The organism is Virgibacillus salinus, from assembly GCF_900102415.1.
GTDB classification, from domain to species: Bacteria; Bacillota; Bacilli; order Bacillales; family Amphibacillaceae; genus Lentibacillus; species Lentibacillus subterraneus.
Window position 1 is genome coordinate 57672 of the sequence record NZ_FNKD01000004.1, and the last position, 57671, is coordinate 115342.

57 protein-coding genes and 2 riboswitches (1 of these 59 only partly in view) are annotated in these 57671 nt (G+C 37.7%); of the genes, 32 read left to right on the plus strand and 25 right to left on the minus strand.

The window, feature by feature from the left end; all coding sequences use genetic code 11:
* Positions 1-421 carry the 5' portion of a sodium:calcium antiporter gene (locus BLS02_RS15885; protein ID WP_175559511.1) on the minus strand. It extends 572 nt beyond the left edge of the window, so the window shows 421 of its 993 coding nt (coding positions 1-421); the start codon lies at positions 419-421; its stop codon lies beyond the left edge, outside the window.
* A gap of 617 nt (positions 422-1038) precedes the next feature.
* Positions 1039-1956 carry an aldo/keto reductase gene (locus BLS02_RS15890; RefSeq protein WP_092494017.1) on the minus strand — a complete coding sequence of 306 codons (918 nt, stop codon included), beginning with the start codon at positions 1954-1956 and terminating at the stop codon, positions 1039-1041.
* A 223-nt stretch (positions 1957-2179) separates the two neighbouring features.
* Here BLS02_RS15890 and BLS02_RS15895 point away from each other — a divergent pair, with 223 nt between their 5' ends.
* Entirely contained in the window at positions 2180-2368 is a 189-nt protein-coding gene (locus tag BLS02_RS15895) for a hypothetical protein (protein WP_092494018.1), read from the plus strand.
* 738 nt (positions 2369-3106) lie between these two features.
* On the opposite strand, the gene BLS02_RS15900 is transcribed toward BLS02_RS15895, so the two are convergent.
* A complete protein-coding gene (locus BLS02_RS15900) occupies positions 3107-4708 on the minus strand; it encodes a catalase (RefSeq protein ID WP_092494019.1) in 1602 nt (533 codons plus the stop codon).
* Between the two features lie 463 nt (positions 4709-5171).
* On the opposite strand from BLS02_RS15900, the gene BLS02_RS15905 reads away from it, so the two are divergent.
* Positions 5172-5381, plus strand: a complete 210-nt coding sequence (locus BLS02_RS15905; RefSeq protein WP_092494020.1) for a heavy-metal-associated domain-containing protein — start codon at positions 5172-5174, stop codon at positions 5379-5381.
* 84 nt (positions 5382-5465) lie between these two features.
* Positions 5466-6188, plus strand: a complete 723-nt coding sequence (locus BLS02_RS15910; RefSeq protein ID WP_092494021.1) for a Crp/Fnr family transcriptional regulator — start codon at positions 5466-5468, stop codon at positions 6186-6188.
* Positions 6189-6302: 114 nt separating this feature from the next.
* Here the strand turns inward: BLS02_RS15910 and BLS02_RS15915 are convergent, their stop codons facing one another.
* Positions 6303-7274, minus strand: coding sequence for an AEC family transporter (locus BLS02_RS15915; protein ID WP_175559512.1), 972 nt, complete (start codon positions 7272-7274; stop codon positions 6303-6305).
* A gap of 187 nt (positions 7275-7461) precedes the next feature.
* On the opposite strand from BLS02_RS15915, the gene BLS02_RS15920 reads away from it, so the two are divergent.
* The 3 genes from BLS02_RS15920 to BLS02_RS15930 are packed head-to-tail and all read left to right on the plus strand — an operon-like array spanning position 7462 to position 10620.
* Positions 7462-8091, plus strand: coding sequence for a TetR/AcrR family transcriptional regulator (locus BLS02_RS15920; RefSeq protein WP_368073028.1), 630 nt, complete (start codon positions 7462-7464; stop codon positions 8089-8091).
* Positions 8092-8104: 13 nt separating this feature from the next.
* Positions 8105-9019 carry an ABC transporter ATP-binding protein gene (locus BLS02_RS15925; RefSeq protein ID WP_092494023.1) on the plus strand — a complete coding sequence of 305 codons (915 nt, stop codon included), beginning with the start codon at positions 8105-8107 and terminating at the stop codon, positions 9017-9019.
* Positions 9019-10620: an ABC transporter permease gene (locus tag BLS02_RS15930; protein WP_092494024.1), complete on the plus strand. Its 1602-nt coding sequence runs from the start codon at positions 9019-9021 to the stop codon at positions 10618-10620. The genes BLS02_RS15925 and BLS02_RS15930 overlap by 1 nt, the downstream gene beginning before the upstream one ends.
* 355 nt (positions 10621-10975) lie before the next feature.
* On the opposite strand, the gene BLS02_RS15935 is transcribed toward BLS02_RS15930, so the two are convergent.
* Positions 10976-11599 (minus strand): metal-dependent hydrolase, encoded by a 624-nt coding sequence (locus BLS02_RS15935; RefSeq protein WP_175559513.1) that lies wholly within the window; start codon positions 11597-11599, stop codon positions 10976-10978.
* A gap of 180 nt (positions 11600-11779) precedes the next feature.
* Between BLS02_RS15935 and BLS02_RS15940 the strand changes: the two genes are divergently transcribed.
* Together BLS02_RS15940 and BLS02_RS15945 are read left to right on the plus strand one after the other, a co-directional pair.
* Positions 11780-12505 (plus strand): EcsC family protein, encoded by a 726-nt coding sequence (locus BLS02_RS15940; RefSeq protein WP_092494026.1) that lies wholly within the window; start codon positions 11780-11782, stop codon positions 12503-12505.
* Between the two features lie 78 nt (positions 12506-12583).
* Positions 12584-13681 (plus strand): mechanosensitive ion channel family protein, encoded by a 1098-nt coding sequence (locus BLS02_RS15945; RefSeq protein ID WP_092494027.1) that lies wholly within the window; start codon positions 12584-12586, stop codon positions 13679-13681.
* Positions 13682-13712: 31 nt separating this feature from the next.
* Here the strand turns inward: BLS02_RS15945 and BLS02_RS15950 are convergent, their stop codons facing one another.
* On the minus strand, positions 13713-14486 hold the full coding sequence (locus tag BLS02_RS15950; protein ID WP_092494028.1) for a DUF3891 family protein: 774 nt from the start codon (positions 14484-14486) through the stop codon (positions 13713-13715).
* Between the two features lie 201 nt (positions 14487-14687).
* Here BLS02_RS15950 and BLS02_RS15955 point away from each other — a divergent pair, with 201 nt between their 5' ends.
* Entirely contained in the window at positions 14688-15539 is an 852-nt protein-coding gene (locus tag BLS02_RS15955; protein WP_092494029.1) for a VOC family protein, read from the plus strand.
* A 375-nt stretch (positions 15540-15914) separates the two neighbouring features.
* Here the strand turns inward: BLS02_RS15955 and BLS02_RS15960 are convergent, their stop codons facing one another.
* Both BLS02_RS15960 and BLS02_RS15965 read right to left on the minus strand, forming a co-directional pair.
* Positions 15915-16517, minus strand: a complete 603-nt coding sequence (locus BLS02_RS15960; protein WP_092494030.1) for an alpha/beta hydrolase — start codon at positions 16515-16517, stop codon at positions 15915-15917.
* A gap of 24 nt (positions 16518-16541) precedes the next feature.
* The gene (locus tag BLS02_RS15965; RefSeq protein WP_092494031.1) at positions 16542-16976 is read right to left on the minus strand and encodes a MarR family winged helix-turn-helix transcriptional regulator; all 435 of its coding nucleotides are present in this window, start codon (positions 16974-16976) and stop codon (positions 16542-16544) included.
* 186 nt (positions 16977-17162) lie between these two features.
* Here BLS02_RS15965 and BLS02_RS15970 point away from each other — a divergent pair, with 186 nt between their 5' ends.
* Complete coding sequence (locus BLS02_RS15970; RefSeq protein ID WP_092494032.1) at positions 17163-17390, plus strand: group-specific protein; 228 nt, start codon at positions 17163-17165, stop codon at positions 17388-17390.
* A gap of 50 nt (positions 17391-17440) precedes the next feature.
* On the opposite strand, the gene BLS02_RS15975 is transcribed toward BLS02_RS15970, so the two are convergent.
* Positions 17441-17989, minus strand: coding sequence for a hypothetical protein (locus BLS02_RS15975; RefSeq protein ID WP_254788797.1), 549 nt, complete (start codon positions 17987-17989; stop codon positions 17441-17443).
* Between the two features lie 186 nt (positions 17990-18175).
* Between BLS02_RS15975 and BLS02_RS15980 the strand changes: the two genes are divergently transcribed.
* The 6 genes from BLS02_RS15980 (at position 18176) to BLS02_RS16005 (ending at position 22723) form a co-directional block, all read left to right on the plus strand.
* Complete coding sequence (locus tag BLS02_RS15980) at positions 18176-18508, plus strand: PadR family transcriptional regulator (RefSeq protein WP_092494034.1); 333 nt, start codon at positions 18176-18178, stop codon at positions 18506-18508.
* On the plus strand, positions 18505-19137 hold the full coding sequence (locus BLS02_RS15985; RefSeq protein ID WP_092494035.1) for an HAAS signaling domain-containing protein: 633 nt from the start codon (positions 18505-18507) through the stop codon (positions 19135-19137). The genes BLS02_RS15980 and BLS02_RS15985 overlap by 4 nt, the downstream gene beginning before the upstream one ends.
* Before the next feature lie 108 nt (positions 19138-19245).
* Positions 19246-20724 (plus strand): DUF4153 domain-containing protein, encoded by a 1479-nt coding sequence (locus tag BLS02_RS15990; protein WP_092494036.1) that lies wholly within the window; start codon positions 19246-19248, stop codon positions 20722-20724.
* Positions 20721-21425, plus strand: coding sequence for an isoprenyl transferase (locus BLS02_RS15995; RefSeq protein ID WP_092494037.1), 705 nt, complete (start codon positions 20721-20723; stop codon positions 21423-21425). The genes BLS02_RS15990 and BLS02_RS15995 overlap by 4 nt, the downstream gene beginning before the upstream one ends.
* Before the next feature lie 424 nt (positions 21426-21849).
* On the plus strand, positions 21850-22167 hold the full coding sequence (locus tag BLS02_RS16000; protein WP_092494038.1) for a PadR family transcriptional regulator: 318 nt from the start codon (positions 21850-21852) through the stop codon (positions 22165-22167).
* Complete coding sequence (locus tag BLS02_RS16005; RefSeq protein WP_092494039.1) at positions 22154-22723, plus strand: DUF2812 domain-containing protein; 570 nt, start codon at positions 22154-22156, stop codon at positions 22721-22723. Before BLS02_RS16000 ends, BLS02_RS16005 begins: the two co-directional genes overlap by 14 nt.
* Positions 22724-23010: 287 nt before the next feature.
* Here the strand turns inward: BLS02_RS16005 and BLS02_RS16010 are convergent, their stop codons facing one another.
* The 3 genes from BLS02_RS16010 to BLS02_RS16020 all read right to left on the minus strand — a co-directional run bounded on the left by BLS02_RS16010 (position 23011) and on the right by BLS02_RS16020 (position 27364).
* Positions 23011-24150, minus strand: coding sequence for a conserved virulence factor C family protein (locus BLS02_RS16010; RefSeq protein WP_092494040.1), 1140 nt, complete (start codon positions 24148-24150; stop codon positions 23011-23013).
* 404 nt (positions 24151-24554) lie between these two features.
* Positions 24555-26675 carry an MMPL family transporter gene (locus tag BLS02_RS16015; RefSeq protein WP_092494041.1) on the minus strand — a complete coding sequence of 707 codons (2121 nt, stop codon included), beginning with the start codon at positions 26673-26675 and terminating at the stop codon, positions 24555-24557.
* Positions 26676-26788: 113 nt separating this feature from the next.
* Positions 26789-27364, minus strand: a complete 576-nt coding sequence (locus BLS02_RS16020) for a TetR/AcrR family transcriptional regulator (RefSeq protein ID WP_092494042.1) — start codon at positions 27362-27364, stop codon at positions 26789-26791.
* A gap of 111 nt (positions 27365-27475) precedes the next feature.
* Here BLS02_RS16020 and BLS02_RS16025 point away from each other — a divergent pair, with 111 nt between their 5' ends.
* The 5 genes from BLS02_RS16025 (at position 27476) to BLS02_RS16045 (ending at position 32296) form a co-directional block, all read left to right on the plus strand.
* On the plus strand, positions 27476-28723 hold the full coding sequence (locus tag BLS02_RS16025; RefSeq protein ID WP_092494043.1) for a CYP152 family fatty-acid peroxygenase CypC: 1248 nt from the start codon (positions 27476-27478) through the stop codon (positions 28721-28723).
* A 110-nt stretch (positions 28724-28833) separates the two neighbouring features.
* Positions 28834-30246, plus strand: coding sequence for a LysM peptidoglycan-binding domain-containing protein (locus tag BLS02_RS16030; protein ID WP_092494044.1), 1413 nt, complete (start codon positions 28834-28836; stop codon positions 30244-30246).
* A 192-nt stretch (positions 30247-30438) separates the two neighbouring features.
* Positions 30439-30852 carry a VOC family protein gene (locus tag BLS02_RS16035; RefSeq protein WP_092494045.1) on the plus strand — a complete coding sequence of 138 codons (414 nt, stop codon included), beginning with the start codon at positions 30439-30441 and terminating at the stop codon, positions 30850-30852.
* Between the two features lie 397 nt (positions 30853-31249).
* Positions 31250-31615: a VOC family protein gene (locus tag BLS02_RS16040; RefSeq protein WP_092494046.1), complete on the plus strand. Its 366-nt coding sequence runs from the start codon at positions 31250-31252 to the stop codon at positions 31613-31615.
* Positions 31616-31810: 195 nt separating this feature from the next.
* Positions 31811-32296, plus strand: coding sequence for a GNAT family N-acetyltransferase (locus BLS02_RS16045; protein ID WP_092494047.1), 486 nt, complete (start codon positions 31811-31813; stop codon positions 32294-32296).
* A gap of 84 nt (positions 32297-32380) precedes the next feature.
* On the opposite strand, the gene BLS02_RS16050 is transcribed toward BLS02_RS16045, so the two are convergent.
* On the minus strand, positions 32381-32818 hold the full coding sequence (locus BLS02_RS16050) for a YaiI/YqxD family protein (protein WP_092494048.1): 438 nt from the start codon (positions 32816-32818) through the stop codon (positions 32381-32383).
* Between the two features lie 533 nt (positions 32819-33351).
* Between BLS02_RS16050 and BLS02_RS16055 the strand changes: the two genes are divergently transcribed.
* Both BLS02_RS16055 and BLS02_RS16060 read left to right on the plus strand, forming a co-directional pair.
* Positions 33352-33561, plus strand: coding sequence for a hypothetical protein (locus BLS02_RS16055; protein ID WP_092494049.1), 210 nt, complete (start codon positions 33352-33354; stop codon positions 33559-33561).
* 216 nt (positions 33562-33777) lie between these two features.
* Complete coding sequence (locus BLS02_RS16060) at positions 33778-34602, plus strand: STAS domain-containing protein (protein WP_092494050.1); 825 nt, start codon at positions 33778-33780, stop codon at positions 34600-34602.
* Between the two features lie 302 nt (positions 34603-34904).
* Here BLS02_RS16060 and BLS02_RS16065 read toward each other — a convergent pair whose 3' ends face one another.
* Positions 34905-35279: a carboxymuconolactone decarboxylase family protein gene (locus tag BLS02_RS16065; RefSeq protein ID WP_092494051.1), complete on the minus strand. Its 375-nt coding sequence runs from the start codon at positions 35277-35279 to the stop codon at positions 34905-34907.
* A 384-nt stretch (positions 35280-35663) separates the two neighbouring features.
* On the opposite strand from BLS02_RS16065, the gene BLS02_RS16070 reads away from it, so the two are divergent.
* Both BLS02_RS16070 and BLS02_RS16075 read left to right on the plus strand, forming a co-directional pair.
* A complete protein-coding gene (locus BLS02_RS16070) occupies positions 35664-37205 on the plus strand; it encodes a BCCT family transporter (protein ID WP_092494052.1) in 1542 nt (513 codons plus the stop codon).
* A gap of 117 nt (positions 37206-37322) precedes the next feature.
* The gene (locus BLS02_RS16075) at positions 37323-38141 is read left to right on the plus strand and encodes a squalene/phytoene synthase family protein (protein ID WP_092494053.1); all 819 of its coding nucleotides are present in this window, start codon (positions 37323-37325) and stop codon (positions 38139-38141) included.
* Positions 38142-38579: 438 nt separating this feature from the next.
* Here the strand turns inward: BLS02_RS16075 and BLS02_RS16080 are convergent, their stop codons facing one another.
* Positions 38580-38765, minus strand: coding sequence for a hypothetical protein (locus BLS02_RS16080; protein ID WP_092494054.1), 186 nt, complete (start codon positions 38763-38765; stop codon positions 38580-38582).
* 84 nt (positions 38766-38849) lie between these two features.
* Positions 38850-39308 (minus strand): hypothetical protein, encoded by a 459-nt coding sequence (locus BLS02_RS16085; protein WP_092494055.1) that lies wholly within the window; start codon positions 39306-39308, stop codon positions 38850-38852.
* A 286-nt stretch (positions 39309-39594) separates the two neighbouring features.
* Here BLS02_RS16085 and BLS02_RS16090 point away from each other — a divergent pair, with 286 nt between their 5' ends.
* Together BLS02_RS16090 and BLS02_RS16095 are read left to right on the plus strand one after the other, a co-directional pair.
* Positions 39595-41079, plus strand: coding sequence for an MDR family MFS transporter (locus BLS02_RS16090; protein WP_092494056.1), 1485 nt, complete (start codon positions 39595-39597; stop codon positions 41077-41079).
* 462 nt (positions 41080-41541) lie between these two features.
* Positions 41542-42282 carry a MerR family transcriptional regulator gene (locus tag BLS02_RS16095; protein ID WP_092494057.1) on the plus strand — a complete coding sequence of 247 codons (741 nt, stop codon included), beginning with the start codon at positions 41542-41544 and terminating at the stop codon, positions 42280-42282.
* Between the two features lie 113 nt (positions 42283-42395).
* On the opposite strand, the gene thiE is transcribed toward BLS02_RS16095, so the two are convergent.
* The 6 genes from thiE to BLS02_RS16125 form a co-directional block, all read right to left on the minus strand.
* Positions 42396-43001 (minus strand): thiamine phosphate synthase, encoded by a 606-nt coding sequence (gene thiE / locus BLS02_RS16100; protein WP_092494058.1) that lies wholly within the window; start codon positions 42999-43001, stop codon positions 42396-42398.
* Positions 43001-43774 (minus strand): hydroxyethylthiazole kinase, encoded by a 774-nt coding sequence (thiM, locus tag BLS02_RS16105; RefSeq protein WP_092494059.1) that lies wholly within the window; start codon positions 43772-43774, stop codon positions 43001-43003. The genes thiE and thiM overlap by 1 nt, the downstream gene beginning before the upstream one ends.
* Positions 43775-44578, minus strand: a complete 804-nt coding sequence (gene thiD, locus BLS02_RS16110) for a bifunctional hydroxymethylpyrimidine kinase/phosphomethylpyrimidine kinase (RefSeq protein ID WP_092494060.1) — start codon at positions 44576-44578, stop codon at positions 43775-43777. It lies immediately after the preceding gene.
* A complete protein-coding gene (gene tenA / locus BLS02_RS16115; protein WP_092494061.1) occupies positions 44575-45264 on the minus strand; it encodes a thiaminase II in 690 nt (229 codons plus the stop codon). Before tenA ends, thiD begins: the two co-directional genes overlap by 4 nt.
* A 64-nt stretch (positions 45265-45328) precedes the next feature.
* Positions 45329-45432, minus strand: a riboswitch (TPP riboswitch).
* 1 nt (position 45433) lies between these two features.
* Complete coding sequence (gene thiW / locus BLS02_RS16120) at positions 45434-45925, minus strand: energy coupling factor transporter S component ThiW (RefSeq protein ID WP_092494062.1); 492 nt, start codon at positions 45923-45925, stop codon at positions 45434-45436.
* Positions 45926-46012: 87 nt separating this feature from the next.
* Positions 46013-46128, minus strand: a riboswitch (TPP riboswitch).
* 90 nt (positions 46129-46218) lie between these two features.
* On the minus strand, positions 46219-46572 hold the full coding sequence (locus BLS02_RS16125; RefSeq protein WP_092494063.1) for a DUF1801 domain-containing protein: 354 nt from the start codon (positions 46570-46572) through the stop codon (positions 46219-46221).
* A gap of 318 nt (positions 46573-46890) precedes the next feature.
* Here BLS02_RS16125 and BLS02_RS16130 point away from each other — a divergent pair, with 318 nt between their 5' ends.
* From BLS02_RS16130 to BLS02_RS16140, 4 genes are all read left to right on the plus strand, one after another.
* Positions 46891-47817 (plus strand): aminoglycoside phosphotransferase family protein, encoded by a 927-nt coding sequence (locus tag BLS02_RS16130; protein WP_092494064.1) that lies wholly within the window; start codon positions 46891-46893, stop codon positions 47815-47817.
* 486 nt (positions 47818-48303) lie between these two features.
* Complete coding sequence (locus BLS02_RS19240; protein WP_254788798.1) at positions 48304-48471, plus strand: S8 family serine peptidase; 168 nt, start codon at positions 48304-48306, stop codon at positions 48469-48471.
* Between the two features lie 204 nt (positions 48472-48675).
* Entirely contained in the window at positions 48676-49101 is a 426-nt protein-coding gene (locus BLS02_RS16135; RefSeq protein ID WP_092494065.1) for a DUF4064 domain-containing protein, read from the plus strand.
* A gap of 319 nt (positions 49102-49420) precedes the next feature.
* Positions 49421-53131 carry a 5'-nucleotidase C-terminal domain-containing protein gene (locus tag BLS02_RS16140; protein ID WP_092494066.1) on the plus strand — a complete coding sequence of 1237 codons (3711 nt, stop codon included), beginning with the start codon at positions 49421-49423 and terminating at the stop codon, positions 53129-53131.
* A 740-nt stretch (positions 53132-53871) separates the two neighbouring features.
* Here BLS02_RS16140 and BLS02_RS16145 read toward each other — a convergent pair.
* From BLS02_RS16145 to BLS02_RS16155, 3 genes are all read right to left on the minus strand, one after another.
* A complete protein-coding gene (locus BLS02_RS16145; protein ID WP_092494067.1) occupies positions 53872-54369 on the minus strand; it encodes a hypothetical protein in 498 nt (165 codons plus the stop codon).
* A 135-nt stretch (positions 54370-54504) separates the two neighbouring features.
* Positions 54505-55029: a MauE/DoxX family redox-associated membrane protein gene (locus BLS02_RS16150; protein ID WP_092494068.1), complete on the minus strand. Its 525-nt coding sequence runs from the start codon at positions 55027-55029 to the stop codon at positions 54505-54507.
* A 3-nt stretch (positions 55030-55032) separates the two neighbouring features.
* Entirely contained in the window at positions 55033-56799 is a 1767-nt protein-coding gene (locus tag BLS02_RS16155; protein WP_254788806.1) for an ABC transporter ATP-binding protein, read from the minus strand.
* Positions 56800-57096: 297 nt separating this feature from the next.
* On the opposite strand from BLS02_RS16155, the gene BLS02_RS19050 reads away from it, so the two are divergent.
* Positions 57097-57237 carry a hypothetical protein gene (locus BLS02_RS19050; RefSeq protein WP_175559514.1) on the plus strand — a complete coding sequence of 47 codons (141 nt, stop codon included), beginning with the start codon at positions 57097-57099 and terminating at the stop codon, positions 57235-57237.
* Positions 57238-57671 lie beyond the last annotated feature (434 nt).

Here is a 57671-nt window from a genome sequence, read left to right on the forward strand (position 1 = left end):
TTGCGATGCTTGGCAGTCCAATACTGATAAATTCCTGGTTTAAGTTAAAATAAAGTGACAGGATAATAATCGTGCATAAAGTCAATCCTAAAAGTCCTGTGTAAAAGTGGTTATTTGACACCTTTAGAAATAAACGCTTCTTACGAAAATATATATCAAAAAGGAATAAGGCAAATATGTTAAATGTAATGCTTCCTAGACCGTTTCCTACTGCGATGTCGGCATTATCGATGACTGCTGCTGAAATTGTGGCGGTTAATTCAGGGAGTGATGTTGCGACAGCAAGCAATACTGTACCTACAACAAGCCCACCAGCCTTTGTTTCTCTACTAATTATATCGGCATAAGTTGCCAAGCGAATAGCTGCAAGTACAGATACCGCCGCTGCAATACTAAATATAATGGTTGATGTAAGTAGCAAAAAGTAGCTCCTTTCATATTGCTTAATCATATATACCCACTAAATAAAGCACATAATCATAACATGAAAAAGGATCTCCATTGCGGAGATCCTTTTTTAGCAGTTAAGAAATCAATATGGCTGCCGAGTGCGCAGCCACCATCTATCATGAAAATTTGAGATTTTTGCGGACACCAGAGACCTTATTTGACTGAAATAGAGGAAAATGGTGATGTTAGCGGACACCAAGGACCTTATTTGTTACAAATCCCCTCTATTAACCATGATATATGTGAAATAAGGGCTTCTGTGTCCGGATAACTTCGAAAAGGTGACTTTTTTATCGAAATAGCGTCTCCTATGTCCGCTAAAAAATAAAAGGTTTAGAAAAAATTTATTTCAGAAAACATCCGTGGCTCCGCAATGCGCAGCAACCAACTTTTATGAAAATGAATTTGTAATAGAGCTAGAGGGGTGTATTTATACAAAAGTAGAAAAAATTTCTTACTGCATAAGTGCAACTAAGGCATTCCCAATTATGGTTAGCACTCCAAAGTATAAACGGTTTTTAAAAAGCAAAGTACGCTTTCATAAGAATCCCTTTCACGAATGCCAAGCTTTTTGATTTCATAAGGAAGTTATGGAAGTTCATTTCCTGCTGCACGATAAATTTCATACCATTCCTCTCTTGTTAGGTCGATATCAGATGCCTCGGCTATTCCTGTTAAACGTTCTGGGTTCATAGTACCGACAATTGGCTGGATATTTGCAGGATGCCTTAGAATCCATGCTATAGCAATGGCGGAGTCAGTTACCCCTTTTTTAGATGCTAATTCTTGAAGTTTTGCATTTATTTCCGGGAATTCATCATTTCCAATAAATGCACCTTCAATCATTCCATATTGGAAGGGTGACCAAGCTTGAATCGTCATATTGTTCAGGCGACTGTATTCCAGAATACTGCTGTCTCTTACTGTTGCTGAGTTATTTTTCATATTTACATTCAGCCCTGCATCAATCATGCCAGTATGCATGATACTGAACTGAAGCTGGTTTACAATCAAGTCTTGCTTCAGGTATTTCTTAAGCAGTTCAATTTGCATCGTATTCTGGTTGCTCACACCAAATCGGCGTACTTTACCATTTTCTTTTAATCGTGTGAATGCCTCGGCAACTTCTTCTGGTTCAACCAATGTGTCAGGTCGATGTAGCAGTAAAATATCGATAAAATCGGTGTCTAGTCGTTGCAGACTATCATCAGCAGACTTTAATATATGTTCTTTGGAAAAATCAAAATAACCTTTACGAATTCCGCATTTTGTTTGTAATACCATTTCCTCGCGATTAGCAGGCGATAATTTAAGTGCCTCAGCAAAGACTTCCTCAGATTTTCCATCACCATAGATATCTGCATGGTCAAAGAAGTTAATTCCTAAATCTAAAGCATTATTGATTACGTGTTTTGCTTTCATTGGGGTAAGATCATTCATGCGCATACAACCTAATCCTATTGTGGATACTTCTAAGTCACTGTTGCCTAATGTGATTTTTTTCAAAAAAGCACCTCTTTTCTTTTATTAAGTCTATTTTAACATTCTTATATGATTGACAGGGAAGATAGTGCTTTATCTAATTCGAGTTTCATCCTAGAGGCGTAAATTCGCTACTTTGATAGCAGGGGTTATTTGTGTCTAATTATCATCCCATGTACCGATGACTGAAAGCTAGTTCTAAAGGTATGATTAATACAGAAAATAACACAGCAGGGAGGCATAAATAATGGATTTCAACGTAAATGTTCTCGAGTATGGGATTAGTAATTATAAAGCACAGACAGAAAAAGCCGCAAATGCAAATTGCAGATTTGATAATTCACCAAGTACTTATCAAGTAAAACCAAAAAAGAGACGATGGTTCAATTCTTTTGTTCGGCAGTTAAGAAGGTATAAATCCTTCCTTACTGCATAAGTGCATCTAAGGCTTATTTATATTAAAGCTGGCGATAAGCAAAGCTTTCTAATATCGCAGCCAAGTAAACAATGCTGTTAACTTCATCTAGAAAACCTCCAACGCTCATTACTTCGAAAAAAGAAAGGTTTATCCATCAATGATTACTACTAATCAAGAATAAAAATACCTGCTCATCAAGATAACGAGGTCAGTTAAACACTAATATCAATGTAAATAACAAACCAATCAACATATCTTTCGACAGAAAATTAGCAATATAAGCAGCAAGAAAAAAAGCTCAGAATTTATTCTGAGCTTTGCATATTGACCTACTTCAGTTAAGGTTACCCGCTAGCACTCTTGTACTTATTCACTAGACAGGCTGGTGTCCACGGATTTGGCGGATCCTCATTCCGTTATTTCCTTAAAAACGCCTATTTTGATCGTGTTATGTAATCCTCATTCCGCTATTCACCCTAATTAGCCACTTTTTTCATTGTTATTGGATAAATAACGGAACCAGGAATCGTTTCAACCTTCTAGAACAGCTTTCTTACCAATTTAGCGGAACCACGATTCACTTCATTGGTTTGTGGATTCATATTCTGCTCGCTTAAACCCCTCATTCCTGTATCATTCAAAATAACAATTATATATTAACAAAAAAATAAGTGCGATGGAGACTTAATAATCGCTGGGAAGACTGAATCCGAGCCTTCCCTAGCTAATACGGTCAGCGCACCTCACAGCACTCAATTAATACGGGTCAGCATCATGTGATTTTTTGACAGCTTCTTCAGGTGCTTTCTCACTATCTTTATTTCCAAGCGGGTTTTTACTTGTCCCCCCTGTCGTCATTTTGCTTGTCTCGGCTAATCCTTCTCGAAGACGGCGACCGTATTCTTCATCTGCATCTTCTGCAAGTGCTACCATTTTATCCTGGATTCGCTGGTCACATTCTGAAATATCACCGACAAGGTTAGCTATTAACTCATCTCTTTCCCAATCTTTGAACATACGATATGTTTCACCAGCTTGTTTTGTATTACTTTGGCGGTCAATCGGTTCTCGAACGAGGTTTCCTTCAACTTTTGGAGTATATTCCTTTCCAATCTGCTTTGCTTCTTTTAATCCGCCAAGCGTTGATGGTTCGTAATTAACGTGCGGATTTTTCCCTGATGAATTTTCTGGTTCATAGCGCATTTGTCCGCCTTCATGGTTTGTAGCCACTCTTTTTTTAGCAGCATTAATCGGTAATTGTAAATAGTTAGCTCCGACACGATATCGTTGCGTATCTGAATAAGAGAATGTCCGGCCTTGCAGCATTTTATCATCTGAGAAATCAAGACCATCTACAAGAACTCCTGTGCCAAATGCAGCCTGTTCTACCTCAGTAAAATAATTTTCCGGGTTTTTATTTAATACCATTTTTCCAACAGGTAACCATGGGAATTGGTCTTCGGGCCAGAGTTTTGTATCATCAAGCGGATCAAAGTCTAATTCAGGGTGCTCATCATCGCTCATAATTTGTACGTAAAGCTCCCATTCAGGGTAATCACCATTTTCAATTGCATCATATAAATCCTGGGTTGCATGGTTGAAGTTTGTGGCCTGGATCTCGTTTGCTTCTTTAACTGTCAGGTTTTTGATGCCCTGTGTCGGTTCCCAATGATACTTAACAAGAACAGCTTCTCCGTCGTTGTTCACCCATTTATACGTATTGACGCCAGACCCTTGCATTAACCGATAATTAGCTGGAATTCCCCATGGTGAATAAACAAACGTAACCATATGGAATGATTCAGGGGAGTTCGAGCAAAAATCGAAGAACCGTTCGCTATCTTGAATGTTTGTTACTGGGTCTGGTTTAAATGCATGAATCATATCTGGAAACTTGATTGCATCACGAATAAAAAAAATTTTTAAGTTATTACCAACAAGATCCCAGTTACCATCTTCCGTATAAAATTTAACAGCGAACCCTCGTGGATCACGTAATGTTTCCGGGGAATGTCCCCCGTGAACAACTGACGAAAAGCGTACAAAGACAGGTGTTTGCTTTCCTTTTTCCTGAAATAATTTAGCCCTCGTATATTTCGATACGGGGTCATCTCCAGCCGTTCCATATGTCTCAAAATAACCATGCGCACCTGCTCCCCGTGCGTGAACAATACGCTCTGGAACTTCTTCTCTATCGAAGTGGCTTATCTTTTCAATGTAATCGTAGTTCTCCAATGTAGAAGGACCGCGATTTCCTACTGTTCTTATGTCCTGATTGTTTGTAACAGGATGTCCTTGTCTGTTCGTTAATGTATCTTCGTTTTCAATATTTGTTTGATTCTTATGTTTATCATTCATTCGTTTCATCCTCCATTCAAATTCACTACAGTTACGTTGTCCATAATTATCCTATTTATGAGTTTTTTAAATACTAAAGAGTATAAAAGTTGGCAGTTATATATTTAGGTTACAATATAAGCCACGTCCAGCTCCTAGCGCCTAGTGGACTTCCCTCCCCGTGTTTACGATTAAGAAATAAAGGATGTTCGACTAAAACCACCACATCCTGTGGCAACGTCGAACTACCCCACGTCCTGTGGAGAGCTTACGCTCTTCGTGTATCCTTTATCTCACACGGGAAAAGGAAGATCGACTAACACCGCCGCTTTGCGCGGTAACGTCGACCCACCCGCAGCGCTGAGCACAGTCCATACGGCGCTGAACAGGCGCTTACGCTTTTGTTCAAAAATTGATTTGCATCAAGGTAATCGATGGTATAACAGCTTATAATGAAGATAGAAACAAGGAGGGAGTAATTAAAATGAAAACAATTAAATTTCAATTAGAACCATTAACATGTCCATCATGCATCAAAAAGATTGAAGGTAAAGTAGGAAAAATGGAGGGAGTTGAAGAAGCAAAAGTCATGTTCAACTCCAGTAAAGTTAAGGCAACATTTGATCAGGATAAGGTGACTTCAGAAGACTTGAAAACAACCATTGAGAAACTAGGCTACCCGGTTGTGTCTTAATAATTCAGGACTGCTCTTTATTTAACGTCCTCTGTTATAATGTAGTTAGAGAAATTATTTTGAATTGTTGCGGAGGCGGAAAAAATGAAGGGCGATAGTCTTGAACATAATGAGTCTGCCAAAAAACTTTGTGTTTCATTGGTGCCGATTTTTAACCATCTTGATCATTCAGAGCAGGTTGATGTGGCCAAAACAAGCAGAAGTAAAACATATGAAAAAAAGGAAATTATTTTTCAGGCTGGAGATCCGTCCGAATATTTATATATCGTGCATCGGGGAAAAGTTAAAATTTATAACCTATCCGAGTCGGGGAAAGAACAATTGATCCGAATATTAAATCCGGGAGATTTTATGGGAGAATTATCTGTCTTTACGGATGAATTGCTGACTAGTTACGCAGAAACCGTCGAACGGACAGAGATTTGTGCTATTCATAAAAATGATTTACAAGAATTTCTTGTCGAAAAGCCGACAATCTCCTTTAAAATTCTTGCAGAAAGCAGCAAGCGGCTGAAGGATGCTGAAAAGTCAATTGAACGGTTAAGCTCGAAGGATGTTGAGAAGCGGCTGGCATCTTATTTAATGGAACAGGTAGAGAAAAAGACGAATTCAGGGGCTGCATCTGAAATTATTTTGCCAATGAGTAAGAAGGACCTCGCTAAGGACCTCGCTTCTTATATAGGAAGTACACAGGAAACGCTTAGTCGCCGATTAACCAGTTTTGAAGAAAAAGGCTGGATTAAGCAAACGGGTCAGCGAAAAATTAAACTCATTGATATGGAAGCGTTGCAGGATATTGTTGAATAATGGCATAGATTGCCCATCAGCTTATATTACAAAATAAAAGTTAGCGGATATATAGGTGTCCGCTAACGATGTTATTTATTTAATTTCCCTTTACTGCTTGAGCGGAAGAACGTTCTATCCAACAATTAAAATAAGGAATATCGAGATTGTGATAATTGAAATCAGCGTGGTAGCGAGTATGTATAACGGTACTTGCTTAACCAAAGTATTATATTTTTCTGCAAAGACGTATACAATTGCCCCAGTTGGTAAAGCCGAAAGAATAATAATCGTAGTTGCCCATAAATTGTCGTCGATTGGAAAAACAATATAAACGAAAAAAATAGCCAGTAAAGGCAAAAATATTAATTTCAAGCTTAATAGCGTGATAAATTCAGATACATTGTACTCTTTATTTTTTAATATGCTTCGTTCACCTGACAGACCCAGTCCCAGAGCAAATAAAGCAGTGGGACCTGCAGCAGGACCAAGTCCTTCTGTGAATACATAGAAAGATTCAGGCAGTGGGATTTCTAAAAAGGCTACGATAATCCCAAATACTAATGAGGCGTTAATTGGATTTAACAGAATAGGCTTTACGATAGACCCAAACATAGGAACGATTTTCACCTTTTTACCATTCTTGGTATTTATCGCTTTTGCTGCTTCAAAGGAAACGATAATAAGTGTAATAACTGTTAGGTCGTATATAAATGTTGCGATTGCGGCTGGTATTGCAGCTTCTTGTCCAAACGCAGCAATTAATAAAGGGATACCGAGAAATCCTGTGTTTCCGTAAGTGGTAATCATTCCATACATCGTCACCTCAGGGAACTTCTTTTTAAAAATAAATTTAAATATAGCTACGGTCACGACAAAGCAAATTAAAGTAATAACTAAATTTATAATAATAAAATTTGTATTCGTGATTTGCTCAATGGGTGCAGTAGATAACGAGAAAAATAGTAACGCTGGGAGTGCAAAGTAATACACGAAATAGTTCAAAGATGATGTACCATGAGTTGGTAATAAGGAAAGCCTTCCAGCTAAGAATCCACATAAAATGATAGCAAAAATCGGTATGACTACCTGAAACATCGTCCCCATCAGTTCCCCCCTAACGCTAGAATACATAGCATTTTCCATCGTAACATAAATGATTAGTATGCCGTTATCTATAATCTTCAATTTTGTCAGAATTTTATTGACCAAGGTGGTCTAACGTGTTAATCTGAAGTCGACCAACGTGGTCTATTTTGTATGAATTAGGAATAAACTAACGCAAAGGAGGGGGTTGGATATTACGAAAAAATTTGAAAACCTCGATAATGATAAACAACAACGAATTATCAATGCTGCACTAAAAGAATTTGCTGAGAATGGATATGAAAAGGCCTCAACAAACCGAATAGTAAAAAGCGCCGGAATTGGTAAGGGAATGCTATTTTATTATTTTAAAAATAAAAAAGCACTTTATCACTATTTGACAGATTACACATTAGACATTGTAAAAAATGAATATCTAACCCTCATTGATACAACTGAACCTGATTTTATTGAACGAATGAAGCAGGCAGCCCGAGTTAAAACAAAAGCTCGATCTGATAATCCCGATACCTTTAATTTTCTGGGGACTCTGCTGTTAACCAGTGAAGGAGAAGTATCAGCTGACCAGTTGAAGAAGATTCAGGAGTTACAAAAACTGGGAAACTCAAAGATCTATGACAACATTAATAATACGTTATTCCGGGATGATATTGATGTTGATAAAGCGTTCAAGCTAGTTCGGTGGTCAATTGAGGGCTACCAGAACGAAATATCAGCCCAACTTGCTGGACGAAAAATGTCTTCAATTAATTTAGATCCATACTGGGATGAGTTTTATGAATATCTGGATATTTTAAAAACAAGTTTTTATAAATAGAGGGGGATTTTATATGAGCTTATTGAAAGTAACTAATCTAACAAAAAAGTTTGGCAAATTCACAGCATTGGATGGCATTAACATTGACGTAAATGAAGGAGAAGTTTACGGCTTTATTGGTCCAAACGGTTCGGGGAAGTCAACCACCATTCGCGTATTGCTAGGTATTTTAAAGGCAACGGAAGGCGAGGCTAAGGTCTTTGGCAAGGATGCATGGGCAGACGCTGTTGAAATTCATAAACGTATTGCGTATGTTCCGGGGGATGTGAACTTGTGGCCGAACTTAACAGGCGGAGAAGTTATTGATCTTTTTGTGAAATTGCGTGGCGGTAATAATAAGAGTAAACGCGAAGAACTGATCAAAAAGTTCGACTTAGATCCATCAAAGAAATGCAGAACATACTCAAAAGGAAACCGTCAAAAGGTTGCATTAGTTGCTGCATTTTCGTCAGAAGCGGATCTTTATATTCTGGATGAGCCGACATCAGGACTTGATCCGTTGATGGAACAGGTTTTTCAGGAATGTGTAATGGATATTAAAAAAGAAGGCAAGAGTGTCCTGCTTTCGAGTCATATTTTATCTGAAGTGGAAAAGTTATGTGACAGGGTTGGCATCATTCGTCAGGGTAAGATTATTGAAACGGGCTCACTAAGTGAGTTACGTCATTTAACACGCACGAATTTGCTTGTCGAAACGAAGCAACCAATAACATTGTTAAACGAGTTAAAAGGTGTTCATGATATTGAAGAAAAAGATGAAGCTTTTTCATTCCAGGTAGATTCGGAAGAGTTAGATGCTGTAATTAAGCATGTCAGTCAATTTGGCGTTGTGAGACTGGAAAGTGCACCACCAACATTAGAAGATTTGTTTATGCGTCATTATGAGGGAGAGGGGCAAACAGAGACGGGAGCAGGTGGTGTATCCTAATGGCTGGTAATCTGTATAATAAAACCGGGCGACTTTCGCAGTTAATTGTAAGGCTGGATCGCTTCCGTATACCTTTATGGCTAATCGGAATATCTTTTTTTACACTAATAGTACCGCCGGCTTTCGCTAGTTTATACCCTTCTCAAGAGGATAGAGATGTTATGGCCGAAACAATGATGAATCCTGCGATGACAGCGATGGTAGGTCCTGGTAACTTAGTGAACTATACACTTGGGGCCATGAATACACACCAGATGCTGCTTATGACGGCATTAGTTGTTGGGCTTATGAGTATCCTGCTTGTAACCCGCCATACCCGAGCCAATGAAGAAGATGGACGTATTGAAATGATTCGTTCCCTGCCAGTTGGACGTCTTTCTAATTTAAATGCAACGTTGCTTGTTTTAAGTGTAACGAATGTTGTGTTGGCTTTAATAACTGGATTGGGACTGTACGCGCTAGGTATAGAAAGTATGGGGTTAGAGGGATCTTTACTATATGGTGCTGCATTAGGTGCAACCGGTATTTTCTTTGCAGGAGTTACGGGTTTGTTCGCACAGCTTTCGGAAAGTTCTCGTGGGACGATTGGATTTTCAATAACAGTGCTGATAATCGCTTACCTTGTACGTGCTATTGGTGATGTGAGCAACGAAATGTTGTCAGGATTCTCGCCTTTAGGGTGGGTCACTTCGACTGAGGCATACTCCTCGAATAATTGGTGGCCGATTCTGTTGTTGATTGGTACATCTATCATTCTATTTATTCTGGCAAACTATTTAAATGCTATCCGTGATTTAGAAGCTGGATTTTTGCCATCGAGGCCTGGCAGAAAATATGCTGCTACACTTCTCCAAAGCCCTATAGGTCATGCCTTTAGACTGCAGCGAACTGGAACAATTTCCTGGGCGATTGGCATGCTCTTAATGGGCCTTTCTTATGGATCTATTTTCGGTGATTTGGAATCATTTTTTGAAGGAAATGAAATGCTGGAAAAAATGTTAGCCTCTAAGGAAGGCTTTTCTGTAACGGAACAGTTTATTCCCAAGCTAATGATTATTATGGCACTGCTGTCAACGGTTCCTCCTGTGATGGCCATGAATAAACTTTATGGTGAAGAGAAGAAAGGTCGTATTGAGCACTTACTTGGCAGGGCCGTTTCACGTACACGACTTATGGCTAGTTATTTGGTCATTTCAGTTGTGAATGCATTTGTTATGATTTCTCTTTCTGCACTTGGTCTCTGGGGTGCTGGAAAAGCTGTTATGGAGGAAGGGCTTAGCTTAGGGATGGTTTACGGAGCAGCTATCGTATATTTCCCGGCGATGTTAGTAGTAATAGGTATTGCGATGTTACTTATAGGCTTTGCACCAAAGTGGATTAGTTTCATTTGGTTATACGTATTTTATTCATTTATCGTTCTTTATTTAGGAGGGATATTCCAATTCCCGGAGTGGGTCGGAAATCTTTCTCCATTTGGTCATATTCCGCAACTTCCGATAGAAGATATGAGCATTATGCCGGTTATCATCCTGACTATAATCGCCATCAGTCTGTTAATTGTTGGGTTTATTGGATACAATAAGCGAGATATTGAGAGTTGATTTATATAATTTAAAGTGACTAGTATCGGTAATAATGATACACTTGAATTTGCGATGAGCTGATTTGTGTAAGACGAAGGACAATGCAATTCATGTGGATGTGAACACATGGTCTTTCGCCACAAATTTCGTAAAAGCGCCTGTACAGTAAATGTATAGGCGCTTTCTTATTTATATTTTGTTTTATAAAAAGGTTATGAGGACTCGAAATTAGTTCAAATGCCATGAAAAGGTCACTCATCAATCGAGTATTTCTCCGCAGCATGGATTAGCATTCATCTAATCAAATATCAAAGAAAATCACGATAATGTCGCATCGGTGCTTGTGTCCAAACTTTTTAGAAAACAGCCTTTTTCAGAACTTCAAAGGGAATGGTAATAATAAGGGGATACCGCGTTTATTTGTGGGAATGAGCTTCATATCCGCAATTAGATGACTGATATAACCTAAAACACAAACAATAAATATATTTTCAACAGGTACACTTAACGAAAATAAATGAGCGATATAGCTGAAAAAGGAAAGACCTATTAAAGAATGTGTATATGAACGATGAGGTAATAAAGAAGCTGCAGCGACATAGGTACCGCTGAGCGTTATCCACAATGTGCTGAGCATAATTCCCAATGAAACTGCACCTAGACCAGTTAATAAAAGCATCATTTTTTGCGAAACCATTTTGGAAAGGATAATTACGGTAAAGCCAATCCCAACACCAATTAGCTTTTCAATTCCAATTCCGTTAACCCAAGAATAGATCATCATTATAATGCCAGTTAAGATCATAACGTTTTGTAATAGTTTATGCGAAAATGAGATCTTTTTGGCTAAATTTCCCCCTGTATCCAGGTCTGGCACAAGTGCAGCTACAACGCCAGCTAATGTTAAGGATCCTATTGTTACATAGTCAGCGCTTGAGAAAATCCCTACTGCAAGGCCGATTCCACTTCCAATTGTAGCGTGACTAATTCCATTCATTTTTCTCTCTCCTTTGATTAGTGTGGGTAGCAACTTTAACATCATAACTTAAATTAATTACGTTTTAACAGTAAATTAGAAAAATGTAGACCTTTTTCCTATAGGGGAATTCATATACTGAATCCTTTTCATCAAAAAAACGTATACTTAACTATAGGTTGAATAAGGAAGGTTTTGAAAATGACAGACTATGAATTGAAGGTTTATGAAGATCTGCAAACGTGGCGGAAAAAAGTCTTGAAACAGTCAGGTCTGATAAATCAACTATCAAAAAAAGCACAAACAAAAGTTAATGGCTTGATCCCAGAGCGGGCCCATAAAATCATAACAGATAGTATTAAAAATATGGTTAAGGCAACCTTAGTCGGTTCAAATATTACAACAAAGAAAAAACAGCCAGCTGGACTGAGTCTTTATAAGAGGGATGAGATCCTTCAGGAAAAGCTCGCCTCTTATCGAAAAACAGCGGTTATTGAGGGGGCAGGAACAGGTGCAGGTGGCATTTTTCTGGGACTTGCTGATTTCCCATTACTTTTATCGATTAAAATGAAGTTCTTGTTTGAAGCTGCTGCTGTTTATGGTTACGATACAGATGAATACGAGGAGCGTTTGTTCATACTTCATGTTTTCCAGCTTGCCTTTTCAAGTGATGATAAACGAAAAGAAACTTTTCATATTATCGAGAATTGGGAAGCAGAAAAGGGAAAGCTAGCTGATATGGACTGGCGGGTTTTCCAGCAGGAATATCGGGATTATATTGATTTAGTCAAAATGCTTCAACTGGTCCCGGGGTTTGGTGCAATAGTTGGGGCTTACGCCAATCACAACCTGCTTGATACCCTAGGGGAGACTGCAATGAATGCATATCGGCTGCGATATTTAACACACCAACCACAAGATTACTAGTGGTTGGTTATTTAATACTTCGATGAATGGAAAGCTGCTATGTTATTATAGGAATGGTAAAGGAGGCGGGGTTTTGTTATGACATGGTCTTGGGAACTGTTTTTTTCATATGAAGTAGTAGAAGATATTGCAATCTCAATTGGTATTATTTTATTGTTTTTAATCTTTAGGAAGATTTTCGCAAAGTATGTATTCAAGCTTCTTTTAAAGTTGAGTAAGAAAGCACCGAATGATTTCTTTTCTTATATATTTATCGCGTTTGAGAAGCCGGTTCGATGGTTGTTTATTATTATAGGGATATATGTAGCCGTTGATTACTTTCCTTATTTGGAACAGGCGAATCCATTATTCCAGAACATCATAAGGTCTTTTGTTATCTTTATGGTAAGTTGGGGGTTGTATAATCTCTCCGCTTCATCATCGCTGCTTTTTTTCAAGATTGAAGAGAGATTTGATATTGATATTGACGATATACTGATTCCGTTTCTATCGAAGGCGCTGCGGTTTATTATTGTAGCAATCAGCATTAGTGTGATTGCTCAGGAGTTTGGGTATAATGTAAGTGGTTTCGTTGCTGGACTTGGTTTAGGAGGACTAGCCTTTGCCCTGGCAGCAAAGGATGCTATCAGCAATTTATTTGGCGGAATTGTTATTATTACAGAAAAGCCCTTTACAATCGGACATTGGATTAAGACAGATAGTGTTGAAGGTGTCGTTGAAGATATTACATTCCGCAGCACATTAGTAAGGACCTTTGCTGATGCACTTGTCACAGTTCCTAATGCAACATTAGCAAATGAATCAATTACGAACTGGAGTCAAATGAATAAACGGCAAATAATGTTTTATTTAAGGGTGACTTACGATAATCCTCGCGAAAAAATTGAGACAGTTGTCAATCAAATTGAGGATTTACTTAAAAAACACTCCGAAATTCATCAGGAAACTATTTTTGTTTCCCTTGATCAATATAAAGAATATGGATTAGATATTTTGTTATATTTCTTTACAAAAACTACTGACTGGGGAAACTATTTAAACGTACGAGAAGAATTAAACTTTAAAATACTGGAGATTCTTGAGAACGAAGGAGTTACCATTGCTATACCAAGCAGAAGATTGTATATGGACTCGGAAAGTGATGGTCAGATTCCGGCTAGACAGGAATCTGAGTGATTATAAAGGAGCTGTTCTGGCAGCTCCTTTACTAATTCGTATCACGTACTAACTTAACATTAACCTGTTGGGTGGGTTCCTCGTGATAACTTTCAATTAATCCTTTTTTTGAGATGGAGTTCTTGTTGACGACTTTTTGCTGTAACGTAATCGTTAATGGCCTGTCAAAAAGAAGTTTATCCGTTAAAATGGTATTCTCATCCACCCAGCGAAAGTTTAATTTTTCGCGGTTAAACACGTCAATAGAGGAGGAAACAGGAATTCCTTTCTGAAAAAAAGGATGTTCCTTTTCTTTTGGAGTACCAGGTTCATTCAAGCAAATATATAAAGACAAATTATCACAAAGCTGAAGCAAGCCATAATGGAAGTTAAATGCATCCTGATCAAAATCTGTTAAGGATTGGATAATCCGCTTCTGGCGTTCTTCTTCTTGTTGTACAAAAACTTGAGCTTCTTTGGAAGTATCATCAAGGAGAAAACGGGAATAATGTTTACTGCATAAAAGTCCTGCATAGCTATCAACCTTTTCAACTTCCTCAATACCATGCTTATAAAATACAGTCTTAGGCAGAACAGGAAAATCGACAAATGTAAACGGTGCTTGTTTTTGGTCATTCCAAAAAGGCTGTTTGTCTAACAACTTCCAGCCATCATCATGTTTATAAATAGCATATTCAACAGACTCCCTGAATTCTTTTTCAGGAATCAGTGATTCTTTAAGGTTTGCAGCAATTTCACCTGATAGGTAGGCATGATGCTCCTGTTCAATCATGAAAAATTCATTTCTATGTTCTCTTACAATCATAGACCCTCACCCTTTTCAGTTCAGTTGGGATTTGCTTATTAAAGTATACGAAAAATGAATAGAGGGATAAAGTGTTATGCGTTTAACGTTAATAGTTAAAGGCGAGGTTGACATAAACGGATTTATTATATATAATTACTTACATAAAGTAACTTAGTTTTTAATAGTAATTATAAAGCGTAATGGAAAGGAACAAATAATATGGAAAAGAAATTCTTCGAGGAGCCAACCATATATGTTGGTGAGGTTAATATAAATGTTACAAATCTGGAAAAAGCACTTACTTTTTATCAAAATATTATCGGATTCAATGTACTAGATCAAACAGACAGTAAAGCGGTGTTAACAGCAGATGGAAAAACGCCTTTGTTAACATTAGAACAGCCAGCTGACGTTGTGCCAAAAGAGGATAGGAAAACTGGATTATTTCACTTTGCGATTCTTTTACCAAGTCGCGCGGATCTTTCTTCGTTCTTAAATCATATCGTTCAGACAGGAACACGCCTGGGGGCCTCTGATCATTATGTTAGTGAAGCACTTTATCTTAATGATCCAGACGGAAATGGTATTGAAGTATATCGTGATCGGCCTTCATCTGAATGGAGTTGGTCAGATGGGAAGGTTGCGATGGCTACCGAACCTTTAGATGGGGAAAGTCTGCTTGCAGAAAGTAAGAAAGAGTGGAATGGTTTGCCTAATGAAACCGTAATGGGGCATATTCACTTGCATGTAGCTAATTTGGCTGAAACAGAGAAATTTTACAAGAATGGCCTTGGATTCGATATTGTTACAACTTATCCTGGTGCACTTTTTACATCGACCGGTGATTACCATCACCATATTGGATTAAATGTATGGAACGGGGAAGGTGCTAAAGCTCCATCCAGGAACAGTGCAGGAATGAATTGGTTTACACTTGTTTATCCAAATGAAAAAGTCAGGGAAGAAACAATTAGCCAATTAAAGCAGGTTGGAGCTGATGTGAAGCAAGAATCAGATCATTATATAACACAAGATCCATCTGGGAATACAATACAATTGATCCTAAATTAATAAGGCTGTTTTCTTAAATTAACGGATTCAGTTTTGAAGTAGTAGATGCTAATAACAATAGAAGTATCATACGAATTAGCATATATTTCAGCAAGATAATAACAGTTTAATTAGCAAACAAAAGAGGCTGGGACAAAACTAAAATTCTCTACATTAAAGACGAATAATAACAGGGTAGGTTGTTTAGAACGTTCATTATCAATAGGTGAATCTAACACGTAATTGATATAAACTGCGAACTAACTGCTGGAATAACCTCTATAAACTCTCGTCTCGCCATCTGGATTCGCTACGGGCGGAAAGCGAAATGTATAAACCTAAGAATAGAGCCATTAAAAAACCGTTCTGCCATATACGTGCAGAACGGTTTCTTTTTTATATATTTTGATACCATTTACTTGCTGCTTCTACTTCACTGTATGCTAACTGGTGACCATTTTTTTCCCAATGGAGTTCAACACTTGCACCGGCATTTTCAAATAATGACTTAAGGTCCTCTGACTCCTGTGCCGGACAGATTGGATCATTTGTCCCTGCGCCGATAAATACATTTTTTCCAGAAAGATCTGGCAAGTCAATTCCTCGTCTTGGAACCATTGGATGATGAAGAATAGCGCTTTTTAACGAATCCTGATAATGGAATAATAAGCTTGCTGCAATATTTGCGCCATTTGAATATCCAATCGCGATTATATTGTTTCGGTCAAAATCATTTTCTTCTGCTGCTTCATCGAGAAATTCATTTAATTCTTTTGTACGAGCGATTAAGTCCTCTTCATCAAATACACCTTCAGCCAATCTTTTAAAGAAGCGTGGCATACCATTTTCAGAAACATTTCCGCGTACACTTAACACATTGGCATCCTTGTCAACCTCTCCTGCTAGCGGAAGCAGGTCCTGTTCAGTCCCTCCAGTGCCATGCAGTAGTAGTAGTGTTGGTTTCGATTGGTCATTTCCTTTTTGGAATATATGTTTCATTGTATTTCTCCTTTCGATTTCAGCTTATTTTTTCTTCACACTTTCTAAGCCTATTCTTTTTAGAATATCGATAACTGATTCCAGTTCTTCAGGACTTACATCTTCAAAAACCTTCTCTATTACCTTCTCATGTTGTGGGAAGATATCATCCATCAGTTTTTTTCCCTGATTCGTTATTCGAACATGAATAACTCTTCTGTCTTCTTCACTGGTAATCCGTTCCAACAGACCTCGCTGCTGTAGCTTGTCAATTACGTAAGTCATGGAACCACTATTTATCAGTACTGCATCACAAATCTGATTTACAGTTAGGTCACCTTTATGATACAAAGCTTCCAAAATTGTAAATTCAGTGATGCTGACACCATAACTTTTTATATCTTTCTTAATACGCTCCTCAACTGATTTTGAAGCCCGCATCAATACTACAAAAGCGTTTAATGATAAATTCCTATTCATAATACCATCTCTCTCCGGTAGTTTATTCTGAATTAAAGATAATTATAAAGTATATAACATAAAGAAGTCAAGAATCGGAGCCTGTCACTACCCAGTATTTGTCGAATTATCCTCAAGTTGATTTATCCTAGCTAATTAGATACCTTGGAAGGAGAGTCAATATAATTCGAACGGAGGGTGATTTAAGTGGGAGTATGTAATATCGATCATTCACAGGAATCTGTTGTAAAGAAACTTAAGAGTCAAGAGGAATTTCTGCCAGAGGATTTAACCGAAAAATTGTATCACTTTTTGGATGAGGACCGTTCGCAGGAAACACTAAACGAATTATTACATCTTTTTAAAAAGTATGATTTGGCTTCAAAAAGTGAACAGGAAGAGAGAGATGGCCAATTAACCGCACTTATAAGCTAAAATTTAGATTAAGAACTGCCATCCATATTTTTGAATTGGATGGTAGTTTTTTAGGCGATAGAATCTGATCCCGGCTTGGTATAATCAGCAAGTTTCCCTTGATATACTAACTGAAAGGCAGGTTCCTTCTGCAAATCATGGGGGGTTATTAAGGATAGTGGTTTCTCGAAATTAAAGTTGTCAGATTCCATTAACACGGAAGCGACAAACTCCGAGCAAAAGAAGGCATTTTCTCTGTTAAACTTCTTATTTAGCATAATGGCAACTAACCCTAACAGGTTGTAACGATAGATTTCTTTTTGAGATTCTATTTTTTGTATATAGGCATTCATTTTATTGATCTGATAGTCATTGACTGTACAGCAATAAATGGCACACTTGGCATTCGTGAACAACTCCTCCGAAATATTTTCTTTAACAAACCCACCGAAAAAAGGGTTTCTTCGACTTGTTCTTCCAAAACTATAGACTCCCATCAGATTCTCATCTAAAGCTATTGATGCATGATTAAATGGTTTCTTTGTGTATAGCTTTATCATTCTTGTAAATAGTGTGCCAGTGTCTGTTAATAGCATATAGATCTTTTTATTTTTCATCATGAAATACTCCTCATCGTTTTATATAAGGTAATTTTAAAGATTACGTTCAACCATGATAAGCGTCCTGAGTAATATTTTATAATAAGCCCTAAGGCGTATTTGAAAAAAATAACCTGTTCGCCTTTACAAATAAAGATTAATTTTATATAGTATAGATACCTAATAATTCTAGGTAGGTGAAAAGACATGTTTAATCGTGAGCTTGTGAAAGGGAGTACGTCCCTGCTTGTTCTGCAATTGTTGAATGAACGAGACATGTATGGTTATGAGCTGGTTAAAGAGATGGCCATGCGAAGTGACCATCATTTCCAAATAAAAGAGGGAACGTTATATCCTGCGCTTCATAAGTTGGAGAAGCAGGAATACATTGATTATTACTGGGAAAATCGGGAAAAGGGCCCGGCCCGTAAATATTATTGTATTACGTCCCAAGGCAAGGAAATTCTTGATGAACGAACGAATGAATGGCACCGTTACGTTCAGGTAATGAACAACCTGATTCGGAGAAATGAATCGTGACGTTAAAAGATCAAAGGTTCTTCCTGGAGTTATCTGAGGAAATCGGGAATCACCCCGATAAGCAGGAGATCCTGGCAGATTATGAAATGCATGTATTTGAAATGCTGCAGGAAGAGTCCATTGATGATCAAAATCTATATAGTGAATTGGTTAAAAGGTTGGGGACACCTCAGGAAATAGCTCAAATATGGAAGCAAGAAACAATAATTACGCCCAAAAGAACACAATGGTTATTTGTCATCATTAATGCTGGGATATTTATTGGCGGGGCTCTGCTCACTCTCAGCTACAATATTTTTCATTGGAACTGGGCGGAATTAATTTGGGAAAACCTGATAAATATACCTTTAATTATTATGCTGTTATACATAATGTTCTGGGGACTTATAGGCTATGAAATAGGAAAAGAATTTGGTCATGGTGGATACAGATTAATGCAAAAAACGTTTCTTTTTTCAATTGTGCCAAACATATTACTGATGTACTTAATCATTTTTAAAATTATTCCGTACACATGGTTTCAGCCGCTTTTAAGTTTTCGGTTTATTGTAGTGTGTATTGTTTTTACTGCATTTCTTTATCCCGTCAGTATGGTTGGTTATCGGTGGGGAAAGAAAGTATCTGTATAAATGGGCTGATGGTCTTTTGTGGAGTCAGTCCTGATAAGATATATATTTTTTTACCTATGTACATAGAATTTCGATGTATATAGAATAACATTGTATTGGTGGGGTATTATGGATATTAAAGTTCAACAAAAAGATTGGTTGTTTTTGCTTGTTTGCTTAGGGTTGGGGATTCTGGCGGAGCTTAGTTTTTTTCATGGAAGTATAGGGGTTTCCTATCTGGTGTTTATCGCTGGATTATATGCTGTTGTGTTTCTTCGCTTTCGTCTTACATTTACCCATCGAAGGATTGGCCTGCTTGTCATGGTGGCTATCTGGCTGTTGGCTGCAAGTTATCTGTTGTACGATAATTTCCTTTTCTATAGCCTTAATAGTTTTATTATACCGGTGTTAGTCTTTTTCCATATTGTCTTAATAACAAGCCCAAATAAATTGAGGTGGAGTACACCAGTATTCGTGACTTTACTGACAAATAAACTTGGTGAGGGGATCAAATACAGCTCATCTTTTTGCAATAAAGGGTTTAGAAGAGTGTTTAAGAATATGGATGAACAAACAGCACAAACGGTGAAGCGGATTTTAATCGGGGTAATAATTGGGCTTCCGCTGCTTTTGCTTATAACGGGGCTGTTAATGTCGGCTGATGCTGTGTTTCAGGATATCGTGTTACGCTTCCCGCGCTATATCGTACAGCTTAATTTTCTGGAAGGAGCCTTTCGTTTTGTAATTGTAATCGTTTTGACCTTTGTATTCTTTGGTGTCTTTCAGGTTCTGCAGGGACGGCCGAATCCAAAAGCATCTGATTATGATACAGAAGAATGGAATGTACGATGGAACAGTGTTACAGCAATAACTATTCTGGTTCTACTTAATTCTGTGTACGTTCTATTTGCAGCGATTCAATTTAAGTACTTTTTCAGTAATGGGTTACAGGAGGGCTTAACATTTGCCGAATATGCAAGGCGAGGGTTTTTTGAGCTGATGATTGTTACTTTAATTAACTGGACGATATTAATAAGTTGTTTAAAACTAATAGATGAAAAACGTAAATCATTGAAGATAACCATTAAAATTATGTATTCACTGCTAATCGGAGTAAGCTGTGTTATGCTTGCCTCCGCGTACCAACGTTTAAGTATGTATGAAGCGGCATATGGATTTACATTGGACCGGATTCTTGCACATGCATTTATGGTATTTTTGATCGTAATTTTTGCTTACACGCTAATTAAAGTGTGGGTCGAACGCTTATCATTACTTCATTTTTACTTAATTGTAGGGTTATTGTTTTATACAGGGTTAAATGTTATCCATATTGAAAAAATCATTGTCGATAACAACCTGGAACGCTATGAACGTACTGAAAAAATAGATATACACTATTTGAATTCGTTATCCTACACTGGTGTGAATGGGTTAATTGAATTATATGAAAAAAATCCAGAATATCCGCAATTGGAAAATGTTCTGGCTAACCGAATAGAGTGGGCAGAGAGACGGTCTGAAGGCTCATGGCAATCCTTCAACTTCATGAAGCAAGAGGTAACACAAAAGCTGCAGGAACTTGAACTTAAGGAGGAGAGCAGATGAATTCATATGTACCAAAACATGTCGCCATTATGATGGATGGAAATGGCCGGTGGGGTAAAGCAAGAGGGCTCAGCCGGAGTGAAGGTCATTTTGCAGGTGCAAAGACAATGGAAAAAATTATTGATGCCAGCATAGAATTAAATATTAAAATACTTACATTGTATGCATTCTCTTCTGAAAACTGGTCACGACCAAAGCATGAAGTTAGCTATTTAATGCACTTACCGGTAAAATTTTTTAATCAAAAGTTGCCTGAATTTATGAAAAGAAATATAAAGATACTAATTTCCGGAAACATGGCAGATCTACCAGAACTAACGAGGAAGGCACTTGTAAAGGCAGTCGAAGAAACAAAAAATAATGATGGGCTTATCGTGAACTTCGCGTTTAATTATGGAGGTAGAGCGGATATCCTCCAGGCGGTCAGAAAAGTAATTCAAGAGGTCCAAAACGAGCATACAGCATGGGATAATGTGAGTGAAGAAATGATTCAGCAATATTTATACACGAAGGATCTGCCAGACCCGGAACTTGTAATTCGCACTGGAGGAGAGAAAAGAGTAAGTAATTTTCTGTTATGGCAATCCTCCATGTCAGAACTGTACTTTTCAGATGCTTATTTTCCTGATTTTAATAAGGAGCTACTTTGTGAAGCAATTAATGAATTGCAAAGGAAGAATTCAATTCCGAACTATGGTTAATAAGAAAAGCTGCCATCAGATGTGGAATCTGGTGGCAGTTTTATCGGTTCTTAGGAAACCTAATATTGAGCGCTGTGGATAACTGGACTACAGAATCAGCTACAGCTAATGACAACCAATGAAATATACCATCCGTGACATAGTATTTGGAATCAAAAATGTTATACTTGTGGTACAAATTTGATTGATTTTCAATAAGATTAGTCTTCAGCAATAGGGTCATTTAATTGAATAAGATTACATAAAAAGTCGATTTCCCTACGTAAAGGAAATCGACTTTTTTAGATTAAATTTTTGCCTATTTTAAAGGTTTTACTTTAAGTTCCTTCGATGAACTTAAAAAATGCTGTTGACTATTCAGTTGAACTGTATTACATTATTATTAAGTTAAACTATATAGTTAAACTGAGTAAAGGATGAGATTATGAAACATAAATTATTGCCGTTGTCTGAAACCATGCATTATATTTTATTAGCTCTACGTGAGCCACTCCACGGCTATGCCGTAATGCAGAAGGTAGAAAAAATAAGTAATGGTACCGTTATTTTAGCGGCTGGTACATTATACGGTGCGATTGAAAACTTGAATAAACATGGTTGGATTGAACCTGTTGGAAATTCAGGTCGGAGAAAAATTTATATGATAACTACAGAAGGAAGCGCCATTTTGAAAATGGAACAGGAAAGGCTATTGCATATTTTATCCTTGTATGAAGGAAGTGAATCAAATGAAGATATTTAAGGTATTTTTTGATATTGAAAAAGAAGAGCAATGGCTAAACGAGCAACTGCAAAAGGGCTATCGCTGTACAAATATTAGTGGATTGGGGATATACACTTTCAAAAAAACGGACAATAGATATGTTATGCGACTTGATTATCAAGATTATTTACCAAAGAAAAAGTTCAAGGAATACCAAGCGATATATGAAGATTTTGGTTGGACCCATATAGTGGGGTACCGGCTGGGTGGAAAACAGTATTGGCAAAAAGAAGAAGATGATCAAATTGAAATCTTCTCGGACCGCCAATCAAAGGGTAATTATTATAAAAGATTAATGGGGTATTCATTTTGGTTGGGTATGCTGTGTTTGTTTTTTTCTTATTCGATTTACAAGGATTCGGGATTATATTTAACTGAAGGTCTTTGGAGTATGAAAGGTTCATTGTTTTGGAAGGCACTGTTATTTGAAACTCCATTTGTCCTTTTGAGGTCTCTTCCCGTACTTATGGTTGTTTTCTTTGGCAGCAGTTTCTATCGGGCTTATCGAAAGTATTCAATGTTAAATGAAAAATAATATGCTTGGTGTATGAACTTTTTTAATGCTATTGTTGAATGCGAAAGGCTAATTTATCAGTTAAACAATGATAATTTAGCATGCCTTTATCTTCCAAAGCGTTATGCCATTGGTAAATGCGGTAGCAACAAGTGGTAAATTCTGTGGTAGTCGATGGTAAAAAACATGACAGTAGTAGTACATTCTTCTGGCCGTGATCAACAGCCAGCTCCGATGTATAGGACATACTAGTGCCGGTGACAACACAGGACGTGGGTTCTCACCGGCCAGGCCTTTGTTTAATTAGATTATTTCTGTTTCGTTGCCTGAGTCATCTGGTGCCAAATGGACCCTTTGGCTTCTTCCCCGTCTTCAATCCGGGCTAGAGCCATCTTAACTTGCATACGCACTTCAAATTCCGGGTCCTCCAGAGCTTGCTTTAATGCAGGTATGGCAGTTTCGTCACCAACTTCATATAAATACATAGCTGCACGCCAACGGACAATGCGGCTTTTATCAGTTAGTGATTTGATCATTTCAGGGATTGCATCTTTGAATCCTAAGTCTGACAAACAATCACCTGCAGTGCGTCGTACGTTTACTGCTTTATCTTGGAGTGCTTTATACAAATATGGAAGTACTTCACGTTCTTCAATCATACCCAAATATGCTGTTGCAAGACGACGAACAGATGCCTTCTCATCATCAAGTGCTTTATCTAATACAGGAAGATCATCAACAATGGGATCCATCCTGTCCAGTGCGGCATAACGATCCTTCCAGTTTGGCTTATCAAGCATGTTAAGCGTAACCTTCTTGCGTGGAGCTGACTTCTGATCACTGGCTGTTTCATCTGCTTTTGCGAGTTTAACTAGCTCTGCTACACGCTCAGGGTCATAGCTTGCTTCTATTTCATCAACAACCTCTTGACCAATTTCCTCCACATCGCCATAACGCGGGCTTTGTTCTACCCATTTTCTTTCCATTAACATATTTTCAGATGCAACAGATGCTTCCATTGTGGCGTTCATAAACCGTTCAGGAAGTCCGAAGCGGTGCTCATTATCCCCTTCTTCCAGTTTCACTTGCATAGGGATATACCGAAATTTTTGGATAAAAACTTTTACTTCCCCAAAATTTTCATCACTTGAAGCAGCTTCGTTTGTTAAACTATCTGAATTCTCTTCAGATGATCCTAATACGGTACGAACTTCCGGCAAAATTTCCTCCCATGGAACGCGTGGATTGCGTTCAAGTGCGATAAAATCGATGACACGGTAAAGGCCTTTGACCCCGTTTACAGTAAACAGTTCCTGTACATAATCAGGAGCATGGGTAACGTCGTCATTTAGTTTATAATTTTCTGTTTGTCCATCAGTTAACTGTTCGTCCACGTTTATTTTCATAGAATAAGGGCTTGGTGTTGGTTCAATTGATACAATCTTCATTATGATTCCCCCTCGACAGATTATCCTATGCTGATTCTAACAAAGATCAATTGGATTATCCATTTAATTGAAAAGGCTGTGGGGTAAATTAAAATCAAAATTAGTCGATGTGGATCCTCATTCCGCTAAATAGCAGAAAAGGTGCTCTGATAAGCGTGAGACGGATCCTCGTTCCGTTATAAGTAGAAAATCAGCCAAATTTGAGGCAAAAATGACAAATAGCGGAAAACTTGGCTTATCGCCAAGCCTTAATGGCGAAAGCCTTAGTTGCACTTATGCAGTAAGAAAGTATTTATACTTTCTTATCTGCCAAGGAAATAACGGAATGAGGATCGGCCAAATCAGTAAACCGGATCCTCATTCCGTTAAATCATGCAAACCCCACATGATAGGTGTTCATTTTACTAATTTGAGCTATCTTTAACGGGTTCAGCTGATTTATCTTTTTCAAACAAAACAAGTAATCCTGGCATTAATACACCTCGTATCAAGAAAGTATCGAGTAGAATTCCTACGGCCACGATAAACCCGAACACAAATAATAATTGGATCGGCTGTGTCATCAGCACGGCAAAAGTGGCTGCTAAGATTAGCCCGGCAGATGAAATAACGCCACCTGTATTGGCAACAGCAATTTCTACCGCTTTTTTGACAGGATGATGTTTTCTTTCCTCCATAAATCGCGAAACAAGAATAATATTATAATCAATTCCCAATGCGACTAGGAACACAAAGGAATAGAGTGGAACCCTGTTGCTGATTGTACCTATATCAAAGAATAAACTGCTTAGAAAGACACCTAAACCTAACGCTGCAACAAACGATACTAAGATAGTTCCCATCATGTAAATAGGCATCTTAATTGATCTCGTCAAGAAGATTAACATGATAAAGATCAGAAGTGTTTCTAACAGAACAATTACGAGCAGGTCTCGGTTGTTGATGGAACGATCATCTACAGACGAAGCAGTTTCACCTGCAAAATACAGCTCGCCGCTAAGATTGCTTTCATCCAGAATTTGCTCTGAATCATTTCGGATTTCTTCTAATGCATCCATTGTTTCTACTGAATATGGATTTTTTGCAAACGTCATGCTGTAGGAAATAACTGACTCATTATCAGCGGTACCGTTGACTCGAACATTATTCACGAGTGGCTGATCTGTCAGGTCTTCTGCTAATTCTCTCCTGCTGTCCTCGGAAATAGTGTTCTCTGTTTCAAATAGAACAGTCGCTGGTGCCAAGTCACCTGGCTGAAACTTTTCTTCGAGAATCTCATAACCTTCTCTGGAAGGCATATCTTCAGGGAAAGACTTTAATGTATTAAACTCATATTCTATATTAAAAATATTACTTGCTGAAACAAGCAAAATGATACTAATAGCTGTGACTGAAATAATTGGCTTTCTAGTAACAAACCGACCAACCTTGCTCCAAAGGGAACTTGATTTTACTTGTGAATCTCCAACTCGTGGAATTACTGGCCAGAAAGACTTTCTTCCAAAAATAGCAAACAATGCTGGAACAAGTGTGACAGAAGCAAGCATGACAATAAAGATTGTTGTACCAAAGGTTGGTGCAAAGTTTTTATAATCACCAAACTCAGCGAAGAAAAGGATTAGCATGGCGGCTAAAACGGTAGCCCCAGAGTAAAACACAGGTATACCTGTACCTCGCATTGCCAGTTTCATTGCTTCTTGTTTATTCTCATAACTCTTCAGTTCCTCTCGGTATCGCGAGAAAACAAATAACGAATAATCGATAACCGCTGCAAATAAGAGAATTGTCATTATCGAAAGGGACTGAGAAGTCATGATTAATCCAGCTTTCCCCATTAGACCTAACGTTTGCATGACGACTTCATAGACAAATGCTGTTGCTAATAATGGAATTAATGCAAGCAATGGTGAACGATAAATTACAACCAATAATACTAAAATAATTCCAACAGTTGATAAAATAAGAACAATATCCGCCCTGGAAAATAAGTCATTTGTATCTGTGGCAATTCCTGCCGGCCCTGTTACATATAAACTCATATCCGTATTCTGCTCTGTTAACGTATAGATCGTATCTAATGATGATTTAATTTCCGTAGTTTCCAAAGTACCATCAAAAGTCAGCGGTATTAATGCAGTAGTTCCATCATCAGAAAAGAAACTTTCAGCTGCCTGAGGTGGTAATTTAGTTAGTGGAACGATTTCCTTTACGCCTTTAATGTCTTCTTCCTTGATAGTTGATAAAAACTCTCCAAGCTCAGATTGTTCCACTTCACCTTCACTTGCCTGAAAGACCAGTAAGGCAGGCGTGCCGTCACTGTCTTCAAAGTATTTATCAACCTTTTCTTTGGCAATAATAGATTGCGCGTCGTCAGGTAGCGTTTGAATACTTGATACCTCATAATCCTTTGCGCTGGGTGCAAACACCGCTAATAACATGGATAAAATGAGCCAAACTCCAACAGTAATCCACATTCCTTTTTTGGTGCTAACACGATCTGTAATATAGTGTATAAATGTTTTCATGCTTTATTTCTCCTTTTTAAAAAAAGAATAAAGTAACGCTTGTGTCACTTTTGGTAATAAAAAAAACGATAGCGAAGTACTCTTATTATTAATCAACAAGACACGAACGTCAATTACTTATCTGTGAACATTCCATGACTTATTAATTCTTTAACAGATCTAACCCACTCCGTTTGAGGAATTTCGGAATGATTAGGGATATCAACCGATTGAAAAATAAAACCTAAAAGTAATTCATCTTTTATGGATGGATTTAACAATTGTTCTTTTCGACCTTGCTGGATAAAGCTCTGAAGAACGGAATACATTTCCAGATGAAGTTTTTCTAAATGTACTTTCTTTACTTTTATATTTTTACTGATGGTTGCAGTGATCTGGTATGAAAACCCAAGTACCTGATGTATTTTATTGTGTTTAAACATAAGTCTAATCAAAAAATCAAATTGTGAATCGAACCGATCATAATTGTCGATCTCTTTCAACTCAGCTAAAAATCGGTTCATTTCAAAAATCATGTAATCCATAATTAGCTCTTCTTTATTCTCATAATACTTATATAATGCACCTCTGGACACCTTCAACTTATCTGCTAACAGACTAAAGGTGAACCCTTCATAGCCATTATTTAAAAGTATATGCTTTGCGGCATTATATAATGTCTTGTCGGAAAATTTACGTTCGCGCGCCATATGATCACCTCAAATTTAATTATACCTTAAAAATTACAAAGGAATAAATTTTATAATTTAAAGAAAAATAGCATCTATAGGTACGACTAAGTTAAGGGAGGAGAAAGGCTGATGGCAATTCCACGTGAAAAAGGCTTGGATAATAGCTTGGACCTATTATTAGAAGGGTATAGATATATTATAAATAGACGGATCAGATTCCAATCAGATATTTTTGAGACACGTTTGATGGGGGGCAAAAAAGTAATTTGTATAGGTGGAAAAGAGGCGGCAGAGGTATTCTATGATAATGAAAAATTCCGGCGACAAGGGGCAGCGCCAAAGCGAATCCAAAAAACATTGCTTGGAGAAAACGGTGTGCAAACACTAGATGGAGTAGGACATAAACATCGGAAAAAGTTATTTATGTCATTAATGACACCAGAGCGCATAGATGATTTTATCGAAATAACTAGTAAACAGTGGCAAATCGCTATTGAAAACTGGGAGCAAAAAAAAGAAGTGGTGCTGTTCGATGCTACCAGGGAAATTATGTGTCGCATCGCTTGTGAATGGGCTGGCGTACCATTGTGGGCAAAAGAATTACAACAGCGGACTACTGACCTTTCAGCAATGATAGATGCTTTTGGAGCCTTTGGACCCAGACATTGGCGAGGGAGACAAGCACGTAACAGGTCTGAGCAATGGATTCGAGGGGTTATTCAACAGGTTCGTCAAGGTCAGTTAATGCCCCATGAGGATACAGCTTTATATGCAATGGCATGGCACAGTAATTTAGATGGAAAACTGATGGACATACAAATGGCAGCGGTAGAATTACTCAACATTATAAGGCCAATAGTAGCGATAGCTCGTTATGTAACATTTAGTGCATTAGCATTGTATAATCACCCCGAGTCAAAAGACAAATTGCAGACAGATAGTGAGGAATACAGCCACATGTTTGTACAGGAGGTCCGCCGCTTTTATCCATTTGGTCCATTTTTAGGCGCGAAAGTACGAAGTGATTTTAATTGGAATGGGTATAATTTTACGAATGGAACCCTTGTGTTACTTGATATTTATGGAACGAATTATGACCAGGACTTATGGGAACTGCCTGAAAAATTCAGACCAGAGCGATTCAGGGGTTGGCAAGGCAGTCCGTTTAATTTTATTCCACAAGGTGGAGGGGAATACGATATTGGACATCGCTGTGCCGGTGAGTGGATAACGATTGAAGGTATGAAAGTAAGCTTGGATTTTTTAGCGAACCGAATTGATTATCAGGTTCCGAAGCAAAATTTAAACTTTAGTTTGGTGAGAATGCCGCCAATACCTAAGAGCAGGTTTGTAATTCGAAAGGTTAAACAAAAGTAATCACTATGTTAATCATGAAAATGCTTAGTTTTCGCTCCAGTTTGTTACTAGGACAATCATCTGATGAATACGATGATATGTAGTAATGCAAACAAATTGGGGGAGAGCAAATGCAAATTCATGTGGTTGAACGTGGTGATTCACTTTGGCAGATAGCCCGTAGCTATGGTTCGGAAATAAATCAAATTGAATTACTTAATCAATTGGATAATCCTAATACACTTGTAGTAGGGCAGTCACTTATTATCCCTGATCCGAACCGTGAATACGTTATTAATGCTGGTGACAATTTATGGGCGATTGCAAATATGTTTGATGTGTCCGTTCAGGAACTGGCGAAGGTTAATTATATCACGAATCCTTCACTAATTTATGTTGGCCAAATGCTGGAGCTTCCTTATTTTCCTCACATCGTAAAAGCTGGTGAATACATCTGGTCGATTGCCGAACGCTATGATGTAACTGCTGAGGAAATCATTCAAACAAATAATTTGGGAGATCCGGGGTTAATTTTTCCTGGTCAAACGTTACGTATTCCGGCCGCTGATAAGCCGGTAGCTGAAGTGAACGCTTATACTACTCAGTTAAATGAACAGGGCGGACAGGAAGCTCTAGCCTTAGGAAGATACTTTACCTATCTTTCACCATTCACCTACAGTATTACAGCTGATGGAACACTCACAGAATTACAGGATCAAATAGTCTTGGAGGCGGCAAGAGCGACTAATGTGGCCCCGCTTTTAGTACTGACAAACATTACAGGTGATGGATTTGATTCAGATGTGGTAGCCAATATCCTTCGTAATCCAGGTTTGCAAGATACATTGATTACTAATCTGTTAGATTTAATGGAATTAAAGGGCTATAGAGGAGTAAATTTTGATTTCGAATATGTTTATCCAGAAGACCGGGAGAATTATAGTAACTTTTTACGACGTGTAGTGTTACGGTTACATCCAGCAGGGTATCTGGTCTCCACAGCATTGGCACCAAAGGATACAGCTGATCAAGAGGGATTGCTTTATGAAGCTCACGATTATGCTGCCCATGGGGAAATTGTCGATTTTGTCATTGTAATGACCTATGAATGGGGATGGGCCGGTGGCAGACCATGGGCGATTGCCCCAATTAATGAAGTGCGTGAGGTGCTGGATTATGCGGTAACGGTAATTCCTCGTGAAAAAATTCTAATGGGAGTTCCCTTATATGGACGTGATTGGGAGATTCCGTGGGTGGAAGGAACGATTGCCACAACAGTAAGTCCAAAAGAAGCAGTTCAGTTGGCAGAAGAATATGGTGTGGCCATTCAATATGATGAAACATATCAATCTCCTTTTTTTACCTATGTTGACGAGACTGGACAAAAACACGAAGTATGGTTTGAGGATGCACGTAGTGTTCAGGCTAAATACGATACGATTAAGGAATATGGCCTTAGGGGACCCAGTTATTGGGTGCTTGGAAGCGAATTCCCACAAAATTGGGCAGTTTTGCAGGATAACTTTGCTGTTAGGAAGTTGTAGATATATAGTTTAAGAAAAACCTTTGAATGGGAGTATCACTTTTCAAGGATTTTTTGGCAGTTTAGAAAGTAAAAATGGCCGTAATAAGAATCTCTTTAACGATAAATTTTCTAAATAACTTATAGAAGGAATTTGCTAAAATTTGTTGAATAGATAATAGGGATATTAACTTATTTATCAGGAGGAATGTAAATGAACGGGAGTCTAATGAGAGTCGGGACATCATATATTCCAGTACAGGATATTGAATTGGCAGCCGAATGGTATGTAAACATTGGTGCAGTACTTAATTATCAAGATAAGGAAAAGGCGATACTAGATTTAGCTAATCAAAGCATCTTCCTAGTTAAGTCTAGCGAAAAACAAAGTGCTAACTTTTACGATATTGGTGGCAAGGAACATTTCTCACTTACATTTGAAGTAAATGGAATGAATACACTAACATCATTACATAGGGAATTTAAGGAAAAAGGAATAACAGTAGGTGAAATAGAAGACAGAGGTCATGCTGGTAAAAACTTTGTTTTTCAAGACTTGGACGGAAATATGTTTGATGTATGGAGTGAATTAAGTCCCGTATTTAAAGAAAAATATAGGATTAATTAGAAAACTTGGCATTCGTTAAAGGGATTCTTATGAAAGCGTACTTGTTTTCTTAGAACCCCTTGTACTTTGGAGTGCAAGCCTTTAGGCGAATTGCCTTAGTTGCACCTATGCAGTAAGAAGGAATTTATACTTTTGTATGAAAATACCTCTCTAACTTGATTTTAGCGGACACGGGAGACGCTATTTCTATATAAAAGTAACCTTCTCGAAGTTATCCGGACACAAAAGCCCTTATTTCATATATCATGGTTATTTGACTGTATTTGTGTGAAATAAGGTCCCTGGTGTCCGCAAAACCTCAAATTTGCTATATGGAAAAATAAAATTCATGGTAGATGGTGGCTGCGCATTCGGCAGCCATGTTGGTTTCTTAACTGCCTAAAAGGGAGGGACTTTAATGAAAAGTCCAATAAAAAACAAGATTAATCTAGTATTTATACCAGTAAGGGATATTGAAAAAGCGAAGGACTGGTATTCAAAAATGTTAGGAATTGAAGATGGTGAAGTGATGTTTGAGCATCTATTTGTAGCCAAAATGGATGGAGCTGGGATGATCTTGGATACGATGCCAATGTGGCGGGACGAAAATGGGGAAATTGCTGCATTAAATGTCCCTGTTATTCAGTTTGGTACAGATGATATTCATGCATCGTATCAGTTTATGAAGGATAATGATGTCGAGCTAGTCACAGAAATTGAGCATGATCACTTCTTTGTGTTTAAGGATCCCGATGGTAATAAATTAATGGTATGTCAGGATTGAGTAGTAGTATCGGTCAGAATTAAATCGATTCTGGTCGAATATGTTTCCTCTCCTTTAAACCCTTCGTGTATCTGTGAATTCACCAGTGGAATTCGACAAATTCAGATACGAACTATGGGAACTGATAGAAACCTTATGCTAAACTAGAAAACAAGAAAATAAATCAGACAATCATCGAGAAAGGACAGGCATTATATGGATACTATGAAAAAAGAGGATTGGGAACATGTTCGGGATATTTTTATAGAGGGTATTAACACGGGCAATGCGACGTTTGAAACGAAGGCACCAACGTGGGAAGAATGGGATAGAGGCCATTTTTCAGTGTCCAGACTTGTTGTCAGGGACGGAAAAGATGTAATCGGGTGGGCTGCATTAAGTCCAATTTCTACAAGAGAAGCGCATTCAGGTGTTGGTGAAGTTAGTATTTATATAAGTGAGCGCAGCATCGGTAAAGGGATTGGAACTAAGCTCATGGAAGAATTAATTGTCTCAAGTGAAACGAACGGTTTTTGGACATTACAAACAAATATTTTTCCTGAAAATGAAACAAGTATTAAGTTACATAAAAAATTTGGGTTTATCGAGGTGGGGGTTCGAAAACGTCTTGGAAAATTAAATGGTGTATGGCGGGATGTGGTGCTCCTTGAACGACGCAGCAATGTGGTCGGGAACGACTGACATACTAATTAAGTAGCAAAATGAATTCGACAAATATTGATAAAAAAAGACAAAAAACGGGAAGTGACAGGCACCCTCCCCATCCTATTCAAGCTTCTTCCGGAGCAGCTGGCTGAATTTTTTTTCGTCTTCGGTGGTGTATGCTTTGGGGCCTTTTGTTCGTTTGCCGCTTTTGCGGGCCATGGCGCTTGCATAACGTGTTTGCAATAACTGATCGATATTGTCATTTGAGTATTCAAATCCCTTGTGGTGAAGGACAGTACATCCTTTTGCAAGACCAAGCGATGCTAGTCCATAATCTTGTGTAATGATCATATCATTCTTTTGTGCTAGCCTCATAATTCGGTAATCCGCAGCTTCTGCGCCAGTATCAACATATATTGTTTTAACGCCTGGCTGTTCATCATTATGTGAAAAGTGAGCAAAGCTTTTCACAAGAATCACTTCTATATTATGATCTGAAGCAATTGATATAATGGTTTCTTTGACCGGACAAGCATCCGCATCAACGTATATTTTCATCGAATTCTCTCCTAAACGTTTTATGTTCGCAGTTACGAATAAGTACAATTATAAAACTTGGACTAAAGAGCATAAGGGGTTCTAAGAAACAAAATACTTATTCATAAGAATCCTTTAACGATTGCCAAGTTTTTTAAGAATTGATAGTGATGATAATAACAGCATAGCAGTTTGTCAAATTATTAACCACTTTGCGCGAGGTGGTTTTATATTAGTAGAAGGAAATTAGCCCAAAGTTACCGTGGAGTTAATAATTATTTAATTGGACATAAGTTTTATGGTTTATATATTTGGGTTTATTGAAGATGTTATCATTTTCAATTGTGGTGGGCTATGAGGGTTATTTTTACTATACAATTTATTTTCGATCCCACTGATTCCTCGATTATGTTGGCGATTTTATCATCTCATTGGTCACGGTAATTCCTCAAGGATTTGCTTGAGATACGATTGTATTTATTTGTATTGTATTCGACGTCATCGATTTAACTGATCGCATGAATGTTCCACGTATAACTTTCTCATCAGACAATATGACAGTAACTGAACCGAAGTCTGTTGAGATAAAATACACAGCATTCAAGGAATCGTTTGTAACTAGACAGGTTACTGGTGATCGCTGGATAGGGGATAGGCCGCTAGGATTGAATCAGCAATTATTATACATGCAAATTCCTGATGATCTTGATTTTCACTATGGTCCGGGTGTTTTTGTTAAGTTTGTTGGTGAAGGAGAAGATTAACAGCTCTCAGTTTATATAATAGTCCTGTATTACCTAAATTGAATTTTTCAATAAAGAGATATCGAATTTGGTATATTATAGGGTTTAGAAGGGTTGCAAGATAAACTTTCATAGTTAGATAGTACTTCCTGCTATTTTCCAGTATAATAGGGTAAAGATAACTATTGGGACATAGAATATTTGTAAAATGAAAAATTCACTAAGGTGGTTTTTGTTATGGCAGAGGATAGTATCCAGCAAGAAGTAAGGTTCATCGGAATGAAAATAGATGAGTTAAAGTATGATATTGCTAAAAAGATGGCTAGGGATGGAAATGTAGATGAACAAGCGATGAATGTACGGTTGGAATTTCTGCAAATGGTTGTTGATGCATTTAAGTCGCAGGAAGATGTAATGGATCAAGTTACAACCTATGGGAGAAAAACAGGAGAGCTGGCGATTAAATATGGTGCCAAGATGGAGGAGTCATTAAAGGCTACTTCTCATATGAGGGCAACCATATGGAATTCCATTAAAGGTATCCTATTAGATAAGGACTTCTCTCTAGAAACGGCATTTGAAGTAGCGGATATCGTCAATCCGTTACTCGATCAGGCTGTTTATGCGTTTAGCACAGCCTATATTGAGTCATATAGGGAACGCATTGAAAAAGCACATGAAGACTTTATGAAACTTTCTGCACCAGTTGTGCCACTGATTGATAGTGTGGCGGTACTTCCGATCATAGGCGGAGTTAGCACGGAGCGAGCGGAACAATTGATGAATAAAGCATTAAGTGAATCAAATAAAATGGATCTTTCACATTTATTTATCGATCTTTCGGGAGTTCCCCTTGTTGATACAACGGTTGCTTATAATATTTACAAAATTTTTCAGTCACTCGAAATGGTTGGCGTTGAAACAGTTATAGCTGGAATTCGCCCCGAGGTAGCACACACAATGGTTAGCTTAGGTATTGATTTTCGGAAGATTGAAACGTACAGTTCTTTACAGCAAGCCTTATCAAGGCATAAAGTTTTCTCAGCAGTTAAGAAAGCATAAACACTTTCTTACTGCATAAGCGCAACTTGTCTTTCGCCATTAAAGTTTGTGTACCAAAGTATTAGGGATTCTAAGAATGGCCTAATATACTTTCTTATGAACGATATGTGAAGTTTTCTGAAAATAAGTAGCGTACACACTTCTATTGGGAGAAAGTGTGTACGTATTTTTTGTTTAGTTTTTTAAGTACTTTCTTACTCAAGTGCAACTAAGTTATATCTATATTAAGGCTTATATTATCCTATGTATAAGGGGTTCTAAGAAAGCAGAACATGCTTTCATAAGAACCCCTTTAACGAATGCTATGTTTTTTCTGAATAATAATCATACGTATCCATAGCTAAGGTTACACCTTGAGAAAAAGCGGCTCCCCCGCCTAATGCAGCGCTAATTGCGATGGTCTCCATTATTTCATCTTCGGAACATCCGTGTTGAACTGCACCTTTTGTATGATACATAATACAGTATTCATCCTGTGCATAGATACTAATTCCGAGTGCCATCAATTGTTTTTCTTTTTTTTCAATTGCCCCTTCTTCAAAACATGATTCTGTGAAATCAAAGTATCCTTGTGTCATTTTTGGTAATTTTTTTTGAAGGCGGCTACTTCCTTGTTTGTAATCCAAAATAGATTGATCAAAATAATTAGCAAAGTCATCTTCTGAATGTATATCCATGATATTTCACTCCATTACTGTATTTAGGTCCATTAGTATTTTTTATTAAGACTGGGGAAACATACATGGTATTAGTTGGTACTAATCATTCATTATTTGTTCAATAAATAGTTGACGAATTATCCAGGCAAAACTATAATACAAAACTATGTAAGATAAAATTTTGAGCAAGCTGATGGTTGTAAGGTAGTATAAATGATTTTGCAACAGGTGATCACTTTCCATCCATCGGTCTGTAATGACTAGGTTGTGTTTTTGCAGTTAAAAAAGTATCAATACTTTCTTACTGCATAACTGCAGGCTTTCGACACTAAGGCTTGGCGATAAACCAAGATTTCTAATGATGTTATAGACACTTGCTCCTAAAAAATTAGGAGGAGAAGCGTGCAAGAAAACAAGAAAGTTAAAACAGATTGGACAGTATTTGCAGTAAGTGGCGGATTCTTAATTTTATTTATTATTTTATCCTTCATTGATAGTGAGATGGTTGGAAACTGGATAAATAAATTATTTGGTTACTCCGCAGATTTTTTTGGTGCTTATTGGCAGCTATTATTATTTGGTAATTTTATAATTGGGATATTTTTAGCTTTCTCAAGATATGGAAAGGTTCGATTGGGTAATCTTGATAAGCCGAAATATAGTTATTACCGCTGGGTTGCCATGATTTTAGTTACATTGCTGGCAAGTGGTGGTATTTTCTGGGCTGCAGCCGAACCAATGTATCATTATATGGCAGAACCTCCATTATTTGGAGGTGGTGAATTTTCTAATATTCCGGGCGCTTTTGCACAAGCATTTTTCCATTGGGGATTTGCTGCCTGGGCAATTCTTGGGACACTGGCTACTATTGTAATGATGTATGTTCATTACACTAGAGGTTTTCCAATGCGTCCAAGGTCACTGCTGTTTCCCATTTTTGGAGAAAAAATATTCCACAAAAGTATTCTTGGGTCAACAGCTGATATTGTTTCAATTATAGCGACCGCAGCAGGAACATTAGGCCCGCTTGGGTTCCTTGGTTTACAAATTTCATATGGGCTTAATCATTTGTTTGATGTTCCAAATACAGTAACAACGAGTATTATGGTTGTAGTTGTTCTGGTTATAATTGCAGCAATTTCTGCGGCTACCGGGGTAGATAGAGGAATTCTTTTACTAAGCCGCTTAAATGTTGGAATGACAATTGTGCTAGGAACTATTGTACTTGTTATTGGACCAACATTGTTTATAATTGATGCGTTCGTTGGCGGAATGGGCTTTCAATTGCAAAACTTCTTTACGATGAGTTTCTATCGCGGTGACGATGCATGGCTTGGGTTATGGACTATATTTTTCTGGGGCTGGTTTATCGGCTATGGTCCAATGCTTATTATATTTATTAGTCGCATTTCTCGTGGAAGGACAATACGGGACTTAATTATTGCAGTGTCCATTGTTGCCCCGCTTGTTACGAATTTCTGGTTCTCGGTTGTTGGTGGAACAGGAGTATTTTTCGAAATAGAGAATCCCGGATCGGTCTCCGGCGCTTTAAATGAAGCGGGTATGCCTGCTGCAGTAATGGCGATAATGGACCAACTGCCGATGGGGACCGTCATGGCAGTCATGTTTTTAATAATATCGGTCATATTTGTTGCAACTACAACAGATACGATGTCATATACAATAGCTGTAACCTTAACAGGAAATGACCATCCTCAACGTTGGCTGCGGGTTTTCTGGGCTTTAATTTTTGGTGGTACGACAATGATGATTTTGACAATAGGAGAAGGAAGTATAACGGCTATTCAAAATTCAATTGTTATAACTGCCGTGCCAGTGTCGATTTTATTACTACCGCCACTGTGGACAGCTCCGAGAATAGCCAGGAAAATGGCGCTTAAACAGGGGCTTATTTGGGAAAGACCCAGAAGGAAGTCAAACTAAATAAATAATTGGAAATGGAGTACTTAATCGGTACTCCATTTTTTGGTTACAAAAGTAAATTTATATAAATAACATCTGTTTTTTGTTATACTTGGATTATCAAGGGAGGCGTCACGGGTGAGTGAATCGAGGAAGTTACAAAAAGAAGCAATGCACATGCTAAAGCTAACGAGTAGAACTTTTTACATACCAATTAGTTTGCTCAAACCGAACCTGAAGAAAACTGTTGCTTCCGCATATTTATGTATGCGTGCGATTGACGAAATAGAGGATCATGAAGAATTGGATTCGGAAACAAAGCAACGGTTACTTCGGTCTACCAGTGAACTTTTGAAGAGTGATTTTGATCAAAAAGCATACCGTGAGTTGTTAAAAGCCTATGAATCGCTTCTGCCTGAAGTGACGTTGCGTTTAGGTGATTGGATATCTATTTGTCCACCTGATATTGTGGAAGAAGTAAAAAAATCTACAGGTATTATGGCAGATGGAATGGCAAAATGGGCAGAAAAGGATTGGCATATAAAGACTAAAGAGGATCTGGATGATTATACGTATTACGTGGCTGGATTAGTTGGTGTCATGCTTTCTGATATATGGAGATGGTATGATGGTACCGAAACAGATTATGAATTGGCTATAGGGTATGGTCGTGGCTTGCAAGCAGTGAATATTTTGCGAAACCAGGGTGAGGACAGTGAACGTGGTGTTAATTTTGTTCCGGATGGCTGGAATAGAGATGACATGTTTCAATATACCGAAAACAATCTCGCCAAGGCTGATGAATATATGAAAGATATTCATACACGGAATATCCAGCTGTTTTGTCAAATCCCATTAGCATTAGCCAAAAGAACTGTTAAAGCTTTAAAAGAAGGACGGGAGAAAATATCCCGAAATGAAGTGGAAACGATTGTAGAAGATATTAGAAATGATTAAATGGAGGTCACTATTCTAAGGGATGGTGACTTTTTTCTTGGTTTACCAGTGATCTATCTGAAAAGCAGATGAAAGTAAGGGACCGTTTGAATAACGGGTTCTATTTTGGGAGAGAAAAATGCTAATAACATTAGAAGGTAAGCATACATTTCGCCCCTAATGTTGAAGAACCCAATTTTTAACGGAATGAGGATCCGGTTTACTGTTTTGGCGGATCCTCATTCCGTTATTTCCTTGAGAAACCTTGTTTTAGGCTCGGGTTCGGATCCTCATTCCGCTATTTTTCATTTCTGCCTCAAATTTGGCTGAATTTCTGCTTTTAACGGAACGAGGATCCGCTCACCCTTCCGAGAGCATCTTTTCTGCCATTTAGCGGAATGAGGATCCACTTCGACTGTTTGGCGGATCCTCATCGTTACTGTTCAAACGGCCTCTTTTTTACTTATCGAGCAAGGTCTTGACTCCCAGATATAGGATGGCAAGAGAAAAAACAATTACCGCAATTCCTCCTATTATTTGAAAGAAAGTGGCTATACCTGCAGTAATTACTGAAGATGTCGGTACGTTCGCAAGTGCAAAGCCAGCTAAAATACATGCCAAATATAGCAATACTGTTTGATGCATTAAAAATCCTCCCTTCGCTTACTGTATTTGAGCAAGGAAAGGCTCATTCGGTAATAAATGACAAAAAACGAGGTGCGACAGGTACTAATAACACTGGAATGATTGAATTCTATCTAAGTCTACGCCGTAGTAAACCCATCTGTTTCTATACCATCTGAATCCAGCGATTGAGTTTCTTCCTACAAAGACTGGGAAAAACCAAAAGGCATCTCGTCTTAGCCAGATATACGTGAACTGGAAAAGACAACGTCGAATTGCTCCTGGATCGATTGCATAAACGCCGAACTGCTGGGATTGCAAGGTTTGCGGTTGTGAAGGTGTGAATGATGGTGGTGGGCTACTAGGTGGACCGGCAGATGGTTGCCCACCCTGAAACCCGGGCGGCCCACCGCCAGTCTGTCCAGGTGGTCCGCCGAATGGTGGTCCTCCACCTGGGGGGCCAAATTGTTGTCCGCCACCAGGAAACCCGGAAAATAAACCGTCCAGCATCCCTTGAAAATTAAATTGCCTTTCATCTTCATATGGTGGTTGATTATGATTCATGATTTAATGTCCTCCTCTAAAAAGTCCTTCCTTTTACTATATGGGGATACGTCCAATTTTGTATGGGCAGCTGACAATGTTTAATAGTATTAAATAGTTGTGGATATTCAGTAAAATGTGCCCTTGATAATAAGGTATAGTAGTGGTAAAATTATCCTGTTATTTTTGAATAAGTAAGTTGGAGAGTGGTTTTCTTCCTCTTTTCAATTTGGTAAATATCTCTGTACTTCTTACGCAAGCTAATAACCAATGCTTGTGTTTTATTTTTTCAAAGGAGATTTTTTGTATGGATAAGGATAATCAATCAACCAAATATGAGTATTTAGCTGAAGATCCCAATGTGAAAGTCATGCCTATTATGCTTTCTTTAATCATTGGGGCATTCTTTGCGATTTTAAATGAGACATTACTTAATATTGCGCTGTCAACATTAATGGATGAGTTCGGTATTTCTGTAACTACTGTCCAATGGATGGCAACAGGGTTTTTGTTAGTAATGGGAGTTGTCACACCAGCATCGGCAGTATTATTGCAATGGTTTTCGACAAGGCAGTTATTTTTGGGAACGATGGTGATATTTTCGATTGGAACCGCGATTTGTGCTGCCGCTCCTACGTTTCCTGTTCTATTGGCGGGCAGGTTAATTCAAGCGATTGGAACTGGGCTGCTTATACCCATCATTTTTAATGTCTTTTTATTAATATTCCCGCCAGCACGTCGTGGGAAAGTAATGGGTTTTGTCGGCCTTGTCATAATGTTCGCTCCTGCAATTGGACCAACACTGTCAGGAGTAATTGTTGATCATTTGGGCTGGCGTTTTTTATTTATCACAGTAATTCCATTTGCATTATTTTCTATAGCGTTTGCCTATAAATATTTGATTAATGTATCAGAAGTTACCAAGCCAAAAATAGATGTTTTATCCCTAATTTTTTCTACTGTTGGATTTGGTGGTATCGTGTTCGGTTTCAGTTCAGCAGGTGAAGGTGAGTCAGGATTTCTAAACCCTGTTGTGTTTGTTCCAATTGTCTCGGGAGTCGTGGCGCTGATATTCTTTTCAATAAGACAATTTAAACTAGAAGATCCGTTACTGAATCTACGGGTGTTTAGGTTCCCTATGTATTCACATGCAATTATCCTATTTCTAATTATAATTATGGCGATGTTTTCTTCTGAGATTATCCTGCCAATGTATATGCAAGGACCGTTGGGAGTCACTCCAGCCACGGCTGGTTTAATCCTGCTGCCTGGAGCAATTCTGAATGGATTGATGTCACCTGTTATGGGGCATTTATTTGATAAGTTTGGCCCCAGATTATTGCTAATACCCGCTTCAGCAGTGTTATGCGGAACGATGTTTATGATGAGCAGGCTGGATATGAATACACCGATATGGATGATTATTGTTGGGTATATCTTACTAATGCTTTCTGTCTCGGCTATGATGATGCCGGCTGAAACAAATGGCTTAAATCAGCTCCCTAAACATTTGTATCCGCATGGTACTGCGGTAATGACGACATTACAGCCTGTTTCAGGCGCGGTCGGAGTATCTGTATTCATCAGTATTATGAGTGCAAGACAAAACAGTTATCTAACACATGCTGCTGATCCAGGAAATCCTGTTACAATAAGTGAGTCTATGGTTGCGGGAGTTGAACTTGTATACTTTATAGCATTTGTGTTAGCTATCGTCGCCTTTATTATGGCGTTGTTTGTATATCGCGCGCAGCCGACGGAATTGGAAGATCTACCATCAAATAGTAAATAATCAAAAGCCGCTGTTCATTCGAATGGCGGCTTTGTATGTTTTTAAAAGGTTCTTTTAGTATAGTTTGGCAGCTATTGATATAAACTGTGACACCTAACAAGGAGCACCAATTCGTAGTATTTAGTGTGTCTCTTCGACCTCGCAGATGGAATATACTAGCTTTCCGTAGGCTCACCACGAGCTCGCATATTCCAACTGTTGATTTAAATGGCTATAAATCCTTTTAGGACAAAGTGAGGAAAAATAGCGAAGTGTATTTCCGCAGCGGTGTCATAGCACTCAAGTATTCTTCTACATTATGCGCAGTCCTATATCAACTACTTGTTAAGATTCATTGCTTGGAAAAAGCACAATTTTAGAAAGACATTAAACAACCATAAAAAACTAAAAGCTTTTAAAAATTAATGTTGACTCTAACGTTGCGTGATACTTTATAGTGTTAATTGAAGGGAGGTTACACTGATGAAAGTTAAGGAAGTTGCTGATTTGGTTGGAATTAGTGTGCGCACACTACACCATTATGATGCTATAGGATTATTATCCCCAGAGGAAACAACCCAATCTGGCTATCGTATTTATTCAAACAGTGATCTTGAAGTTCTACAGCAAATTCTATTTTTTAAAGAACTAGGCTTCCCTTTGAAAAAAATAAAAGAAATTATCAACAGTCCGTCGTTTGATCGAGAAGAAGCGCTTGAACTGCACCGTAAAATGCTTCTTGAGAAACGCAGCAGAATCGATAAAATGATTACGACGATTGATAAAACCACGCAACACTCGAAAGGAGAAATTAATATGAGTAATAAAGAAAAGTTTGCAGGCTTCGATTTCAGTCATAACCCATACGAACAAGAGGCACGTGATCGTTGGGGTGAAAAGGCTGTCGATGAATCCAATGCGAAAATAGATAAAATGTCAAAAGATGAACAAAAATTAATGGGTGAAGAATTTGATAGAATCTATCAAAAGCTTGCAGCGCTCCGTCATAAATCGCCTGAATCGGATGAAGCACAAGCAGGTATTAAGGTATGGTATGACTATTTGAACAAAATCGGAAACTATTCACTTGATGCATTCAAAGGACTTGGGCAAATGTATGTCGATGATGAACGCTTTACCAAGAACATCGATAAGTATGGTCAAGGTTTGTCAGTCTTCATGTGTGATGCCATGGCGGTATACGCTGACAGAAATAAAAAGTAGGTCGGTTCTATTACTATAATCGAACCTCATCATCAAAAGGTGGCATGAAATATTTATTTATTTTATGCCACCCTTTGTATGTGGGAAACGATAGTATATATGAAGGTAAGGTTTTACAACCTTTGAACAGCTGTTGTTATATCATTTGCTTGGGTCACAGCTGAAATAACCGCTACACCGTCAGCCCCGGCATTTATTACAGAAGCTGCATTTTGGGTGGTTATTCCACCAATTCCTACAATAGGAATGCTTGGAAATTGGTTTCTTAATGTTGTAATCCATTCCACACCGACTGCTGACTTTGCGTCGGGTTTTGTAGATGTATTAAAAATTGGACCAGCACCAAGGTAATTGGCCATTTGAATCGGACTATTAGATACTTCGGTTGGGTTCGATACAGAAAGGCCAATGATTTTTTTAGGAAATCGTGCGCGTAGTTTTTCAACTGAAACATCATCCTGTCCAACATGGATTCCATCGGCTCCTAGAGGTTCAGCAAGGTCGATATCATCATTGACGAAAAATGCTATTTTATGATGCGCGCAAATTTTTCTTAATTTATATCCTAACTCTAATTTATCATTTCCTTTTAATGACCCAGCTCCTTTTTCGCGAAATTGGAATGCTGTAATACCAGCTTTTATCGCTAGTTCTAAAATAAAAGCTGGATCACGATCACAATTTTGACTGCCCATTATCAAATATTTTCTTAGATTCATCAATTAAGCTTCTCCAGTTTATCGACTTCAAATGATAATGCATCAATAAAATGAGGGAAAAAAGTCCCGGGTCCACTTACTTCTGAGTAGTCGGCAGCATATTCCGCAACCAGTCCATAAAACTCAACTGCAGTTAACACCTGCTGCTCGATTGGTTCATTTGTGGTTAAACATGCAGTTAGGATGGAACCGAGCAGACAGCCAGCACCAGTTATTTTCTCAAGAATCGGATGCCCGGAATTGTTCGAAAGATATTCATTTTCTGAGCAGATAACATCCGTTTCTCCTGTGACAACGGCAGTAGTTTGATAAGTCTCAGCAGCTTTCAAAGCTATCTCCACAGAATTTCCATCGCCTATTGATTCTACGCCTTTTGTATCCCAGGGAATTTCTACGAGGTGTGCAATTTCGCCAGCATTTCCCTTGATGACGGTTGGCTGCACTGTATTCAGAATTTCTTTTACAACAGATGTCCGAAATGGTGTTGCCGCGACACCAACAGGATCAAGAACCACTGGTATTCCTTTTTCATTAGCTGTTTTCCCTGCTGTGATCATTGCTGGGAGCTCCTGTGCTGTTATGGTTCCGATGTTTAAAAGTATGCCATCCGCAATGGACGCCATGTCCTTCGCTTCCTCTTCAGCTTTAGCCATGATTGGGGTTCCGCCAAAGGATAGCAAGCCATTTGCTGTAAAGTTCATCACAACTTGATTTGTCAGATGGTGAATCAACGGACTTTGATCTCTTACTTTTTGAATAATATCTTTGTTCATTTACCTCACCCTTTCCATGTGTTGTGCCCAATGATTTGCCGGCCCACTTCCATGACCGAGTGAAAATGAATGACGGATTGCAGCAGTGACGTAATCTTTTGCTTTTTTAACGGCCACTGGTAAAGAATCTCCTTGGCTTAAGTAGGCAGTAATGGCTGCTGAATAAGTACAGCCAGTTCCGTGCGTATTTTTTGTATCAATTCGTTTGGTTGAAAAAGTGTGTATCGAACTTCCGTCATATAAAAAATCGATTGCTTCACCTTGCAAATGGCCACCTTTAACCAAAGATGCACCTGCTCCAAATTCGTGAACTATTTGGTTCGCAGCCTTTTTCATGTCGTCCAGTGTTTCAATTTTTTCACCCGTAATATCTTCTGCTTCAGGGATATTTGGCGTTACTAACGATGTCATTGGTAATAGTTTCTTCCGTAAATAATCCCTGGCATCTCTGGCGATTAATGGATCTCCACTTGTTGCGACCATCACCGGGTCCATAACATAAGTGATGTTTAAACCGATAATCTTTTGAGCAATAGCCTGCATCATGTCAACGTTGGCGATCATTCCAGTCTTAAATGCCTGAAAGGGGATATCGGTCATAACAGAATCCAATTGTTGTTCAATCATTTCAACAGGGAGATGGTGCACATTCTGGACACCTGTTGTATTTTGGGCAACAACGGATGTAATGACAGACATACCGTAAGTCTTCAGTTCCTGGAAGGTTTTTAAGTCTGCTTGTATTCCGGCTCCACCACTGGGGTCAGTGCCAGCGATTGTAAGTGCGCATGGAATGCTTTTCATCGGCCAATCACCAACTCTTTCATTGGCCAATCTTCACAAGTATAGGCCATTTCCCAAAAAGCCAGCTCTAATTGGCAGCTTTTACGGAATGCTTCTTTTATCTTTTTTTGTTCATCCCGTGAAGTATTTTCAGCAAATTCATCCAAGCGGTTTCGCATTTCCATCACTATTTTGCCAAATCGTTCATCAGCATAAAAGCTGATCCATGGATAAAATGGATGATGCTTTTCTGGTTTATATTTGTTCATTAACGCATAGCCTATTTCCAAATATGTCCACGGGCAAGGGAGCAGTGCACCAATGGTTTCAGCTAAACTGCCAATTTGCGCGTGATACATCATATGCTTAATGTAATGATCAGCAGTTGGTGGAAGCGGGTGACCTTGGAGCTCCTCGTAGCCAACCCCTATATAGTCGCAAAAGTTATGATGTGGGTGGCTTTCACTATTTAAAACAAATTGGATTTGTTCCCCAAAGAAGCGGATGTCCTCGCGCTTATTGGATTTGGAGAGAGCAATTCCATAAATTCGCATAAATGCATTCAAATACTCAAAATCTGCTTTAATATAATGCGCAATTGATTCGTTGGGAACATCTTTTTTTCCAATACCATCGACAAATGGGTGATTAAATATTGCTTGAAAAATATCTTGGTTCTCATCTCTTAATTGTTGTGTGAATGACATAACAAAGCCTCCAATGATTTAGGAAGCTACTAGGGGATAAAAGTAGATTACTAGAGGTACAGAATGCGGCCCTCAACCACTTCCCTGCGCAGGCATTATCCAGATCAGGTTCCAAGGGACAAGGAATATTTCCGTTTCTCAGCCAGTACAGCGCCCCTAGTAGTTTTTCCTATATTTTATTTTGAACTAGTCTTTCCTGATTAACACGTGAAATAACAAACCAGCCTATCAATGCTCCAGTAACACTGCTAATAAGAAACGACGGTATAAAGAACAAAGCACCAGCTGAACTACCCATCAATAGCTTTGCAAATGGAACAGCAAAAAGTGCTCCGATGATTCCGGTACCAATTGCCTCTCCCACAGCAGCTATGGCTTTTTTATGAGTCTTCTGAAACAAGTATCCAGCTAGAAATGCTCCAATCATGCCGCCGGGAAACGCCAGTAATGTACCAAGTCCAAGCATGTTACGGAGCAGTCCAATCATAAATGCAATACCGACTGCTGGACCAGGCCCAAGTGTTACTGCGGCCATGACATTGACGGCATGCTGGACAGGATAGGCTTTTGCCACGCCTGCTGGAAACCAAAGTAACTGTGCACCCAATGTACCTATTGCCACAAAGACTGCCATTGTCGTAAGTAATCGAGTTCGGTTCAATCAAATCCTCCTTTCCGTGAAAGGGGCTCGTACGAAAAAAGCCAGATCCATTAATGGACCTGGCTTGAAATAGCTGATATAAATAAGTATATCGTCAGTCTACTTCCCTCCGCTGGTATTAACCAGATCAGGTCCGTAAGAGTCAGAAAGCTTATACGTGCTTTCCTCTCAGCCCTCGATTTTGGGCACCCCTAGTAGTAATTATTAAAATATTAAGTTTTCAATTTAAGGATAACAAAAGAAATCACTTTTGTCATGGTTTATTTCAGGTTCATGATGATAGTAAAGAAAAGTCATGTTTCCATTTCAATGGCTTCCTGAATTAAAGCAGAAAATTTTCTGGGTTGTATATCATCGAGTTGCTTAACTCTGATATGACGCATTTTTTTGCCAGTTCCTTCAAGCAGGTTATCCTTATCCTTAAGTGAGGCACCGAAGTAGAAACCCAGATTAACATGATTCTGTGCAGTCTGAAGATAGCATACAAGACCATTCTCTAGATAACATGGCTTTCCCCATTTCATTTCTTCAGTTACATTGGGGGACGTTTGAAAAATAACCTCCCGCAGTCTTACGGTAATTTCCTTTGTATGGTCATTTAAATTTTCAATGAATTGATCTACTTCTTTAGTATGGATTGGTTCCATGCTTTTTGACTCTCCTTTTATATTATTGTTCTTCATAACTGTAGTAAGCGGACACAGGGTAAGCTATTTCTGCAAAAAAGTGCTTTTTCTGTAATATGCGATCACCGGATACCTTATATCACATATATCTAAGGAAAAAGTGCTGTTTTTGTCAAATAAGGGCTCTGGTGTCCGCTGTGTAATTTTAGACAGTATAACCTGGTATCATGATGATCCTCGTCCTTTATATATTTTTCACCAAAATGATATCAAATCCCTTTAATTTCAGAGTAATTATATTTAAAATTATATCTATATTAAGAATCGAGGTGGATTTTTTTGGAACAAAATAACGAATATTTGTCGAATCAGATTGTTGAATGGGTAAAAGATAATGTCGATTCGAATGCAAAGGTTGAATCGGTTAGTCGGCTGAAAGGAAGTACCTCATCCACGTTACATAGCATCACACTGCTAGTGGATCAGTCAGTAAAGCAATATGTCATCAGGCAGTTTGATAATAAGGAATGGCTTGATGAAGAACCGGATTTGGTTTTGCATGAAGTTGAAAGTTTACGTATGGCTACAAACACAGGTATTACTACTCCAGAAGTTGTTGCCTGCGATGAAACTGGGGAAAAATGTGGAATTCCAGCGATTCTCATGACAAAGCTTGAAGGTGCTGTAGAATTGAAACCTGCCAATATGGATGAGTGGCTAACTGGCTTGGCGAGGGGACTTGTGAAAATTCATGAAGTTGAAGCGAGGGGCTTTCCATATCAGCATTATAGCTACAATGACATATCAACGTTTGAGATGCCAAGCTGGTCAAAGGAGCCGAAAACATGGGGAAGTGCTATTAATATCTTAACAGGACCTCGACCAAAAACGACAGATTGCTTCATACACCGAGACTATCATCCAGCCAATGTTTTATGGGATGAAGGCTTAGTTAGCGGAGTGGTAGATTGGGTAAATGGCTGCAGAGGCCCCCGCGGAGTTGATGTCGGGCATTGCAGAGTGAACCTGGCCATGCTATATGGTGTTGAAACAGCAGATGGTTTTCTGAAGGCATATCAGCAACAGGCAGGTTCTTGTTTTACCTATAATCGGTATTGGGATTTGCTATCTTTGACTGATATGCTTGTTGGACCTCCTGAGGTATATCCTGGGTGGGAAGCATTCGGTGTATCAGGATTAACAAATGAAATGATGAAGGAACGATTGGATAAATACGTTTTGAGTCTATTAAATCAAGATAGTTGAGGCATCCGAACATTTTTCGCCAAAGTTTGTATAAAAGAAACTTTTGTCCATTTCATTCTAGCTATTTTTCATATTATATAAATGTAGTACCAAAATTAATAGAATGGAGGCTCCAACATGGGTTGCCTTAAATGGGAAGTGGGCAGTGCCAGGTGACAATTATGGGCAATCTATTTTAGATCTATATAAAAGAATGCTAGAAAGTACGCTGCAAAGTTTGCAAGAAATCCTGAGAAATATAGAAGGTTAACTTCATAATTCGCTGGTTATTTGCCTTTTTCACCATTTTTTGTACCAATTCATTATTATGACGATGTGGTAGCGGATTTCTCAAACCGAGGTCCAACAATAGATGGTCTGATGAAGCCGAATTTATTAACGCATGGTGTAAATATTATCTCTCTGCGATCACCCAGATCTTTTCTTGATAAAACAAATTCAGAATCATGAGTTGATACTAACTACTTTGCTTTATCAGTAATCTCAATGGCTACGCCAATATGTGCAGGTGTAGTCGCACAATTACTCCAAATAGAACCGAATTTATCCCCGGACCAAGTTAAGGAACAGCTTAATAATGCATGTAAAGATTTAGGACAATCCCCAAATCTTCAAGGTCATGGCTATCTGAACGCTGCTAATATGATAGAATAATCGCTGAAGCATATTAGCCAACTTTCAATTGTTGGCTTATTTTTTGATATGGTCTAGTTTTGGCAAATTCTAGTAGGTAAATGTTATGATAAAAGATAGAATGTTTTATTTTTTATGGTAAGGTAGTAAATGAAATAGGTAATTAGAATATTCCATTCAAATTACTGCATAGAATAAGTGAAGTCAAAATGGGGAGGGATTGTCATGAATCGGACAGGAGAAATTGTATTAACGATTGTTGGTGCATTAATCTATATGCTGTTTGCTGGAGTAGGTATATTTGCAGCGTGGCTATTTAACAATGAGCAAGTCTTAAATGAGGCTTCGGATGAAATGATGCAACAGCCTGGAATGGGAACGGGCGATATGCAGGCTATGCTCGAAGTCCTCCAAGGTGGAGGTTTGGTACTAGCAATTGTTTCAATCATTGCATTGGTTTTAGGTATTATTTCGATCATATTGGTAAAAGGCGATAAGAAACCGAAAGCAGCAGGAATTATTTTGATTGTAACGTCTGTACTTGCAGCAATCATAACAGTTGGTGCCGGAATCTTTAGCGGGATATTTTATCTAATCGCTGGAATTATGTGTCTGGCACGAAAAGAACAACAAACAATAACAGTAGAGTAGATAAAAAGGGATGCAGTCAGCATCCCTTTTTTTATGATGTCCAAGGGAGATGCATTAACATATTCATCAAAGTAGTCGCTTGGTGTCAGTTCAATTGATTTTACGCTACAAGAAAAAGTTTAAAAATTAAATACTGTAGGTGATTAGACATGTTGTTCGCATGGGTAATTTTAACTGTTTTTAACTAATCATCACTAAAATAGTAAGAATTTACTATAAATTTACAAAATCTTAATTGTATCCTCTTATTTAATGTGCCATATTAAAAGTGTGCCACAGTCACAATTGTGTCACAATATCATATTAATGGAGGGTACCAATGAAAAAATCGACTGTGAAGAAGATGCTGAATTTGCTTCTTATTTTCACGCTAGTGTTCATGAATTATTCTACGATCCTAGTGAAAGCGGAAAGTAATGAGGTAGTGGCAGAGGACTTATTCATCTCAGAGTATATTGAAGGAAGTTCGTATAACAAGGCAATCGAGATTTATAATGGTACAGGTGATCCAGTAGATTTATCAAATTACGAATTGGAATTGTATAGTAATGGTGCTACAGAAGCAAGTCAGTCGGTACAGCTATCAGGTACTTTGGAACATAATGATGTATTTGTTGTTGCCCATTCAAGTGCTGATGCAGAAGTTTTATCCCAGACGGACTTGGAAAGCTCTGCGGTAGCTAATTTTAATGGTGACGATGCATTTGTGTTAAAAAAGAATGATAGTGCAATGGATGTATTAGGTAACATTGGAACTGATAGTGATTATGCAAAAGACATCACATTAGTAAGAGATGCATCTGTTACACAGGCAAGTTCATCGTACAATGAAGCAGAATGGTCAGATTATGCGAAAGATACATTCGCATATCTTGGGAGTCACACAATGGACGGTGCCGGTGGGGAAGACCCGCCTATAGACCCAGGTGATCCTGGTGAGGAATATTCTATTGCTGATGCTCGTGAGCTAAGTGATGGAACTGCAGTAACAGTAGAAGGAATAGTAACCGTTAATAATAATGCAATCAGTAATGGCGCACAATTTTCAACATACATACAAGACGAGACAGGCGGCATTAATCTTTTTGCATTCGAACAAGGTGAAATTCCCGATCTTGCTAAAGGGGATCGAGTCCGGGTTTCTGGTGAACTAGATTCATATAATGGCTTAAAAGAAGTTATCCCGACTTCAATTGAAGTAGTAGAGAGCGGACAGGAATTACCACAAGCACAATCTGTTACATTAGCTGATCTTCAGGATTCTTCTGTTGCCGAATCCTATGAAGGAGAATTAGTTCAGCTTACAGGATTTATTAATGATATCCCTGATAGTCCTGCAGGTGGCGGATATAATGTTTCGTTGATTGATTCGGACTTCAATGGAACAACGCTCAGGGTGATGGAGAATGCCCTGGATATGTCATTAGTAGAGGAAGATAGGTGGTATAACGTTACGGCGATTGTCAGCCAGTATAATGCTTATCAGTTAATTCCAACTGAACAAGCGGACATTCAATTGGCTGATGAACAACCAGAACCACCATCAGCAGCAGGTGTTTATGAATCTACTGTTGAAAGTGTTGTAGATGGCGATACGATTCATTTAGAAACACCAGTCCTTGGAGGGACGAAGGTACGTTTTCTAAATATGGACACAGCTGAAACATATACAGCTCATAATGACGACCCTGCTAGAGACGAAATAAACGCAAACCAGAAAGCTTTTGGTGAAGAAGCGAAAGCATATATGAATGAGCTTATTCAGCCAGGTGATGAGGTTCTTGTGAAAATAGGTGAGGAACCAACTGATGATTATGGCAGATTGCTGGCAGAAATTATTCGTCAGGAAGATGGTATGAATATTAACCTGGAGATGGTACGAGAAGGGTTAGCATCAACCTATTTTATCGCGCCATTTAATGAAGAAGTATATCCGACATATCAGAATGCGGTAAAAGAAGCGAAAGATGCTGGTCTTGGCATTTGGAATCCGGAAGATCCATTGCTGGAATTACCATTTGAATTCCGGGCAAATGATGATCAAAAAGGATTTTTAAGATATGTTGGGAATTCCGATACAATGGAGTACGTTATGCCTGATAATTGGGCTGATGTTCCAGTGGAAAAAAGGGTATTTTTTGCAAGTGAAGAAGAAGCAGAATCGTATGGCTACACATTTGTCGGTGACGATGATGGCTCAACTGAAAATTTATCGGTTCAGTTATTAAGCATGAATGACCTGCATGGAAAAATTGATCAGGAATATGAGCTTGACCCAGACGGTGATGGAACATTCAGTACTTACGGTAAAATGGATTATACTGCTGCAGCTATTGAAGCACGGGAGCAAACAAATCCAAATACGCTGATTGTTCATGCCGGTGATATGATTGGTGGTAGTTCACCAGTATCAGGTTTGCTACAGGATGAACCAACAGTCGAAATTATGGAAGAAATCGGATTTGATGTTGGTACAGTAGGAAATCATGAATTTGATGAAGGGACAGACGAACTACTACGCATGGTAAATGGAGGAGAACATCCAGAAGGTTTAGGTACCGATGGCTATGACGGAATGAACTTCCCGTTACTATGTGCAAATTGTGTTTACAAAGATTCTGGTAACACTGTGTTGCCTCCACACTATGTAGAGGAAGTTGACGGTGAAAAAATTGGGTTCGTTGGTGTTATCACACAGGAAGCCGCTGGAATGGTAATGCCTGCTGGGATTCAGGATATCGAATTCACAAATGCAACTGAAGCTGTGAACGAATCTGTCGCAGAACTTAAAGCACAAGGTGTAAAATCAATTGTGCTGCTGTCACATATTCCGGGTGAGCAGAATGGTGATACCGTAACCGGTCAGGTTGCTGACTTAGCGAATGCGGTTGATGATGAGGTTGATGTTATTTACGCTGCACATAACCATTTCGTTAACAATGGTGTCGTGGATAACAAACTAATTGTTCAAGCATCCGAATATGGAAAAGCATTTTCAGACGTTGACCTGGAGATTGATCGCACGACAGGTGACATTGTAAAAAAAGAAGCAGAAGTTGTTTTTGTAGATCAAAGCAAGGTCACCCCTGATCCAGCAGTTGCTGGGATTCTGGACAAATATGCAAATCAGATCGCACCAATTATGAATGAAGTAATTGGCTACAATGCAACAGATTTAACAGGTGATTATTCCAATGATGGTGATCATGGTCTAGGGAATCTAATTGCTGATGGAATGAACGCTCAAATGGATAGTGATTTTGCTATGATGAATGGTGGCGGAATTCGAGATGACCTGCTAGCCGGTGAAGTTACCTGGGGGGATCTATATAATATCCAGCCATTTGGCAATACACTGATGATGTTTGAGATAAAAGGTGCAGATCTTTACCCGATTATTGAAGCACAGCTTTCATCAGTTTATGGTCCTGATTACAGTATAAGCGGTTTTCATTATACGTGGGATCCTGAAACAAGTTCGGTTGTTGACGTAACTTTACCTGATGGATCACCAATCGATATGGATAAAACATATACCCTGACGGTAAATAATTATATGGGTACGTCAACAGGATCTAAATACGCACCAATTGGGGAATTGGGTGAAAATCCAGTGATGGGTCCATCTGATCTTGATGCTACAGTAGATTTTGTCGAGAGCCTGAACAGCTCGGAAGCAAATCCGTTTGAATATGGCCCTGAAGGACGTATTACAGAAGGAACAGCTGAAGAAGATCCACCTGAAGTTGTTGTTGCACCAAAGGATAATAATGGCACAGCAACCGTGCATACGGAGGATTTGGAAGCTCTTGGTTCCGGTGTTCGAGTTGTTATTGACATTCAAAATGATAAAAAGCCAAGGAAATTGTTACTGAATAAAAAACAAGTGGATATTTTGAAAGAAAAAGAAGTAACATTAACTGTTACCAATGGTGAAAAGTATGCTGAGTTTATTATGCAGGAGTTCTCAGGAAAAGTGCTGAAGGTGAGCTTGCATGACAGTAACGGAAAAGGCTTTAAAAAACATTAGGAATAACACTTAATATCTCAAGCAAAAACGCATCAGAAAACACACGGATTTTCACAAGGGAAATCTCGTGTGTTTTCTTAATGCTATATCAAGGTTTGAAAGAGTTTTGAAATTCACAGAATAATTCACAAGAGTGAAATATTTATTATAGTGTATGTGATTTTATTGTGATTTATGGTGTGAATTTAAATGCTAATTGTAATATTTAGTAAATTCATTTAAGGGAATATGGGTATTTATGTTAAAATAAATATAGAGATTGTGAAGTGTTACACTTAAACTAACGTAGCAGGATAATTTAAAAGTGCGGTCTGATTAGTTTTCAACAATCTGGGCCAGATTGTGGAATAACTCTTTATAAGTGAAATAGTAAAAGAGTAATCCCGTTCTGGCAACAGGAGGCGTATTCATTCCCTTTCAAACTGGAATACCAAAGCAGTTTTTAATTGAACATAAAAAATGTAAAGAATATGTAGTTCAAGTGTGGAATTAATCAGGAATGCAGCTAACATTTTTAGTTATTATGGAAAGGAAACTAGCGAGGAGTTCTCCCTTTTGGATTTCCAAACCAGAAAACAAGCATACAGAATATAATAGATATCCTTAGATTGTCAGCTGGTGAGGGTTCATCTTCTGACCAAAAGGGAATTGCATCGAAACAAAATCGGATTGTTTCTTTTTGGAAGCCAAAGATACAATTTGGACAAGGGAAAACAGTTATTTTGAAGGCTAAAATCCCCTTAGTTTTGGGGTGTGAAACTTAATTCATTACTATGTGTTATCCTGCTAATATTTGTTACAATTCCTTTATCAATATTGATTACTCTAGGTACAGATCTCAAACCAAGTGAGTTAAAGAATTCTTCTGATTCTACCATTTTAATTTTATTTTCTAAAAGAATAGTTTTTTGTTTAATTGGAATTACACCATTACTTACAATAACAAAATCACGAAGTTCCATTTCAGCCTGCTCAAATCCATTAATAATTTCTTTACAAGTCGAGCACTTAACCGATACGGCCATTATAATTAGGTCTCCTTCAAAAGCAATATTTTGTTTACTAAGATACTCCAAATTAATTTGTTGCCCAATATGAAGCTCTTTGGCGACACTTAAATAAGGGCTTTTTGCAATTGTCTCCATATAAAACATTAATAAATCTTTAGACCTTTTTAACAGCAAAAAATTAAAAACAATTATGATTACCATACATATCAGAATAGCTATTTTAATCATTTTTCTTCTCCTTGTTTGGTAAGTCTATCTGTTCGATTTGCTGAAAAAAACCGTTTACTGTTTTGAAGTAGCTAAGAAAACAAAAACTCTGAATCAAAATTACACATAGCACCAATAATAAAAGAATGTTTACTATCATGCTAACAGCTCCTTTCTCAATCTTTTAATAGCCTGCATTTCTATAACTATTAGATACAAACAAAAACCTGAAATTACTAATATATTCAGTAGGACGTACGGTACTAACAATATTTCTCCCGATGGCAACAGGTACACCAAGAATAACCCTGATATAATCAAAATATTTCTGGAAATAAGCTTATACGAAATATTGTGATCCCCTAATACTCCACCACATCCGCACGACAAATCCTTTCTTCCACGTAATAAATTTATTAATATAGCTAATGTATAGATGAATGTAAGTATCCCTAACATAATAATTCCTATAACGGCATGAAATTGAAAAATTATCAGTAAACTAGAAATCACTTCTATGGCAATGAATCCTAAACTAAAAGGAATTGAAAATTGATGGGGCAATATTTCATAACTAGTAAAGATTTTAACATGGTCTGAAAGCCCTTTAATTTTTGTAACTGCTGAGAACATAAACACATATGCAAAGAATAATGCTATGGTAATACTAAATATACCCATGCTTTACCTCCTCATTTTTTCTTTGTACATATCTGATTGATTATTATAAAGTTCTGTGTAATGACCATCTATTTTCAGTAATTCTGAATGATTACCTTGTTCAACAATTTTACCATCTTTTAATACAATAATATGATCCGCCAAATGACACGCATACATACGATGTGAAATATAAATTGATGTTTTTCCTTCTGTAATCGACTTAAAATTCATAAATAACTTCTTTTCTGCTATTGGGTCCAGTGAAGATGAAGGCTCATCTAGTATTATTAAATCAGAATCTTTAATAATTGATCTTGCTAAAGCAAGTTTTTGCCATTGACCCCCGGACAAATCCCTACTCCCTTCAAAAATCCTTCCAAGTTTAGTATCATATCCTTCAGATAAAGTGCTTATGTAATCATGTATATCAGCCTCAATAGCAGACTGAATCACTTTCGATTTTTCCTTTTTTGTGTCTCCAATTAGTATATTTTGAAAAGCGGTTAATTCATACATTCCAAAATCCTGATATATAACAGAGATTTTATCATAAATTTCTTCTTCTGATAGTTGTGTGATATCATTACCGAATAAATTTATTGTATCTTCAGGAACTTGGTATAAACCAATTAGACATTTTATCAACGTAGACTTCCCTGAACCGTTACTGCCTACAATCATTACGCTAGAACCTTTTCTAATTTTCAGACTTATGTCCATTATAGCATTGCTATTTTCAAAAGGATATTTAAAACTTAAATTCCTTACTTCTATCACATTATCAGGCGGTTTCTTATTATTAAAGCTTCCTTTTCTAACTGCTTTTTCAGGAATGTTAAGAATTAAAAATATGTCATTTATATAATGTGTCCCTTCTTTAAGGTTAGATGTCATATAAGATAAACTACTTATAGAGCTCAAAACTCTTTGTATGGCTTCCATAATAGAAACGAAATCACCTATACGTAATTTTGATTGAGATAATAAAGAAATGATAAGAAAAAAGGATGCAGCAAATGTTACTGAGCTTAGTAACTCTAGACTAAGTAACTTTTTGCTTTGACTAAGCTCTTGTTTTAGTACTTCTCCCCTATTTTTATTGAAAGAATAAGTCCATTTATTAAATAGGTAATTAAAAGATTGGTTTACCCTTATTTCTTTATTATACTTTCTATCTATAAACAAACTAAATATATAGTTTTGCTCTCTTGCAAAAGGTGTCATATACTTAGCTAGCCAATAACGATCACTTCCGAGCTTGTTTTGTATAAACAGTAACGGAATAGAAAATGTAACTAAAATGATAACAAATAAAATATGGAATTGTAATAAGAAAAAAAGAATTGAGATAATTGTAATTAAAGATCTCACTATTTCTAGCAAATTATTAATTGGCCCTAAAAACTGGGAACCTAAATCGCCATTTGTTCGTTGAATTAAATTATAAAACTCATGATCTTCAAGCCTTTCGTAATTAACAGAAGTCATTTTTCGTGAAATTTTGGTTTTGATATCTAATTCTATATTTAATTGAATAACCGCCCTTAGATACTCGTCAATTTTTGTTAATACATTGATAAAAATAGTTAGTCCTATTTGCATAAATAGTAAAAATATTATATTCATTAATTCAACTTGATCTTCAAAGTAAAATTGAACGGAATTTATTAGTCTTTGTAGGATTATTATTGATAATAAAGGTAATGCACCTTTTACTATTTTTAATACAGTAAGAAAACTGAAAATGATAGGATTAATTTTAAATATTATTAAAAATGCTTTTAACATAGTTTTCAAACGAAAAACTCCTATCTTTTTCAAAAATTATATCATGAAAATATAAATAAAAAAAGATAGAAAAGATTGACTATTCCATTATATTGCATTATTATTAAAATTGTAACTATTTTATATTTTAATTTTATAAATCTTTTCATTAAAACTTTTTTCACTACAATAAATCAGCTTAGATTCCTCTTCTATGGAAGTTACAGCCTCAAAGAATCCACTCATAATAAAATTTCTTTTACTCATCCATGAAAAACAACTATATATTATATTCTTGGAGAAAGGAGAGGATTAAAAATGAAAGCACCTAAACTTGACCCAATTGGTAATTGTGAAGGGCGAGAATTCTGTGGTGATGATATTGCATGTGCTCTTGGTGAACGTCATTTATACGTTGAAATCGTAAACTGCAAAAACTGGAGCGCGCATCGGCACTAAGATAAAAGATAGATGCGGTTGCCGCTATTAAGGTCAGATATTTCCCTATTTAAGAGAAATTCTTTGCAGTAAATAGAGCTGGGACATAATGAAAAAGTGTAACACAAAAGACGAACAATGCTAGCGTAGTGAGTATACATAACTCCTCCGGGAACAAAAGGCTAGGTGACTACAAAGCGGATTAGCATTTCACCAGCTTACCGTGGAAAGCGAAATATATTTCCAAAGTGGGTTATATGTACTTTTTTCGGCTGGTTCGGATTTTCTTTTGATAAAACACTTATGTCCCAGCTTCTTTTTCATAATTTCACTAAAAACACATAATAATTAAAGTGATTAATATTGTTTAAGTGTTTTGCAGAAAATGCCTTGCGGGGAAGCGAAGGACTTATGCAATCTGTTAAACAATAATAATTTTGTTGTTTTTTATAAAT

Bases quoted from the DNA above. Each gene is read 5' to 3' on its own strand.
- BLS02_RS15895 (WP_092494018.1), top strand. From the start codon at position 2,180: ATGGATTTCAACGTAAATGTTCTCGAGTATGGGATTAGTAATTATAAA.
- BLS02_RS15900 (WP_092494019.1), bottom strand. From the start codon at position 4,708: ATGAATGATAAACATAAGAATCAAACAAATATTGAAAACGAAGATACA.
- BLS02_RS15905 (WP_092494020.1), top strand. From the start codon at position 5,172: ATGAAAACAATTAAATTTCAATTAGAACCATTAACATGTCCATCATGC.
- BLS02_RS15910 (WP_092494021.1), top strand. From the start codon at position 5,466: ATGAAGGGCGATAGTCTTGAACATAATGAGTCTGCCAAAAAACTTTGT.
- BLS02_RS15915 (WP_175559512.1), bottom strand. From the start codon at position 7,274: ATGGGGACGATGTTTCAGGTAGTCATACCGATTTTTGCTATCATTTTA.
- BLS02_RS15925 (WP_092494023.1), top strand. From the start codon at position 8,105: ATGAGCTTATTGAAAGTAACTAATCTAACAAAAAAGTTTGGCAAATTC.
- BLS02_RS15930 (WP_092494024.1), top strand. From the start codon at position 9,019: ATGGCTGGTAATCTGTATAATAAAACCGGGCGACTTTCGCAGTTAATT.
- BLS02_RS15935 (WP_175559513.1), bottom strand. From the start codon at position 11,599: ATGAATGGAATTAGTCACGCTACAATTGGAAGTGGAATCGGCCTTGCA.
- BLS02_RS15940 (WP_092494026.1), top strand. From the start codon at position 11,780: ATGACAGACTATGAATTGAAGGTTTATGAAGATCTGCAAACGTGGCGG.
- BLS02_RS15945 (WP_092494027.1), top strand. From the start codon at position 12,584: ATGACATGGTCTTGGGAACTGTTTTTTTCATATGAAGTAGTAGAAGAT.
- BLS02_RS15950 (WP_092494028.1), bottom strand. From the start codon at position 14,486: ATGATTGTAAGAGAACATAGAAATGAATTTTTCATGATTGAACAGGAG.
- BLS02_RS15955 (WP_092494029.1), top strand. From the start codon at position 14,688: ATGGAAAAGAAATTCTTCGAGGAGCCAACCATATATGTTGGTGAGGTT.
- BLS02_RS15960 (WP_092494030.1), bottom strand. From the start codon at position 16,517: ATGAAACATATATTCCAAAAAGGAAATGACCAATCGAAACCAACACTA.
- BLS02_RS15965 (WP_092494031.1), bottom strand. From the start codon at position 16,976: ATGAATAGGAATTTATCATTAAACGCTTTTGTAGTATTGATGCGGGCT.
- BLS02_RS15975 (WP_254788797.1), bottom strand. From the start codon at position 17,989: ATGATGAAAAATAAAAAGATCTATATGCTATTAACAGACACTGGCACA.
- BLS02_RS15980 (WP_092494034.1), top strand. From the start codon at position 18,176: ATGTTTAATCGTGAGCTTGTGAAAGGGAGTACGTCCCTGCTTGTTCTG.
- BLS02_RS15990 (WP_092494036.1), top strand. From the start codon at position 19,246: ATGGATATTAAAGTTCAACAAAAAGATTGGTTGTTTTTGCTTGTTTGC.
- BLS02_RS15995 (WP_092494037.1), top strand. From the start codon at position 20,721: ATGAATTCATATGTACCAAAACATGTCGCCATTATGATGGATGGAAAT.
- BLS02_RS16000 (WP_092494038.1), top strand. From the start codon at position 21,850: ATGAAACATAAATTATTGCCGTTGTCTGAAACCATGCATTATATTTTA.
- BLS02_RS16005 (WP_092494039.1), top strand. From the start codon at position 22,154: ATGAAGATATTTAAGGTATTTTTTGATATTGAAAAAGAAGAGCAATGG.
- BLS02_RS16010 (WP_092494040.1), bottom strand. From the start codon at position 24,150: ATGAAGATTGTATCAATTGAACCAACACCAAGCCCTTATTCTATGAAA.
- BLS02_RS16015 (WP_092494041.1), bottom strand. From the start codon at position 26,675: ATGAAAACATTTATACACTATATTACAGATCGTGTTAGCACCAAAAAA.
- BLS02_RS16020 (WP_092494042.1), bottom strand. From the start codon at position 27,364: ATGGCGCGCGAACGTAAATTTTCCGACAAGACATTATATAATGCCGCA.
- BLS02_RS16025 (WP_092494043.1), top strand. From the start codon at position 27,476: ATGGCAATTCCACGTGAAAAAGGCTTGGATAATAGCTTGGACCTATTA.
- BLS02_RS16030 (WP_092494044.1), top strand. From the start codon at position 28,834: ATGCAAATTCATGTGGTTGAACGTGGTGATTCACTTTGGCAGATAGCC.
- BLS02_RS16035 (WP_092494045.1), top strand. From the start codon at position 30,439: ATGAACGGGAGTCTAATGAGAGTCGGGACATCATATATTCCAGTACAG.
- BLS02_RS16040 (WP_092494046.1), top strand. From the start codon at position 31,250: ATGAAAAGTCCAATAAAAAACAAGATTAATCTAGTATTTATACCAGTA.
- BLS02_RS16045 (WP_092494047.1), top strand. From the start codon at position 31,811: ATGGATACTATGAAAAAAGAGGATTGGGAACATGTTCGGGATATTTTT.
- BLS02_RS16050 (WP_092494048.1), bottom strand. From the start codon at position 32,818: ATGAAAATATACGTTGATGCGGATGCTTGTCCGGTCAAAGAAACCATT.
- BLS02_RS16055 (WP_092494049.1), top strand. From the start codon at position 33,352: ATGACAGTAACTGAACCGAAGTCTGTTGAGATAAAATACACAGCATTC.
- BLS02_RS16060 (WP_092494050.1), top strand. From the start codon at position 33,778: ATGGCAGAGGATAGTATCCAGCAAGAAGTAAGGTTCATCGGAATGAAA.
- BLS02_RS16065 (WP_092494051.1), bottom strand. From the start codon at position 35,279: ATGGATATACATTCAGAAGATGACTTTGCTAATTATTTTGATCAATCT.
- BLS02_RS16080 (WP_092494054.1), bottom strand. From the start codon at position 38,765: ATGCATCAAACAGTATTGCTATATTTGGCATGTATTTTAGCTGGCTTT.
- BLS02_RS16085 (WP_092494055.1), bottom strand. From the start codon at position 39,308: ATGAATCATAATCAACCACCATATGAAGATGAAAGGCAATTTAATTTT.
- BLS02_RS16090 (WP_092494056.1), top strand. From the start codon at position 39,595: ATGGATAAGGATAATCAATCAACCAAATATGAGTATTTAGCTGAAGAT.
- BLS02_RS16095 (WP_092494057.1), top strand. From the start codon at position 41,542: ATGAAAGTTAAGGAAGTTGCTGATTTGGTTGGAATTAGTGTGCGCACA.
- thiE (WP_092494058.1), bottom strand. From the start codon at position 43,001: ATGAATCTAAGAAAATATTTGATAATGGGCAGTCAAAATTGTGATCGT.
- thiM (WP_092494059.1), bottom strand. From the start codon at position 43,774: ATGAACAAAGATATTATTCAAAAAGTAAGAGATCAAAGTCCGTTGATT.
- thiD (WP_092494060.1), bottom strand. From the start codon at position 44,578: ATGAAAAGCATTCCATGCGCACTTACAATCGCTGGCACTGACCCCAGT.
- tenA (WP_092494061.1), bottom strand. From the start codon at position 45,264: ATGTCATTCACACAACAATTAAGAGATGAGAACCAAGATATTTTTCAA.
- BLS02_RS16125 (WP_092494063.1), bottom strand. From the start codon at position 46,572: ATGGAACCAATCCATACTAAAGAAGTAGATCAATTCATTGAAAATTTA.
- BLS02_RS19240 (WP_254788798.1), top strand. From the start codon at position 48,304: ATGGCTACGCCAATATGTGCAGGTGTAGTCGCACAATTACTCCAAATA.
- BLS02_RS16135 (WP_092494065.1), top strand. From the start codon at position 48,676: ATGAATCGGACAGGAGAAATTGTATTAACGATTGTTGGTGCATTAATC.
- BLS02_RS16140 (WP_092494066.1), top strand. From the start codon at position 49,421: ATGAAAAAATCGACTGTGAAGAAGATGCTGAATTTGCTTCTTATTTTC.
- BLS02_RS16145 (WP_092494067.1), bottom strand. From the start codon at position 54,369: ATGATTAAAATAGCTATTCTGATATGTATGGTAATCATAATTGTTTTT.
- BLS02_RS16150 (WP_092494068.1), bottom strand. From the start codon at position 55,029: ATGGGTATATTTAGTATTACCATAGCATTATTCTTTGCATATGTGTTT.
- BLS02_RS16155 (WP_254788806.1), bottom strand. From the start codon at position 56,799: ATGTTAAAAGCATTTTTAATAATATTTAAAATTAATCCTATCATTTTC.
- BLS02_RS19050 (WP_175559514.1), top strand. From the start codon at position 57,097: ATGAAAGCACCTAAACTTGACCCAATTGGTAATTGTGAAGGGCGAGAA.